Annotated in this window: 60 protein-coding genes (1 of these 60 running past the window's edge); 29 read left to right on the top strand and 31 right to left on the bottom strand. The window is 40.0% G+C overall.

Going from position 1 to position 55,907, the window contains the following annotated elements:
• From pheT to uvrB, 3 genes are all read right to left on the bottom strand, one after another.
• Window positions 1–1,065 carry the 5' end (the start) of a phenylalanine--tRNA ligase subunit beta gene (pheT, locus tag ACLI1A_RS17320; protein ID WP_411409946.1) on the bottom strand. 1,362 nt of this gene lie to the left of the window's left edge, so the window shows 1,065 of its 2,427 coding nt (coding positions 1–1,065); it begins with the start codon at window positions 1,063–1,065; its stop codon lies off the left edge, out of view.
• Between the two features lie 99 nt (window positions 1,066–1,164).
• Entirely contained in the window at window positions 1,165–1,527 is a 363-nt protein-coding gene (locus ACLI1A_RS17315) for a DUF2200 domain-containing protein (protein ID WP_411409945.1), read from the bottom strand.
• 49 nt (window positions 1,528–1,576) lie between these two features.
• On the bottom strand, window positions 1,577–3,565 hold the full coding sequence (uvrB, locus tag ACLI1A_RS17310) for an excinuclease ABC subunit UvrB (RefSeq protein ID WP_411409944.1): 1,989 nt from the start codon (window positions 3,563–3,565) through the stop codon (window positions 1,577–1,579).
• A 127-nt stretch (window positions 3,566–3,692) separates the two neighbouring features.
• Here uvrB and ACLI1A_RS17305 point away from each other — a divergent pair, with 127 nt between their 5' ends.
• Window positions 3,693–5,075, top strand: coding sequence for a hypothetical protein (locus ACLI1A_RS17305; RefSeq protein ID WP_411409943.1), 1,383 nt, complete (start codon window positions 3,693–3,695; stop codon window positions 5,073–5,075).
• Between the two features lie 13 nt (window positions 5,076–5,088).
• Here ACLI1A_RS17305 and ACLI1A_RS17300 read toward each other — a convergent pair whose 3' ends face one another.
• Window positions 5,089–5,757 carry an outer membrane beta-barrel protein gene (locus ACLI1A_RS17300; RefSeq protein ID WP_411409942.1) on the bottom strand — a complete coding sequence of 223 codons (669 nt, stop codon included), beginning with the start codon at window positions 5,755–5,757 and terminating at the stop codon, window positions 5,089–5,091.
• A 155-nt stretch (window positions 5,758–5,912) separates the two neighbouring features.
• Between ACLI1A_RS17300 and ACLI1A_RS17295 the strand changes: the two genes are divergently transcribed.
• Complete coding sequence (locus tag ACLI1A_RS17295) at window positions 5,913–6,410, top strand: DNA-deoxyinosine glycosylase (RefSeq protein WP_411409941.1); 498 nt, start codon at window positions 5,913–5,915, stop codon at window positions 6,408–6,410.
• Window positions 6,411–6,494: 84 nt separating this feature from the next.
• Window positions 6,495–6,971, top strand: coding sequence for a hypothetical protein (locus tag ACLI1A_RS17290; RefSeq protein ID WP_411409940.1), 477 nt, complete (start codon window positions 6,495–6,497; stop codon window positions 6,969–6,971).
• A 168-nt stretch (window positions 6,972–7,139) separates the two neighbouring features.
• Here the strand turns inward: ACLI1A_RS17290 and ACLI1A_RS17285 are convergent, their stop codons facing one another.
• The 3 genes from ACLI1A_RS17285 to ACLI1A_RS17275 form a co-directional block, all read right to left on the bottom strand.
• Window positions 7,140–7,295 carry a hypothetical protein gene (locus tag ACLI1A_RS17285; protein ID WP_411409939.1) on the bottom strand — a complete coding sequence of 52 codons (156 nt, stop codon included), beginning with the start codon at window positions 7,293–7,295 and terminating at the stop codon, window positions 7,140–7,142.
• Window positions 7,296–7,405: 110 nt separating this feature from the next.
• Window positions 7,406–7,786, bottom strand: coding sequence for a PUR family DNA/RNA-binding protein (locus ACLI1A_RS17280; protein WP_411409938.1), 381 nt, complete (start codon window positions 7,784–7,786; stop codon window positions 7,406–7,408).
• Between the two features lie 70 nt (window positions 7,787–7,856).
• Complete coding sequence (locus ACLI1A_RS17275) at window positions 7,857–9,614, bottom strand: ABC transporter ATP-binding protein (protein WP_411409937.1); 1,758 nt, start codon at window positions 9,612–9,614, stop codon at window positions 7,857–7,859.
• Window positions 9,615–9,811: 197 nt separating this feature from the next.
• Here ACLI1A_RS17275 and ACLI1A_RS17270 point away from each other — a divergent pair, with 197 nt between their 5' ends.
• The 4 genes from ACLI1A_RS17270 to yajC all read left to right on the top strand — a co-directional run bounded on the left by ACLI1A_RS17270 (window position 9,812) and on the right by yajC (window position 12,732).
• Window positions 9,812–10,915: a Glu/Leu/Phe/Val dehydrogenase dimerization domain-containing protein gene (locus tag ACLI1A_RS17270; protein ID WP_411409936.1), complete on the top strand. Its 1,104-nt coding sequence runs from the start codon at window positions 9,812–9,814 to the stop codon at window positions 10,913–10,915.
• A gap of 117 nt (window positions 10,916–11,032) precedes the next feature.
• On the top strand, window positions 11,033–11,944 hold the full coding sequence (gene nusB, locus ACLI1A_RS17265; RefSeq protein WP_411409975.1) for a transcription antitermination factor NusB: 912 nt from the start codon (window positions 11,033–11,035) through the stop codon (window positions 11,942–11,944).
• Window positions 11,945–11,969: 25 nt separating this feature from the next.
• Window positions 11,970–12,443 carry a DUF1573 domain-containing protein gene (locus ACLI1A_RS17260; protein ID WP_411409935.1) on the top strand — a complete coding sequence of 158 codons (474 nt, stop codon included), beginning with the start codon at window positions 11,970–11,972 and terminating at the stop codon, window positions 12,441–12,443.
• 13 nt (window positions 12,444–12,456) lie between these two features.
• Window positions 12,457–12,732, top strand: a complete 276-nt coding sequence (gene yajC, locus ACLI1A_RS17255) for a preprotein translocase subunit YajC (protein ID WP_411409934.1) — start codon at window positions 12,457–12,459, stop codon at window positions 12,730–12,732.
• An 84-nt stretch (window positions 12,733–12,816) separates the two neighbouring features.
• Here yajC and ACLI1A_RS17250 read toward each other — a convergent pair whose 3' ends face one another.
• The 3 genes from ACLI1A_RS17250 to ACLI1A_RS17240 are packed head-to-tail and all read right to left on the bottom strand — an operon-like array spanning window position 12,817 to window position 14,535.
• Window positions 12,817–13,200, bottom strand: coding sequence for a DUF3037 domain-containing protein (locus tag ACLI1A_RS17250; RefSeq protein WP_411409933.1), 384 nt, complete (start codon window positions 13,198–13,200; stop codon window positions 12,817–12,819).
• On the bottom strand, window positions 13,178–13,972 hold the full coding sequence (locus ACLI1A_RS17245; RefSeq protein WP_411409932.1) for a HipA family kinase: 795 nt from the start codon (window positions 13,970–13,972) through the stop codon (window positions 13,178–13,180). The genes ACLI1A_RS17250 and ACLI1A_RS17245 overlap by 23 nt, the downstream gene beginning before the upstream one ends.
• Before the next feature lie 17 nt (window positions 13,973–13,989).
• Window positions 13,990–14,535: a hypothetical protein gene (locus ACLI1A_RS17240; RefSeq protein ID WP_411409931.1), complete on the bottom strand. Its 546-nt coding sequence runs from the start codon at window positions 14,533–14,535 to the stop codon at window positions 13,990–13,992.
• A 118-nt stretch (window positions 14,536–14,653) separates the two neighbouring features.
• Here ACLI1A_RS17240 and ACLI1A_RS17235 point away from each other — a divergent pair, with 118 nt between their 5' ends.
• A complete protein-coding gene (locus ACLI1A_RS17235) occupies window positions 14,654–15,151 on the top strand; it encodes a metallophosphoesterase family protein (protein ID WP_411409930.1) in 498 nt (165 codons plus the stop codon).
• Between the two features lies 1 nt (window position 15,152).
• On the opposite strand, the gene ACLI1A_RS17230 is transcribed toward ACLI1A_RS17235, so the two are convergent.
• A complete protein-coding gene (locus ACLI1A_RS17230; RefSeq protein WP_411409929.1) occupies window positions 15,153–15,761 on the bottom strand; it encodes a hypothetical protein in 609 nt (202 codons plus the stop codon).
• Entirely contained in the window at window positions 15,761–16,429 is a 669-nt protein-coding gene (locus tag ACLI1A_RS17225; RefSeq protein ID WP_411409928.1) for a carboxypeptidase-like regulatory domain-containing protein, read from the bottom strand. The genes ACLI1A_RS17230 and ACLI1A_RS17225 overlap by 1 nt, the downstream gene beginning before the upstream one ends.
• A 97-nt stretch (window positions 16,430–16,526) precedes the next feature.
• Between ACLI1A_RS17225 and ACLI1A_RS17220 the strand changes: the two genes are divergently transcribed.
• A complete protein-coding gene (locus ACLI1A_RS17220; RefSeq protein ID WP_411409927.1) occupies window positions 16,527–17,522 on the top strand; it encodes a 2-hydroxyacid dehydrogenase in 996 nt (331 codons plus the stop codon).
• A 519-nt stretch (window positions 17,523–18,041) separates the two neighbouring features.
• Here the strand turns inward: ACLI1A_RS17220 and ACLI1A_RS17215 are convergent.
• On the bottom strand, window positions 18,042–18,455 hold the full coding sequence (locus ACLI1A_RS17215) for a DUF4293 domain-containing protein (RefSeq protein WP_411409926.1): 414 nt from the start codon (window positions 18,453–18,455) through the stop codon (window positions 18,042–18,044).
• A 187-nt stretch (window positions 18,456–18,642) separates the two neighbouring features.
• On the opposite strand from ACLI1A_RS17215, the gene rho reads away from it, so the two are divergent.
• Window positions 18,643–20,523 (top strand): transcription termination factor Rho, encoded by a 1,881-nt coding sequence (gene rho / locus ACLI1A_RS17210; protein WP_411409925.1) that lies wholly within the window; start codon window positions 18,643–18,645, stop codon window positions 20,521–20,523.
• Window positions 20,524–20,592: 69 nt separating this feature from the next.
• Here the strand turns inward: rho and ACLI1A_RS17205 are convergent, their stop codons facing one another.
• On the bottom strand, window positions 20,593–21,255 hold the full coding sequence (locus ACLI1A_RS17205) for a hypothetical protein (protein ID WP_411409924.1): 663 nt from the start codon (window positions 21,253–21,255) through the stop codon (window positions 20,593–20,595).
• Window positions 21,256–21,395: 140 nt separating this feature from the next.
• Between ACLI1A_RS17205 and ACLI1A_RS17200 the strand changes: the two genes are divergently transcribed.
• Window positions 21,396–22,514, top strand: coding sequence for a serine hydrolase domain-containing protein (locus ACLI1A_RS17200; protein ID WP_411409923.1), 1,119 nt, complete (start codon window positions 21,396–21,398; stop codon window positions 22,512–22,514).
• 3 nt (window positions 22,515–22,517) lie between these two features.
• Here the strand turns inward: ACLI1A_RS17200 and ACLI1A_RS17195 are convergent, their stop codons facing one another.
• Entirely contained in the window at window positions 22,518–22,676 is a 159-nt protein-coding gene (locus tag ACLI1A_RS17195; protein WP_411409922.1) for a hypothetical protein, read from the bottom strand.
• 270 nt (window positions 22,677–22,946) lie between these two features.
• On the opposite strand from ACLI1A_RS17195, the gene ACLI1A_RS17190 reads away from it, so the two are divergent.
• Window positions 22,947–24,152 carry an AIR synthase related protein gene (locus ACLI1A_RS17190; protein ID WP_411409921.1) on the top strand — a complete coding sequence of 402 codons (1,206 nt, stop codon included), beginning with the start codon at window positions 22,947–22,949 and terminating at the stop codon, window positions 24,150–24,152.
• Between the two features lie 48 nt (window positions 24,153–24,200).
• Here ACLI1A_RS17190 and ACLI1A_RS17185 read toward each other — a convergent pair whose 3' ends face one another.
• Together ACLI1A_RS17185 and fumC are read right to left on the bottom strand one after the other, a co-directional pair.
• A complete protein-coding gene (locus tag ACLI1A_RS17185; RefSeq protein WP_411409920.1) occupies window positions 24,201–25,250 on the bottom strand; it encodes a glycoside hydrolase family 130 protein in 1,050 nt (349 codons plus the stop codon).
• Window positions 25,251–25,367: 117 nt separating this feature from the next.
• Window positions 25,368–26,765, bottom strand: coding sequence for a class II fumarate hydratase (fumC, locus tag ACLI1A_RS17180; RefSeq protein WP_411409919.1), 1,398 nt, complete (start codon window positions 26,763–26,765; stop codon window positions 25,368–25,370).
• A 218-nt stretch (window positions 26,766–26,983) separates the two neighbouring features.
• On the opposite strand from fumC, the gene ACLI1A_RS17175 reads away from it, so the two are divergent.
• Window positions 26,984–27,148 (top strand): hypothetical protein, encoded by a 165-nt coding sequence (locus tag ACLI1A_RS17175; protein ID WP_411409918.1) that lies wholly within the window; start codon window positions 26,984–26,986, stop codon window positions 27,146–27,148.
• A 477-nt stretch (window positions 27,149–27,625) separates the two neighbouring features.
• On the opposite strand, the gene ACLI1A_RS17170 is transcribed toward ACLI1A_RS17175, so the two are convergent.
• The 4 genes from ACLI1A_RS17170 to ACLI1A_RS17155 form a co-directional block, all read right to left on the bottom strand.
• A complete protein-coding gene (locus ACLI1A_RS17170) occupies window positions 27,626–28,843 on the bottom strand; it encodes a cation:dicarboxylate symporter family transporter (protein WP_411409917.1) in 1,218 nt (405 codons plus the stop codon).
• Window positions 28,844–28,872: 29 nt separating this feature from the next.
• Window positions 28,873–29,421, bottom strand: coding sequence for a hypothetical protein (locus ACLI1A_RS17165; protein ID WP_411409916.1), 549 nt, complete (start codon window positions 29,419–29,421; stop codon window positions 28,873–28,875).
• 116 nt (window positions 29,422–29,537) lie between these two features.
• Window positions 29,538–30,953 (bottom strand): T9SS type A sorting domain-containing protein, encoded by a 1,416-nt coding sequence (locus ACLI1A_RS17160; protein WP_411409915.1) that lies wholly within the window; start codon window positions 30,951–30,953, stop codon window positions 29,538–29,540.
• Between the two features lie 106 nt (window positions 30,954–31,059).
• Window positions 31,060–33,108, bottom strand: coding sequence for a TonB-dependent receptor (locus ACLI1A_RS17155; protein WP_411409914.1), 2,049 nt, complete (start codon window positions 33,106–33,108; stop codon window positions 31,060–31,062).
• 273 nt (window positions 33,109–33,381) lie between these two features.
• Here ACLI1A_RS17155 and hpt point away from each other — a divergent pair, with 273 nt between their 5' ends.
• Genes hpt through ACLI1A_RS17140 form a run of 3 tightly spaced genes read left to right on the top strand, consistent with a single transcriptional unit; the run spans window position 33,382 to window position 35,803 of the window.
• Window positions 33,382–33,909, top strand: coding sequence for a hypoxanthine phosphoribosyltransferase (gene hpt / locus ACLI1A_RS17150; RefSeq protein WP_411409913.1), 528 nt, complete (start codon window positions 33,382–33,384; stop codon window positions 33,907–33,909).
• A 28-nt stretch (window positions 33,910–33,937) separates the two neighbouring features.
• Window positions 33,938–34,513, top strand: coding sequence for an adenylate kinase (locus ACLI1A_RS17145; RefSeq protein WP_411409912.1), 576 nt, complete (start codon window positions 33,938–33,940; stop codon window positions 34,511–34,513).
• Between the two features lie 12 nt (window positions 34,514–34,525).
• Complete coding sequence (locus ACLI1A_RS17140; protein ID WP_411409911.1) at window positions 34,526–35,803, top strand: hemolysin family protein; 1,278 nt, start codon at window positions 34,526–34,528, stop codon at window positions 35,801–35,803.
• A gap of 48 nt (window positions 35,804–35,851) precedes the next feature.
• Here ACLI1A_RS17140 and ACLI1A_RS17135 read toward each other — a convergent pair whose 3' ends face one another.
• Entirely contained in the window at window positions 35,852–36,583 is a 732-nt protein-coding gene (locus ACLI1A_RS17135; protein WP_411409910.1) for an MBL fold metallo-hydrolase, read from the bottom strand.
• Between the two features lie 165 nt (window positions 36,584–36,748).
• Here ACLI1A_RS17135 and ACLI1A_RS17130 point away from each other — a divergent pair, with 165 nt between their 5' ends.
• The 3 genes from ACLI1A_RS17130 (at window position 36,749) to ACLI1A_RS17120 (ending at window position 39,463) form a co-directional block, all read left to right on the top strand.
• Window positions 36,749–37,690, top strand: coding sequence for an alpha/beta hydrolase (locus tag ACLI1A_RS17130; RefSeq protein WP_411409909.1), 942 nt, complete (start codon window positions 36,749–36,751; stop codon window positions 37,688–37,690).
• A gap of 99 nt (window positions 37,691–37,789) precedes the next feature.
• The gene (obgE, locus tag ACLI1A_RS17125; protein WP_411409908.1) at window positions 37,790–38,800 is read left to right on the top strand and encodes a GTPase ObgE; all 1,011 of its coding nucleotides are present in this window, start codon (window positions 37,790–37,792) and stop codon (window positions 38,798–38,800) included.
• Window positions 38,801–38,887: 87 nt separating this feature from the next.
• Window positions 38,888–39,463 carry a hypothetical protein gene (locus ACLI1A_RS17120; protein ID WP_411409907.1) on the top strand — a complete coding sequence of 192 codons (576 nt, stop codon included), beginning with the start codon at window positions 38,888–38,890 and terminating at the stop codon, window positions 39,461–39,463.
• Window positions 39,464–39,562: 99 nt separating this feature from the next.
• On the opposite strand, the gene ACLI1A_RS17115 is transcribed toward ACLI1A_RS17120, so the two are convergent.
• Genes ACLI1A_RS17115 through ACLI1A_RS17105 form a run of 3 tightly spaced genes read right to left on the bottom strand, consistent with a single transcriptional unit; the run spans window position 39,563 to window position 42,822 of the window.
• Window positions 39,563–40,756: an alanine dehydrogenase gene (locus ACLI1A_RS17115; RefSeq protein ID WP_411409906.1), complete on the bottom strand. Its 1,194-nt coding sequence runs from the start codon at window positions 40,754–40,756 to the stop codon at window positions 39,563–39,565.
• A 51-nt stretch (window positions 40,757–40,807) separates the two neighbouring features.
• Window positions 40,808–41,215 carry a tRNA (adenosine(37)-N6)-threonylcarbamoyltransferase complex ATPase subunit type 1 TsaE gene (gene tsaE / locus ACLI1A_RS17110; RefSeq protein ID WP_411409905.1) on the bottom strand — a complete coding sequence of 136 codons (408 nt, stop codon included), beginning with the start codon at window positions 41,213–41,215 and terminating at the stop codon, window positions 40,808–40,810.
• Window positions 41,216–41,268: 53 nt separating this feature from the next.
• Window positions 41,269–42,822: a response regulator gene (locus tag ACLI1A_RS17105; protein ID WP_411409904.1), complete on the bottom strand. Its 1,554-nt coding sequence runs from the start codon at window positions 42,820–42,822 to the stop codon at window positions 41,269–41,271.
• 134 nt (window positions 42,823–42,956) lie between these two features.
• Here ACLI1A_RS17105 and ACLI1A_RS17100 point away from each other — a divergent pair, with 134 nt between their 5' ends.
• Window positions 42,957–43,367 carry a hypothetical protein gene (locus tag ACLI1A_RS17100; protein ID WP_411409903.1) on the top strand — a complete coding sequence of 137 codons (411 nt, stop codon included), beginning with the start codon at window positions 42,957–42,959 and terminating at the stop codon, window positions 43,365–43,367.
• On the opposite strand, the gene ACLI1A_RS17095 is transcribed toward ACLI1A_RS17100, so the two are convergent.
• Window positions 43,368–43,892 carry a M23 family metallopeptidase gene (locus ACLI1A_RS17095; RefSeq protein ID WP_411409902.1) on the bottom strand — a complete coding sequence of 175 codons (525 nt, stop codon included), beginning with the start codon at window positions 43,890–43,892 and terminating at the stop codon, window positions 43,368–43,370.
• Between the two features lie 251 nt (window positions 43,893–44,143).
• Window positions 44,144–44,428 (bottom strand): hypothetical protein, encoded by a 285-nt coding sequence (locus tag ACLI1A_RS17090; protein ID WP_411409901.1) that lies wholly within the window; start codon window positions 44,426–44,428, stop codon window positions 44,144–44,146.
• Between the two features lie 188 nt (window positions 44,429–44,616).
• On the opposite strand from ACLI1A_RS17090, the gene ACLI1A_RS17085 reads away from it, so the two are divergent.
• From ACLI1A_RS17085 to ACLI1A_RS17055, 7 genes are all read left to right on the top strand, one after another.
• Complete coding sequence (locus tag ACLI1A_RS17085; RefSeq protein ID WP_411409900.1) at window positions 44,617–45,861, top strand: HD domain-containing protein; 1,245 nt, start codon at window positions 44,617–44,619, stop codon at window positions 45,859–45,861.
• Window positions 45,862–45,884: 23 nt separating this feature from the next.
• Window positions 45,885–46,907 (top strand): UDP-3-O-(3-hydroxymyristoyl)glucosamine N-acyltransferase, encoded by a 1,023-nt coding sequence (lpxD, locus tag ACLI1A_RS17080; protein WP_411409899.1) that lies wholly within the window; start codon window positions 45,885–45,887, stop codon window positions 46,905–46,907.
• A gap of 21 nt (window positions 46,908–46,928) precedes the next feature.
• Window positions 46,929–48,320, top strand: a complete 1,392-nt coding sequence (locus ACLI1A_RS17075; RefSeq protein WP_411409898.1) for a bifunctional UDP-3-O-[3-hydroxymyristoyl] N-acetylglucosamine deacetylase/3-hydroxyacyl-ACP dehydratase — start codon at window positions 46,929–46,931, stop codon at window positions 48,318–48,320.
• Between the two features lie 14 nt (window positions 48,321–48,334).
• The gene (gene lpxA / locus ACLI1A_RS17070; protein WP_411409897.1) at window positions 48,335–49,120 is read left to right on the top strand and encodes an acyl-ACP--UDP-N-acetylglucosamine O-acyltransferase; all 786 of its coding nucleotides are present in this window, start codon (window positions 48,335–48,337) and stop codon (window positions 49,118–49,120) included.
• Between the two features lie 36 nt (window positions 49,121–49,156).
• Window positions 49,157–49,723, top strand: a complete 567-nt coding sequence (gene efp / locus ACLI1A_RS17065; protein WP_411409896.1) for an elongation factor P — start codon at window positions 49,157–49,159, stop codon at window positions 49,721–49,723.
• Between the two features lie 231 nt (window positions 49,724–49,954).
• The gene (locus ACLI1A_RS17060) at window positions 49,955–50,884 is read left to right on the top strand and encodes a UDP-3-O-(3-hydroxymyristoyl)glucosamine N-acyltransferase (protein WP_411409895.1); all 930 of its coding nucleotides are present in this window, start codon (window positions 49,955–49,957) and stop codon (window positions 50,882–50,884) included.
• A 22-nt stretch (window positions 50,885–50,906) separates the two neighbouring features.
• Window positions 50,907–51,269 (top strand): hypothetical protein, encoded by a 363-nt coding sequence (locus ACLI1A_RS17055; protein WP_411409894.1) that lies wholly within the window; start codon window positions 50,907–50,909, stop codon window positions 51,267–51,269.
• Window positions 51,270–51,361: 92 nt separating this feature from the next.
• Here the strand turns inward: ACLI1A_RS17055 and ACLI1A_RS17050 are convergent, their stop codons facing one another.
• Window positions 51,362–51,490: a hypothetical protein gene (locus ACLI1A_RS17050; protein ID WP_411409893.1), complete on the bottom strand. Its 129-nt coding sequence runs from the start codon at window positions 51,488–51,490 to the stop codon at window positions 51,362–51,364.
• Between the two features lie 310 nt (window positions 51,491–51,800).
• On the opposite strand from ACLI1A_RS17050, the gene ACLI1A_RS17045 reads away from it, so the two are divergent.
• Window positions 51,801–52,409, top strand: coding sequence for a hypothetical protein (locus ACLI1A_RS17045; RefSeq protein WP_411409892.1), 609 nt, complete (start codon window positions 51,801–51,803; stop codon window positions 52,407–52,409).
• A gap of 106 nt (window positions 52,410–52,515) precedes the next feature.
• A complete protein-coding gene (gene sucD / locus ACLI1A_RS17040; RefSeq protein WP_411409891.1) occupies window positions 52,516–53,388 on the top strand; it encodes a succinate--CoA ligase subunit alpha in 873 nt (290 codons plus the stop codon).
• A gap of 128 nt (window positions 53,389–53,516) precedes the next feature.
• Here the strand turns inward: sucD and ACLI1A_RS17035 are convergent, their stop codons facing one another.
• From ACLI1A_RS17035 to ACLI1A_RS17025, 3 genes are all read right to left on the bottom strand, one after another.
• Window positions 53,517–54,308 (bottom strand): glucose 1-dehydrogenase, encoded by a 792-nt coding sequence (locus ACLI1A_RS17035; RefSeq protein ID WP_411409890.1) that lies wholly within the window; start codon window positions 54,306–54,308, stop codon window positions 53,517–53,519.
• Window positions 54,309–54,405: 97 nt separating this feature from the next.
• Window positions 54,406–55,185, bottom strand: coding sequence for a polysaccharide deacetylase family protein (locus tag ACLI1A_RS17030; RefSeq protein ID WP_411409889.1), 780 nt, complete (start codon window positions 55,183–55,185; stop codon window positions 54,406–54,408).
• Between the two features lie 104 nt (window positions 55,186–55,289).
• Window positions 55,290–55,877 (bottom strand): hypothetical protein, encoded by a 588-nt coding sequence (locus tag ACLI1A_RS17025; protein ID WP_411409888.1) that lies wholly within the window; start codon window positions 55,875–55,877, stop codon window positions 55,290–55,292.
• Window positions 55,878–55,907 lie beyond the last annotated feature (30 nt).

Raw genomic sequence — 55,907 nt, 5'->3', positions numbered from 1 at the left:
CGGGTTAAAGTAGGCGCTTTCCAGGAATATTGTAGAGGTTGAGTCGGTAACACCTGAGCCTTTTCCGCCCATAACGCCTGCAATACACATAGGGCCTTTCTCATCACAGATTACAAGGTCTTCTTCATGCAGTGTGCGCTCTACATCGTCAAGCGTTACAAATTTAGTTCCTGCTTCTGCAGTTTTTACAATCACTTTGTTGCCTTTTATTTTAGCGGCGTCAAAGGCGTGTAGCGGTTGCCCAAGCTCATGTAGAACATAATTGGTAACGTCTACTATATTGTTTTTTGGGGTAAGGCCAATAGCTTTAAGCCTGTTTTGTAACCATGCAGGCGATTGTTTTACAGTAACGCCCGATATGGTAACACCACAGTAACGAGGCGCACGCTTAGTGTCCTCTACACGTATGTCCATTTTAAGGGTACGCTTGTCTACCCTGAAATTACTAACCGATGGTGTTATCAGTTCGGTATGTACATTTTTTTGCGAAAGCCCGGCCTTTAAATCGCGTGCTACACCAAGGTGACTCATGGCATCGGCGCGGTTAGGGGTAAGGCCTATTTCAAAAACCTCATCGGTTACAATGTCAAATATTTTTGCAGCAGGAGTACCCGGTACAAGATCTTCGGCAAGTATCATGATACCGTCATGGCTTTCGCCAAGGCCAAGCTCGTCTTCAGCACATATCATACCGTGACTTTCCTCGCCACGGATTTTTCCTTTTTTTATCTGGAAGGCATTACCTTCTTTGTCATATAGGGTAGTGCCTATGGTAGCTACGGCAACTTTTTGTCCGGCAGCCACGTTAGGAGCGCCACATACTATTTGTACAGGTGCATTACCATCGCCAAGGTCTACGGTAGTTACACGAAGCCTGTCGGCATTAGGGTGCTGCACGCAGGTAAGCACGTGGCCTATAACTACGCCTTCAAGGCCTCCTTTTAGTGATTCGTATTTGTCGACACCTTCTACTTCAAGCCCAAGGTCGGTAAGCAGGGCAGAGGTTTCTTCAGATGTCCAATCAAGTTTAATGAATTGTTTTAGCCAATTGTAAGATATACGCATTTGGTCTCTGTTTTAAAAGCATGCAAAGTTAACTTTTTTATTTGAGTTATGTAAGTTTATCAATAGTGATTGACTTTAATTAAGAGGATTTTTTAGAGACTATTTACGCAAAATCTTCTCCATAGTTTTACCCTTAGCCAGTTCATCTACTAATTTATCAAGGTAACGCACGTTGCGGGTAAGTTCATTGTCTATTTCTTCAATCCTATAACCGCATATCGCCCCTTTAATAAGTCCAGCATTAGGGTTTAATGTTGCCTTTGTAAAAAAGGTTTCAAAAGTGGATTTTTCATCAATCAGGCTTTTTAAAGCTTTATCGTCAAACCCTGTAAGCCATTCAATAACCTGTAGCAATTCTTCTTGGGTACGGCCTTTCTTTGCCACTTTAGTAATATAATGCGGATATACCGACGCAAAAGTCATTTTTGCAATACGTTCGTTATGTTCGGGGGTAACGTTCATTATCAGATTATTGGATTTTTAGACTATTAGATTGTTGGAAGCATAGGCTTTATATCCTCTCCTGAAGCACTTTTATTTCATCTCTAAGCTTGGCTGCCTGCATAAAGTCGAGGTCTTTGGCAGCCTTTTCCATAGCCTTACGCTTTTCGCGGATAAGCTTTTCTATATCGCCTTTGGTCATGTAAGCGGTATCAGGCTCTGCGGCCATTTTAGCCGAGTTATCATAATGGAATGATGTAACCGGGCTTTTTACCAGTGCGCTTTCAATCTTCTTGTTAAGTCCTTTTGGTACTATACCATTGGCGGTATTAAAGTTCATCTGCTTTTCACGGCGGTAGGCGGTTTCATCTATGGTACGCTGCATACTGTCAGTAATTTTATCAGCATACATTATGGCTTTACCATTTACGTTACGCGCTGCACGTCCCACAGTTTGTACCAGCGAACGCGTACTGCGCAGGAAGCCTTCTTTATCTGCATCGAGTATGGCAACAAGCGAAACTTCAGGTAAGTCAAGTCCTTCACGCAGTAGGTTTACACCAATAAGCACGTCAAACAAGCCCTTACGTAGGTCTTGCATTATCTCTACTCGTTCCAGTGTATCTACCTCGCTGTGTATATAACGGCAACGGATAGAAACCTTGGTCAGGTATTTAGCAAGCTCTTCCGCCATACGCTTAGTCAGCGTTGTAACAAGTACACGTTCGTCTACCTCTACACGCTGCTGTATTTCCTCAATAAGGTCGTCTATCTGGTTAAGGCTTGGGCGGATTTCTATAACCGGGTCAAGCAGGCCGGTAGGTCGAATAACCTGTTCGGTATACACACCACCGCTTTTTTGCATTTCGTAGTCGGCAGGCGTGGCACTTACATAAACCACCTGGTTTTGCAAAGCCTCGAATTCTTCAAATTTAAGTGGGCGGTTGTCCATAGCAGCAGGCAGGCGGAAGCCGTATTCCACAAGGTTTTCCTTACGGCTGCGGTCGCCTCCATACATGGCGTGTACCTGGCTCACGGTAACGTGACTTTCGTCTATAACCATTAGGTAATCATCAGGGAAATAATCCAGCAGGCAGAATGGCCTTGTTCCCGGTTGCCTGCGGTCGAGGTAGCGGGAGTAGTTCTCAATACCCGAACAGTAGCCCAGTTCGCGTATCATTTCCAGGTCAAAGTTGGTACGCTCCTCAAGACGCTTGGCTTCAAGATGCTTGCCGGTTTCTTTAAAAAAGTCAACTTGTTTTACAAGGTCTTGCTGTATTTCCCAAATGGCTCCTTGCAGCACATCGGGACTGGTAACAAACATATTGGCAGGATAAATATTCAGCCTGTCGTATTTTTCAATCACCAAGGATGTTACCCTGTCAAATGCTTCTATTTCTTCTATTTCATCACCAAAGAAGTGAATACGGAACGGTTCGTCGCCATAACTTGGAAAAACCTCTACGGTATCGCCTTTTATCCTGAAAGTACCCGGAGTGAATTCAGCTTCGGTACGGGCATATAAACTTTGTACCAAACGGTGAAGCAGCTTAGTTCGGCTAATGACCTGGCCGGTTTGTAAAGACACTACGTTCTTTTGAAACTCAACAGGGTTACCTATACCGTACAGGCAGGAAACAGACGCTACCACAAGCACATCCCTGCGGCCAGATAGCAGGGCAGAGGTGGTGCTGAGTCGCATTTTTTCCAGTTCCTCGTTTATGGAAAGGTCTTTTTCTATGTAGGTGCCGGTTACAGGTATATAAGCTTCCGGCTGGTAATAGTCGTAGTATGAAACAAAGTATTCTACTGCGTTATTCGGGAAAAACTGTTTAAACTCACTGTATAACTGTGCGGCAAGTGTTTTGTTATGGGCAAGTACCAGTGTAGGTTTTTGCACTTCCTGCACAACATTTGCAACAGTAAAGGTTTTACCCGACCCGGTAACACCAAGCAGGGTTTGGTAGCGCTCGCCGCTGTTAATACCTTCGGCAAGTTGTTTTATGGCAGTGGGTTGGTCGCCCATGGGTTTATAATCTGAAACTACCTGAAACTTCATTCTCTTAGCTTTTCTACAAAGATACGGAATAGTTTGGAGCAGGAATCTTCACCCGTTTTTAGTTTATAATTATATTAGTGCAATATTTTCAATTTGAAAAAGTTATTTATTTTAAAAAAACAACCTGATGAAAAAATATTCTTTTTTTATTTTGATGCTGTTTGTTGTCATTTTAGGATGTTCCGAAAATAAAAAGGTAGAACAATTGCCACAGAAAGAAGCTACTGTTCAGGATTCTGCAAACACACCTGACAATTATGCAGCGATTCTTTCGCAGGATAATATCATTTCAGAATTTATTGAAATTGATGCTGATAAGGGAGCGACTGTTAAAGGCAAAAAAGGTACAAAAATCTATATCCCCGAAAATGCGTTTGAAGATAAAGACGGTAAGGTGCCCGTTGGTAAAATTACATTTGAGCTTAAAGAAATTTACAGCATGGCAGATATGTTAAGAGGTAACTTTACCACTATGAGTGGTGATAAGGTTTTGCAAAGCGGAGGGATGCTATATATTGACGCTACAAATGGTTCTAATAAGTTGAGATTAAGAAAGGGAAAACATATAGATATACTAATGCCCACAACTAAAGGAATGACAGGGATGACCTTTTTTAAAGGTACCCGGGATACTATTAATGGCACTATTGATTGGAACGATACTACTCAAAAAATCCCTTTAATAGGTGAACTTGAAGAAGAAATTGACGACTTTGACCGTATTCCAAGTTTATCTGGTAGTTGGTCATATTCGATTAGGGCTAACTACAGTATGCCACATTATGCTGCTGTTGACATTGTGTTTGATGATTCTCAAGATTATTTAGGAGAACTTGCGCAATTTGGCAAGATAACTTTAGTGTCGAAAGAAGCAAAAAAAAACATCACAAATGCCTCAAGTTGGTATAACAGTGTAGAGCGAAGTTTGGTTCACGGCGAATATTATATGACTCTGCATAGTGAAGATTCTTTAGTCGAAGATAGAAAAGAAATATTTGTACCACTTTTAAAATCCAGTGAGGAAAAACAAAAATATGAAGCGGCTTATGATAATGCGGTAAAACGTGAGGCTGAACTAGCAGCGGAGCAGGAAAGAAGAGAAAAAGAGTATCTGAAAAAGATACAGAAAACGGACTACGTAAGATACTACAGCCTTACAACCAAAACACTTGGACTGATAAATTGTGACCGTTTTTTAAATGAAAAAGGTACTATAGAAGCAGGTTTTACTGCTATCGGTCAAATTACAGGTTTTAAAGAAATTAAAATCAATTTATTGCTTAAGAAATATAACGCTTGTTTGCCGTTATCAGGATATATAAATGTTAAATCTGCGTCAGTCCGTCTTCCGGATGAGGCAGAAGCAGTTGTTGTTGCCACCGCTTACAAAGATGGTAAGATATATTTGTGCATCAGTAATCTTACAATAAGCAACAATAACGTGGTGCCTTTGCATTTTAAGGAAACTTCGATGGATGAATTAAAGAACGAACTTGCTCAGTGCATATAGAAAACATACTAAGTTAATACCCCGTATTTGTAGTCTTACTCTTTTCTGCAAGTTTAAACACAAGGCCTCCGCCAAGCGAAAACTGGTATATAGAAGAATAGGTGCTGACAGATGAGCCTACGCCGCCGGAGCCAAAATATACACCACCACCCGCGGCCTGTGGTATTGATAAAAGTTGGGCTTGTAGGTTTATTGCAACCACATCAGTAACCCAAATGTTAGTGCCTAAGCGGGCGCCCCAAACAAATTTTGTGGTATTACCCGTATCTCCATTGGTTGTATTTTTCATGCTTATAATACTCATACCTGCCATTAACCCTCCGTAGGGTTCAATTTTTTCATTGGCTAATGGAATAGCACGCTCACCGGCAAGCATTATGTGGTTAATGCCCAGGTCTACTTTAGTGTGTTTTATAAAAACATCATAGTATTCTACAGGTGCATCGGTGTCCTGTCTTAAATACAGTAATTCTATGCCGTAATTAGGGTTTAAACGATATTGAATGCCACCTCCCCAAAGCAAACCACCTTTAATGGTGCCGTTATAATAGTCGGTGTTGCTGTAGTACGAATCTACACCATCATCAAAAGCATAGTTTCCGTAAAGCTTCAGGCGCACTTGCGAAAATACTGAGAGAGATACAAAACAAAATAGTAATGCTGCTGTGTATTTATTTTTCATAATTAAAGGGTGTTGGGTCGTTGTTTTAGTTATTGGTAATCAGTTGTTTAAATGTAAGAATTTCTGACTGTTTAATTGAGTTAATTTAAAGTTAAAAATTGTTTTCATCTAAGTATGTACCTTTACACTTGTGAATGTTTTGATACGTTTAAAGTATGTTTATAAAAAAAGCTTTTCTTCCTGTAGTAACTCCACTTAGTACAGTACTAATACTTGGAACTATGCCCGGAGAAAAATCATTACAATTGCAGGAATATTATGGGAATAGAGGTAACCAGTTTTGGCGGCTTATGTTTTCTGTGTTTGGTGAAGCCCTGATTGATAATTACGATGAAAAGATTTCTTTTTTAAACAGGCACCATATTGCTTTATGGGATGTGCTTGCGTATTGTGAACGCCAGGGCAGCCTGGATAGTAATATTAAGAATGAAGTGGCAAATGATTTTAAAGCGTTTTACACCGAATATCCGAGAATAAAATTTGTGCTGTTTTCCAGTAAAAATGCCGAGAAATATTACGACAAGTTTGTAGGTAAAAAGCCTGAGTTAACTTATTATACCTTACCATCTCCCAGTGGTGCAAATGCTACAATGCGTTTTGAAGAGAAATTAGAAATATGGAGGGTGATATTTGACGCTGTGAGGGTATTATAGCTATTTGTAAGTAAATTGCTGATGCATGCATAGTTTCATAATGTTTAATTCATATCTTTGATAACCCAGAATTAAATAAACGCTATGAAAAAAATCGTAGTCACTTTCTTACTGTTATTTATAACAGTGTATTCCTATAGCCAAACTACAGGCTTTTCACTATTGAAAGGCAAATTAGTTTGGGAAAATGTATATATCTCTAAGGAGCCAAATGTAGCCGCGCTTATAGCCCGGAATTCGAGACTTAAAATAACCTCTGTAAACGGGAGTTTATATAAAGGTACGGGTACAGGGTTAAATAAAGTATGTGCAGGAACTTCAAAAGTACTTTCCGGAGGATATAATTTCAATTTCGAGATTGAGCTTTCTCAGGCCAAGTACAGGGTCACACTTTCTTTTATCAGCTTTAATAAGGGAAAGAAAAAACTTTTGGCAGAAAGTCACTTTTTAGAAAAAGGTAAATTAAAGCAGACCAAAGAAGCTAAAGCCGACATGGAGTGTATGGAGGAGTATTTAGCAAAGATATTCGGACAGGTTAGCGTGTATAAAAACCGGTCGTAACAAAAAAATTATGATTTTTTAACAGGTAAATGATTATTTTTATTTACCTTTATGTGAGCTGGTTGCGGTATAATCAGCTGTTTTCTACCCTGATATGTTTTGCTTTTAGCAAAGCAAGCCTTTACGGACGCTGTTTCGGCAATCCTCTACCCGGATTAAATAGTTGCATTAAAAAATTACAGCCGTGAAAGTCTTCAGTCTTTTGATTTCAGTAGTAATGTTGCTGCTGGCATCTTTTTTTACCGTAACATCTTTTTCAGGTGCAGTTACCTTTAATGGTGCACTACGGTTATTGTTATTAGTGCTTTTGGTACTAATAAGCATTGTAGGTATAATGATAAATATACCAGAACACAACCGTTCTCACCATCATGGGCTACGGCAGGGAAAAGTGAAGTAAAAATAAATAGCCCTTTGAAAAAAGGGCTATTTATTTATATATCGTCAAAGCTAATGTCTGTAAAACTTTCAGAAACTAAAACTGTTTCTGCTTCTTCAGTTCTTTCAGAGAAAAATTTCCTGAAATCTTTCTGATGTCTTTCTGAAATAACTTCTTCACCTTTGTTGTTTAATACAAAGTTGGTCATTTCGTCAAGGATTTCTTTAAAAGCACCAAAATCTTCTTTGTATAGATAAATTTTGTGCTTTTTGAAGTGGAATGAACCGTCTTCTTCGGTAAACTTTTTGCTTTCTGTAATAGTGATGTAATAATCATCAGCCTTAGTAGCCCTTACATCGAAGAAATATGTTCTTCTGCCGGCTCTAAGCACTTTTGAAAAAATCTCCTCTTTTTCCAGCATGTCATGTTCTCTCATAATCCTCTGTGCGTTTTTTGTGGTTTATGCTGATACCAAAAATCTAAAAAAAATCTTAATAATACAACAATTATTGTAATTCTTTTTCTGATAATTGCAGCAGGTACAATTCTTTGTAGTATCCGTTGAGGTTTATTAATTGATTGTGAGTGCCTTGTTCGGCTACTTTTCCGTCTTCTAAAATAATGATTTTATCAGCGTTTTTCGCAGACGATACCCTGTGGCTTACAATTATAGTGGTCTTGTCTTTACAAAAATCCTTTAGGTTATTCAGTATGGTTTCTTCGGTTTCAGTGTCTACCGCCGAAAGGCAATCGTCCAGTAATAATATAGGTGCTTCCTTTATCATAGCACGTGCTATTGACACCCGTTGCTTTTGCCCGCCCGATAGTGTAAGTCCCCTTTCGCCTAGTATGGTATCATATTTATGGGTAAAGCCTATAATGTTATGGTGTACGGCAGCTTTTTTGGCTACTTCTTCTATTTCGGCATCAGTGGCATCTTCTTTCCCAAATTTGATATTATTCTTAATGCTGTCACTAAATAAAAACGCATCCTGAGGTACAAAGCCTATAGCATCTCTAAGATCATACAGATTAATTGATTTTATATCCTGTCCGTCTACGGCTATAAGGCCGCCGTCGGCATCGTATAGCCTGCTTATAAGAGAGAGAAGTGTACTTTTACCGCTGCCTGTGCGTCCCAGTATGGCCAGGGTTTCACCTTTGTTAAGAGTAAAACTAACATCTTTAAGCGCCTGTATGTTGGTGTCGTCATACGTAAAACTTACATTTTCAAAACGTATATCTCCTTTTATGTATGAGTGGTTATTGTTATTGTTTTCTATTTCGGGTTTCACTTTCAGGAACTCATTTATACGCCCCTGTGAAACCTCGGCTTCCTGTATCATGCTCGATATCCATCCTAATGACGCTACCGGCCAGGTAAGTTTGTTTATGTAAAGTATAAATTCTGCTATAGTACCTATATTGTCTATGCTGCCATGTACATACATCATGCCGCCTACCATTATAACTACAAGGTTACTTATACCTATAAGTAATATCATTAACGGCCCAAACATGGCATTAACCCAGGCAAGGTTCATGTTTAGTCTCTTACTTTCGCGAGAAATGCCTTTAAAGCTTTCTTCACGCTGGTCTTCCAGTGCATAAGCTTTTATTACTCTTATGCCCGAAAATATTTCCTGAGAGTTTGTAGCCAGTTGCGACAGGTTTTGCTGCGTTAGGGCGCTGCGCCTATTTATTTCGCGGCTTACCCAGAAAATGCTATATGCCAGCAGGGGTAGTGGTAAAATAGTGTATAGGGTAAGTTGTGGCGATATTCTTGTCATTTGGGTAATGATTACTATAAACCCTATAATGGTGTTTAACGAATACATTATTGCCGGGCCTACATACTGCCTTACCTTATTTACGTCTTCAGTAATACGGTTCATAAGGTCGCCGGTGCGGTTCTTTTTATAGAAACTTTGCGATAGGTTTTCGTACTGGCGGAACACTTCATTTTTAAGATCAAACTCTATATGACGTGACATTACTATGAGTGTTTGTCTCATAAAAAAGGTGAGTACCCCCGCTAAAAGGGTGGTGCCTACGATAACAAGTATAGCATGTAGCAGTTCACCCTGTACTTTTTCGGTACCATATTGGCCTTTTGAGTACTTTTCTACTGCCGAAACGGCATCGCCTACATATACCGGAGTGAACTGAGACAGTATTTGTGCTGCTATTGTTATAACAATTCCGAGAAGAAATTGAAATTTATATTTTATGAAATATTTGTTTAAATATTGTAATTCTTTCATGATGTATTTTGTTACGGTAAATTAACCGTAATGTGTATGTTAAATTATCTTCAAAAACAATTTTTTAAAACTGTTTAATTTTGTTGTTGTTTTTGTAAATATCCTAAAAAATGAACTTTAAAATGCTTTTCTAATGTAAAATGTTTAAATTTGTGTCAGCTTTTTGAAAATTATTTCAAGTTTAAAACGATTTTATTATGATAGCAGAAGTTGTTAAGGCCAATGAGCTTACCAAGGTTGACCCTGTTTTTGGTCAACAGTCTTTTAATGATCATGAGCAGGTAGTTTTCTGCCATGACAAAGATACTGGTTTAAAAGCAATAATTGGTATACATAACACGGTTTTGGGTCCGGCTTTAGGCGGTACCCGTATGTGGAAGTATGCCAACGAGTGGGAAGCCCTTAATGACGTTTTAAGGCTTTCGAGGGGAATGACTTATAAATCAGCAATTTCAGGTTTAAATCTTGGTGGTGGTAAAGCCGTTATTATAGGTAATGCCGCTACAGATAAAACTCCTGAACTAATTACCCGTTTTGGTGAATTTGTAAATTCACTTAGCGGTAAGTACATTACAGCAGAAGATGTGGGTACCACAACTCCTGATATGGACCTGATTCGTGATGTTACCCCTTATGTTACCGGTATTTCTGAAAGCAGGGGAGGCTCTGGTAATCCAAGCCCTGTTACTGCCTACGGAGTGTATATGGGTATGAAAGCTGCTGCTAAATACCAGTTTGGTACTGATAATCTTGCCGGAAAGAAAATTTTGGTGCAGGGTACAGGCCACGTGGGCGAAACCCTTATTAGCTACTTGGCTAAGGAAGGTGCAGTACTTCAAATCACTGATATTAACGAAGACCGTCTTAATGCAGTTGCAGCTAAATATGGCGCTACAATTTTTACAGGTGTAGATCTTTACAGTGCCGATGTAGATATTTATTCACCATGTGCACTTGGGGCTACCATTAACGACGAAACCGTAAATAAAATTCAGGCTAAGGTTATAGCAGGTGCTGCTAACAACCAGCTTGCTGTAGAAAATATACATGGTAATATTCTTAAGGAGCGTGGCATAGCTTATGCGCCCGATTTCCTTATAAATGCAGGTGGTATTATTAATGTGTATAGCGAAATAGCCGGTTATGGTAAAGAAGAATCGCTACGCAGAACTGAAAACATCTATAACACTACATTAGAGATATTTGCTGAGGCGGAGACTAATAATATTACTACGCATCAGGCTGCTATGAATATTGCCCAAAGGCGCATTGACGAGCGTAAAAAAGAAAAAGCCAAATAATTAGCTTAAAAAAATATTATTCTTAATTTTGCGGGGCGAAAAGGAGACTTTCGCCCCGTATTAATTTAAAGTTCTTATATCCGGATGTTAAACAGGAGACATATTCGTGTGAAAGTAATGCAGAGCATTTATGCTATGCTTCAAAATGGTTCAGATAGCCTGGACAAAGAGGAGAAATTTTTGTTCCAAAGCATTGAAAACATTCGCGACCTGTACCTCATTATGGTTTCGGCACTTGTGGAACTGAGGAACGCTGAGGAAGAATACCTTGAGAAAATAAGCAAAAAGCACCTTGCTACTCCCGAAGAGCGTAATGCAAACCGTAAGTTTGTAAACAATGCCGTGCTTAAATTACTTGAGGAAAGTAATGCACTAAGTGTGGCGCTTGAAGACCGAAAAATAAATAACTGGAAGCTTAACGACGATTATATACTGATACTGCTTGATGCGGTAAAAGAGAATGCGCTGTACCAAAAATACATGGAAACCCGCGAAAGTAATTTTGAGGAAGACCGTGACTTTATAGCTGCGCTTTTTGAGGAAGTTATTGCGCCAAACGAAAAGCTTTATGAGTATCTTGAAGATTATAAACTTACCTGGGTAGATGATATTCCGGTGGTAAACACTATAATCAGTAAGCAGCTTAGAGCAATTACTCAGCAAGGGCGTGATGCTTATTATGTGCCTAAGTTGTACAAAGACCTTGATGATAAAGATTTTGTGCGCGACCTTTTCCGTAAGGTGGTACTAAATAATAATGAGCTTGCTAAGGAGTTTATGGACAAAACTCCTAACTGGGATGCAGAGCGTATTGCCGAAATTGACTCTATTATACTAAAAATGGCTATATGCGAGTTCCTGAAATTTCCTTCAATTCCGGTAAAGGTTACCATTAACGAATACCTGGAGATTGCTAAGGAGTACAGTACGCCAAAAAGCAGTATATTTATCAACGGAATTTTAGATAACCTTGTTAAGGATTACCAGGCAGCTAATAAAATGCTGAAAACCGGTAGGGGATTGATGTAAACCATCTTAATACTATACATAAGTTATGATAAAGAAATCGCTGGCCATGCTTGCCGTGGCATCTGTAGCGCTGGTATCGTGCAAAAAAGACCAGGCACTTACCATAGACGACGCAACTGCAAAAAGAGCAGAACTTGCACACGCTGATGCAGGTAAGCTTGCTCTTATAAAATTTGAAAATCCTGAACATGATTTTGGTACCATTCAGCAAGGACAAAAAGTAGAGCATACTTTTAAGTACACTAACGCGGGTACTGCTGATTTGATTATTACTAATGCTAAGGCCAGCTGTGGCTGTACGGTACCTGATTATACTAAAGAGCCTGTGGCTCCGGGTAAAACAGGTGAGGTGCATGTAGTATTTGACTCTACAGGAAAAAGCGGCGAAGTTACTAAAACAGTTACTCTTACCCTAAATACCGAGGCAGGTACTGAACAGGTGTCATTTAAAGCTAACATAGAAAACAAAGGTATAGGCGTAGTGCCTGCCGCACATTAATATTATATAACCAATGGGACAATTACAGTCGTTTTTACCGTTGCTGCTTGTAATAGTAGTTTTTTACTTCTTTATGTTAAGGCCGCAACAGAAAAAAATAAAACAGGAAAAAGAATTTGATAGTGCTCTTAAAGTAGGCGACAAAATCGTTACTAAAAGCGGTATCCACGGCAGGCTTGCCGAGCTTAGCGAAACTACTATGGTAATAGAAACCATGGCAGGTAAGATTAAATTCGAACGCTCAGCCATATCGCAAGAGCTTAGTGCTAAGGCAAATGCCAAATCATAAATAAAAAATACCGCTGAATAAGCGGTATTTTTTTTTTGCATATAACTTGGGTTGATATTTTTTCTAAAACCAATTGATTTAAGGTTATAACACCAATTCTTTAAAGAGCTGCTGAACTTTAGCTTCCGGCTCGGGACACAGGCCGGGATGCGGGCGAGATGTTTGTATTACCGAGCTACGTATAGCGGTAAGCCACCTAAAACGTTCGGCTATTTCCATTTGTGCTATAGGGCCGCCATTACGGCTGCCGTGTGCTATGCGCTCAAACGAATCCAGGTTTTTTTGTATCTGTTCTATATCGGCGGTTTCACACATGGCCAGTATTTTATCGGCATGCAGCTGGTGTAGTACCTTAATAAACTTTTTGCGTTTGCTAAACAATATTACGCCTACGTTTATAAATTCTTCGCGTTCTACCCTCGGTACCACACGAATTACTGCGTATTCATATAAGTGCCTGTCTTGCATGGGTAGCTTGTTTTATAAATATGTCAGAATTTAGTAAACGGGTAAGTAGAAACTGTGCATATACCTCGCGTATTTCTTCGGGTGATAGCTCGTTGCCTTCCCATTGCAGCCATTCGTCTGGTAGTAGGTTTACTATATTGCGCAGTGTATCTTCGGTAAGTATGGCCTTAAATTCGGCATCAACCTCTTCCAGTTTTGATGCCTGAGGCAGCAGTACATGGTCTTTTATCAGTGAAAAAGGTACTATGGCATGCCCTTTAGGGTCGCTGAATGAATGGTGGAAGTAGAATGAAGCCCCGTGGTCTATAAGCCACAGCTCCTTATGCCACATAAGCATATTAGTGTTACGGAAGGTACGGTCTACATTGGTAATATAAGCATCCAGCCACACAATTTGCGAAGCCAGCTTCTCATCTACCGTAGTTACAACCGGGTCATAGTTAATTGCGCCGCTAAGGAAGTGTAGTGCAAGGTTAAGTCCCTGGCTAAACTGTAGCAGATCCTGTATTTCTTCGTCGGCTTCGGTACGGCCAAAGGCTTCGTCAAGATTAGCATAAACCAGTTCCGGTACGGGTAGCCCAAGTGTACGGGCTATTTCGCCGCCCAGCAGTTCGGCAATCAGCGCCTTGGTGCCATGGCCTGCACCTTTAAACTTTAGTACGTATTTAAATTCGTCATCTGCTTCGGCAAGGGCGGGTAGTGAGCCACCTTCCCGCAGCGGGGTTATATAGCGCGTTACGGTGACGGTGCGTAGTTTTTTGTTTTGTTCCATTTATTTTGAACTAACTTTTACTCATTATTGAGCTCGGTTTTAATTATTTTTTTTTCATTTTTTCGTTCAGCTTTTCTTCGCATTGATTTTTCTTTGGCTCCGTAGCTATTACAATCGCTTTTAAAATCCATAGTGCCTTCAGAGAATAGTCCGCCCTGGCGAACCATAAAACCATTCAGAGGGCAATTTTCATAACCACAACTATGCTTTGAGTAATCGCCGAAATTACGATGCTTAATTCTTTTGTCGTTCAAAATTTTTTGCTGGTTCTGTTTCAAATTTTCCCACAGCTGCCATTCATCTGCTTTTGTAAGCTCCTGTCCTAAAGTTGAAATTTTTATAAAGGTGTAGGGGTCTTTCAGTTGCAAGAAGTCGAAAGACTTATTAAAGAATGTATGCGTATAATCCCTGACTTCAATTTTATTTTCTAAGGATAGCTTCTCATTTTCAATTATTGAGCGGTACAGGCCGAGCGTGTTAAAGTCGGTATATTTTTTATGGTTGTCTATATAAAAGAAATATTCTTTAAAAGTAAGTGTATTAAATTTCTGTCCGATTTTCATAATCTGTCATTTGTAGTGGTTGATATGTTATCTACAAATTTACGACTTTTTAGCTTTGGCTGCTTATTTGGGAGTTAAACAGGCAATACGTACTTTTGAACAATAAAAACAAACTGCTTTGACCAAGATACTACTGCTTTCCGATACCCATAGCCATATCGATGCTACCATAATGAAATACGTGCGCCAGGCCGACGAGGTGTGGCATGCGGGAGATATAGGCGACCTTACTGTGACAGATGCCATAAAAAAAGAAAAGCCCCTAAGGGCTGTTTATGGTAATATAGACGATGCACAGGCACGACTCGAGTTTCCGCTGCACAACCGTTTTATGTGTGAGGGTGTAGATGTATGGATTACCCATATAGGCGGTTACCCCGGTAAGTACAACCCGGCCATTCGCAATGAAATACAGTTAAACCCACCTAAAATCTTTATTTGTGGGCATTCGCACATACTAAAAGTAATGCCCGACCCGAAATTAGGGCTTATTCATATGAATCCCGGTGCGGCAGGAGTACACGGTTTTCACCAGGTGCGCACCATGCTTCGCTTTGAAATAGACGGAGATAAAATACAAAACCTTGAGGTTATAGAAATAGGGAAGAGGGTATAAGCTAAAACTTATACCCCGCTATTATATTTAGTTGTCCTAACCTGTTGTAGAATTTTTCCAGCTCAGGTGCAGTGTTTGTATTAAGGTAAGACATACTGTATATGGCTCCTATAAATATTTTGGCGTGTTTTTCTATTACAAAATCCACGTCAAATCCTCCTCCTACAGTACAGCCATACTGTTTGCCTTTGCTTGCTTCAAACTCAAAAGGGGCTCCTCCTGTATTTAGCTGCAGGCTTGATACAAAAAACTGCGGGTTAATTATAAAATTATTGTTTATAGGTTGTTTGTATACCACTTCGCCATATATATCAGTCAGTGTAAGATTACTTGCAGTGGTACCAAATGCGTGATCTTCAACTTTGTATTGTGTATATCTTAATCCGGCGTTAAGCTGAAAATTATGATACTGCAAGGCGGTTGCTGCCAAACCAATGCTGAATTGGCCGTGGTGTGATTTTGCTAATGCATTATCTCCCAATCCTGTGGGAACGCCTGCATATATTTTAAAATATTCGCGAGGCAAAAATGTTTTTACTGAATCTTTTTGCTGTTGGGCAATCATACCTGTAGATGCCCATAATAATAGTAAGGTTAGTAGTTTTTTCATTATTGGATGGTTATGGTTAAGTTGCTTTCTCCTACAGTTATTTGTTGCTCATGAATGTTTTCACTGGTGTCCATATAGCGCAGTGTAAGCGTTTGGTTTGTGTTTACATAAAATATTTGATTTACATCATTGTAATAGCTGTTGTATGGGTATATCTCACTATCATCGCTTACATATATCGGAAAATCAAGGTCAATGCTGTTATTTGTAACCTTACCCAGCAGGTTGAGCTTTTTTATGCTGTTACTGGGGGAGGATATTGTTAGCTGAACATTATTAGCTGAAGAAGCCAGTGCTACATTACCCAGATTAAGTGTATAATCATTAAGTGTTTCCTGGTTAATGTTGTGGTAGGTTACAGATGATACATTGGGTACTGTGCCTATCCCTGCTCCGTTGGCCTGGTTAATAACAACTTTTGGGATGCCATTTCTTCCACGTGCGGCGGTTAGCCTAAAGTTACCATTAGCGTCGGTAGTGGTGTAGGCTGCTTTTTCTGAATAGGAACTGTTGTACATAACAACAGATACCGGTATACCTTCTAATGGATTTCCGGAGGCATCGGTTACGGAGCCTTTGTATAAGTTTCGGGTGTTACCATCATAGTCTAATCCGCAAGAAGCCACTGCAAGCGCAGCGCAGCAAAGTAAGAGTGTTTTTTTAAGCATGGGATGTTGGTTTTAATTTCTTTTTAGATGATAAACATCAATAAAGGTTGCGTAAATAAACACTAAATTTGGTTAACAAACAATTAATCTATACTTTATGAAAATGGTTTTCTTTTCGGCAAAGCCTTATGACAGGCTATTTTTTGACAAGCATAACAACATTCCGGGGCTTGAAATAGAATATTACGAAACCCACCTTGGGCCTCATATTGCTAATGTGGTGGAAGATGCGGTGGCTGTGTGTGCTTTTGTAAACGATAAGCTTACAGCGCCTGTAATAGAAACACTTGCAGCCCGTGGGATAAAGATAATTGCCCTGCGCTGTGCGGGTTTTAATAACGTGGATCTTGATGCTGCAAAAGCTCATGGCATAAGGGTGTGCCGCGTGCCGGCATATTCGCCGGAGGCGGTGGCCGAACATGCTGTGGCGATGCTGCTTACACTTAACCGAAAAACGCATAAAGCGTATAACCGTGTACGCGAACAAAATTTTTCATTAAATGGTTTGCTTGGATTTAACCTTAATGGTAAAACGGTAGGGGTTATAGGAACCGGGAAAATAGGTAAAGCATTTTGCAAAATAATGCTTGGTTTCGGTTGCAATGTTATTGCTTATGATATTTATGAGGATGAGGCTCTTAAAGCTGATGGAGTAAAATACCTCCCGCAAAACGATGTATTGGCTACAGCCGATATAGTATCGCTTCACTGTCCGTTAACTCCCGAAAATCATTACCTCATTAATAATAAAACATTAGGATTAATGAAAGAGGGCGTAGTGATAATAAATACAAGCAGGGGAGGACTGATTTGTACTACTGATATTATAGAAGCCCTTAAGAGCAGGCAGGTAGCCGCGCTGGGTATTGATGTGTATGAGCAGGAGGAAAAATTGTTTTTCCGTGATCTGTCTGAAAATATTATTGATGATGATAATATACAGCGGCTTATGAGTTTCCCAAATGTACTGGTTACAGCCCACCAGGCGTTTTTTACTGATGAGGCGTTATCCCAAATTGCGCAGGTAACACTTAACAGTGTGGGTAAATTAACTGAAGGTTTAGAGCCGGACGAAGCTGTAATTCTTGTATAATTAACTAAATATAACTTCCATTCACCGAAACAAAAGCAGGTGTTCGCCGAAAAATGTCCCAAAGGCTGTTTCACGGTTGTACATTTGTATCACAATCGGGTTGCAGCCCGACACAATTTAAGAAGTAAAAGTTTTTTCATAATTGGTTTTTGATTGGTTTTAAAAATGCCCTGTAACTCCAAAGCAGGGCATTTTTTTTTTGGGGTATAAAGTCACTCTTTATTTTCTTTTTACGTAAGGATAAATGTTGTTTATCGACAGTTAACTGTTGCTTGTCTAAAAAAAATCCTGCTCCTGTTTTCTGTAAGTACATTTGTATAACAATCGGGTTGATACCCGGTGTTTGGTTTAAAAAGTAAAAGTTTTTATCATAATTGGTTTTGATTGGTTTTTGTAGAAACGCTCCGGGGAAACAGGTGGTTGGAGAAAATTAAATCCCCGGGCGTTTCTTTTTTTAAGGCATAAAAAAATCCGGGATTACCCGGATTCTTTACGCACTAATAAACTAAGTTAAAAGGTTTACCTCAAACGGTCTGCAGATTTTACAAGATCCTCGTCCTTCTTTATAGCCCTGTTAGCAAGGCTTAAAAAAACGATAGAAACAAGAGGAAGATAGATCCCAATACCCTTCTCAGACACCTCGGCGTCTCCGGATAGATTTAGCAACCTGTATATAAATAAACCAAGTAAAATAAAATTTAATATTATGTTCAGCCTGCCAATAACAAACTGGTTTTTTCGTTTCTTATAACTAAAGAGGCTTACTACCGAAAGTGTTGCGCTGGCAACAAACAAAAATACATATGCTATATTCTTGTTAAAGTAAGTAGGATCCTCATCTGTACTTAATGTGTACAGGGGCAAAAATAGAGGCAATATACCGCTGGCAAGTATTGCTATAATCAGGTAAATGCTCTGTATGCGCTGTATCATTCCTTGTTTTAATTGCAGCACAAAAATATGTTTTCTTTTTATAAAATACTATTGTATGATAAAAATTAATTTGTATTATTGCAGTACGAAACTGCAAGTTGCTCATACTGCGAAAGTATGGGTACCGAAAAAATCCACTTATTCATCCGCATTTTTTGTAATAGCCTAAATTAACTATAAAGTATACATGTTTGATATTTCTGAATTAAAAGAAATGAAGCTTCCTGAATTGCAGGATATTGCTAAAAAAGCCAATATCAGTAAATTCAGAGGGCTAAAAAAGGACGAGCTTATTTATAAAATACTCGACCATCAGGCAGCAAACCCGGCACAGGTACAGCCCTTGTTTGAAGAGGCTGCCCCGGTTGCAGAAGAGGCTGCGGCCCCTAAGCAAAAAAGGGTGCGCATAAGCAAAACCGAAGAAGTAGCAGAAGCACCTGAACAGGTAGCTGAAGTTTCTTCGGCTGAAGAAATTGCTCCTGAAGAAATAAAAACTAAAAAGCCCCGCATTACTAAAAAGGTGGAGGCTGAACAAGAAACCTTATTTGCCCCAAAAGAAGAAAAAACTACGCCTACAGATGAAACTCCTGTGTTAACAGAAGAGTCTTCAGCAGCGGTTATTAAGCCTGTCGACAAAAATTTCCAGAAAGAAAGTCGCGGAGCTAAGCAGCCTAAAATAGTTGCACAAAACGGTCAGAATAATGGGCAAAAAGCAGTTCGACCGCCAATGACAGATGAAGAGCGTCGTGCACAAATAGAACGCGCCAATTCTAATAACCCTAATCATCCAAGTTATAAAAAACGTATGGCCGAACTTGCTGCTGAGCAAGGTGGCGAAGCGCCAAAAAGTGCAGTAGCTATACAACCTGCAGCACCTAAGGAGCCTGTACAAAAGGAAATTAGGGAGCCTAAACCACAGAAAGAACCAAACTACCGTGAACCTGATTATGAGTTTGACGGTATTATAGAAAGTGAAGGTGTACTGGAAATGATGCCGGACGGATACGGTTTCCTACGTTCATCGGATTATAATTATCTTGCTTCGCCGGATGATATTTACCTTTCTAACTCACAAATACGTTTGTTTGGACTTAAAACCGGAGACACTGTAAAAGGTGTGGTACGTCCTCCGAAAGAAGGTGAAAAATATTTTCCACTGGTACGTGTACTTAAAATAAACGGGCACGATCCTCAGGTAGTGCGCGACCGTGTTTCTTTTGAACACCTTACACCACTTTTCCCTAACGAAAAGTTTAACCTGGCCGACAGGCAAAGCACAATTTCTACCCGTATTATCGACTTGTTTTCACCAATAGGAAAAGGACAAAGGGGTATGATTGTAGCCCAGCCTAAAACAGGTAAAACCATGTTGCTTAAAGATATTGCAAACTCTATTGCGGCTAATCACCCGGAAGTGTACCTTATAGTGCTACTGATTGATGAAAGGCCTGAAGAGGTTACCGATATGCAACGTAGTGTAAAAGCAGAGGTTATAGCCTCTACTTTTGATGAGCCTGCAGAGCGCCACGTAAAAGTAGCCAACATTGTACTTGAAAAAGCGAAGCGTCTTGTAGAGTGTGGGCACGATGTAGTGATTTTGCTTGACTCTATTACACGTCTTGCCAGGGCTTACAATACGGTACAGCCGGCATCTGGTAAGGTACTTAGTGGTGGTGTAGATGCTAATGCGCTACAAAAACCAAAACGTTTCTTTGGTGCAGCACGTAATATAGAAGGTGGTGGTTCGCTTAGTATCATTGCTACGGCACTTACTGATACAGGTTCTAAAATGGACGAGGTTATCTTTGAAGAATTTAAAGGTACCGGTAACATGGAACTTCAGCTTGACCGTAAGATTGCTAACAGGCGTATATTCCCCGCTATCGACCTTACTTCTTCGAGCACGCGACGCGATGATCTTCTTCTTGATGAAAAAACCATACAACGCATGTGGATTATGCGCAAGTACCTTGCTGATATGAACCCGGTAGAAGCTATGGACTTTATTAACGACCGCTTTAAGAAAACACGCAATAATGCTGAGTTCCTTATGAGTATGAATGACTAAGCATTTAGCTGTGTACATAAAAAATTAGGCTCCTCATTGAGGAGCCTAATTTTTTATGTATGTTTTACTTTATTCTTTAATAACCATTACCCGGCCTTTAAATCCGGTGCATAATCCCCATTCGCCTTTCATCAGCAGGGCACCATCTTTATCGTAAACCATAAATAAAGCGGTGTTTGGTCCTTGGGTTCCCTGGTTCATGGCTTCAAATTCTATGTTGTTAAAACCGTCCTGTAGCGGTATGCGCAATGGTTTATAGGTGTTAGAAAGTGTAAATTCCGGTACAGCTACCTGTCCATTTATCAGTACGCGTACACGGTCACCATCTTCAGCCCCAAAGTCGGCAGCCATAATATCTACATAACCAGACTTTGTACGAACTTCACCAAAATCCTGGTTACCTTTAAATTCAGGGGTTGCATCACCTTTTGGTTTTACAGTAGTGCGGTCTGAAAACTCTTTTGTACGGTTTACAAACTCGTTATCCTGGTACATACTAAAATCCGGTTTCTTTTCACCAATGGTAAATTTGGTATAGTGCTCGGCCTTTTCATCTGGTCTCGCGTTTAACAGGCTGTTAGTAGGGCTTATAGTAGTGGTAGAAGGCTTAACCGTAGTATTATTATCTGTAGCGCGGGGTATGTGCAGCGATCCTTTTGCCCCGGTATCCGTCTGGGCAGAAGCAATCGCCGAAATGGCTACTAATAAGGTACTTAGAATAAATTTTTTCATATACGGTTAAATCTGTCTAAAAACAAAGAAACAAAAATTTTGCCAAAACTTCGGTAGCGGTACAATATATAACGTTATTTTAGCCTTTTAATTATTAATGCTGGCCGTATTAGCCTTATATTCTCTGTATTTACGTAGGTATGAAGTTTTCAAAAGTATTTTCTGTTGTACTATTATTTGCTGTGTGCGGTTTTGTATCGTCGTGCAAACTCGGTAGGTTTGTATACTACAATTTTGCCAACATTACGGATTATAAGATATTTCCTAATCGCACAGCAAAGAACGATTCGGTTAAATTTACGTTTACGACTCCTAATAAACCAAGGGCGCCACGGCAGATTACCTTTGGCGACAAGCAGTATGATTTTGACGAATACCTTAAAAAGAATAAAACGGTAGCTTTCCTAATTATAAAGAATGATACCTTACTTTGTGAGAAGTATTATAACGGTTATACCGAAGAATCGGTGGTGGCTTCTTTTTCTATGGCTAAGTCCATTACTTCAATACTTATAGGTTGTGCTATAGATGACGGGCTGATACTTTCGGTTGAAGAACCGGTAATTAAGTATATACCCGAGCTTTCTGGTAAAGGTATGGATAACCTGAGTATTAAAAACGTGCTGCAAATGGCCAGTGGTATTGAGTTTAACGAAAGCTATGTAAATCCTTTTGGTGATGCAGCTACCTATTATTACGGACGTGATTTGCGTAAGGCAATTTACAAGCGAAAACTGCAAAATAAACCGGGTACCACGTTTAGTTACAGTAGTGGCGACACCCAGATACTTGGCCTTGTTTTAGAACGCGCCCTTAAAGGTAAAAAGATAACGGAGTACCTTGAAGAAAAGCTGTGGAAACCACTGGGAATGGAATATGATGCTACCTGGAGCCTGGATCGTGAAAAGGACGGCCTTGAAAAAACATTTTGCTGTGTAAATGCCCGTGCCCGTGATTTTGCCAAAATAGGAAGGTTGTTCTTGAATAAAGGCGACTGGAACGGTAAGCAAGTTGTAAGCAAAGAGTGGGTGGAAGCCTGTACTACTCCTGATACGCTGGAGGGTGGCGCACCTTACTATAAATACCAATGGTGGCTGGAGAAGGGCGGAAACTATACTGCAACAGGTATATTAGGGCAGTTTGTATACGTTTCGCCTAAGAATGATGTGATTATTGTAAGACTGGGAAAAGATACAGGTAATGCCAATTGGGAGTCTTTATTTTATTCTTTGGCAAACCTGTACGGAGGAAATAATTAAAACCTATTTATTACGGCCTGTACGGTTACCTTCAGCATTCCAGTCGATGTCCGGGCTTCTGCGATCGCGGTCGTCGGTTCGGGTTATTTTTCCATTAACGTCGTAGTGGGCATTGTTGTTCATGTTATCGTTTGCAACGGTAACTTTCTTTTGTGTATTCATAATTCTAAACATTTTGGGTAAGTTACTAAAAATAATTTTCAGAAAGTGTTAAGTCACTTAAAAACAATCTTTAATATATTATTTCCCCAATGTTTTAGTCAAGGTTTTTGCAGTACGAATGTGCAAACAACTGTTCTAATCATAGTCTAATTGATTACTCCGTTTATGCTATAACAAATGGTTTTTACTCAAGTGTCAATTGCTATATTAAAAAATTGGCACATTAATACATTACAGTTATCTTTGCGGCAACAACACAAACTGCGCATAATGAGCTCTGATACCAGCAAACGCTACAGTCAGCGTGGTGTTTCGGCCTCTAAGGAGGATGTACACAACGCTATTAAGAACATTGATAAAGGTCTGTTCCCTAAGGCTTTCTGTAAAATTGTACCCGATTACCTTACCGGAGATGAAGATTACTGCCTTATAATGCATGCCGACGGTGCCGGTACTAAATCGTCTTTGGCGTATATGTACTGGAAGGAAACCGGCGACATAAGCGTATGGAAGGGCATTGCCCAGGATGCTCTTATTATGAATATAGATGACCTGCTGTGTGTAGGTGCGGTAGATAACATAATGCTTTCTTCAACCATAGGGCGTAATAAAAACCTTGTTCCGGGTGAAGTAATTTCAGCTATTATAAACGGTACCGAAGAGCTTATCGAAGAACTGAAGAGCTTTGGTGTAACCATACATTCTACCGGTGGAGAAACTGCCGATGTAGGCGACCTGGTGCGTACCATTATTGTAGACAGTACCGTTACTGCACGTATGAAACGCAGTAATGTTATAGATAATGCTAATATACAAGCCGGCGATGTTATTGTAGGTCTTGCGTCTTACGGGCAGGCTACTTACGAAAAAGAATACAACGGTGGTATGGGCAGTAACGGATTGACGTCTGCGCGCCATGATGTGTTTAGTAAATACCTTGCCGAGAAATATCCTGAAAGTTTTGACGCTGCTGTACCAAACGAACTGGTATATTCGGGTGGTGTAAAGCTAACCGATACTGTGGCAGACAGCCCTATTGATGCTGGTAAGCTGGTGCTTTCACCTACACGTACCTACGCGCCTGTAGTTAAGAAAATCCTTGAGAAATATACTCCTGAAGATATTCATGGTATGGTGCATTGTAGTGGTGGTGCCCAAACCAAGGTACTGCATTTTGTAGATAATGTACACGTTATTAAAGATAACCTTTTCCCTGTGCCGCCATTGTTTAAGCTGATACAGGAGCAAAGTGGTACCGACTGGAAAGAAATGTACCAGGTGTTTAACAGCGGTCACCGTATGGAGTTTTATGTGCCATTGGCTGTAGCAAATGATATAATAGAAATAAGCAAGTCGTTTAATATTGATGCGCAGATTGTAGGGAGAGTAGCCTCTATGGATGCTCCGGAAGCGCCACAAGGAGGAATAAGCAAAAAACTGACAATTACTAGCGAATATGGTACTTTCGAGTATTAGTATTTTAAAGAATATAAATAAACAAGCCATCTTTCGGGATGGCTTTTGTTATTCTAATAATCCGAGTATTTCTGAAATAGAGAACTTAGCACCGCATACAAACTCGTCTGCTGCACCGTAATAAATGGTGAGTTCATCTCCGTTTACTACGTGTCCATTAGTAAATACCACCTGTCCGAAAAAGCCTGTAAGTTCATATTCTTCTGTTGGAACCATAATTGGCTGTACTGTTCTTGAAAGTACTTTGTATGGATTATCTATATCCATAAGGAAAGCCCCTAGGCAATACCGGTTGTTTTCATTGGCTCCGTGGTAAATTTCTAGCCAGCCTTTATCGGTTTTTATAGGTGCTGCTCCGGCACCCACGCGTGCACTGTCCCATTGTCCTTTTCTTGTTTTTACAATACATTGATGGTTACCCCAGTGTATGCCATCGGGCGATTCTGCAATCCAGATGTAATTACCGCCAAGTTGCACACTGCTGGGCCTATGTAGGGCATAAAATTTCCCGTTTATTTTTTCTTCGAAAATAGCGCAGTCTTTATTATGAGGGGGAAATATCATCCCGAAGCTTTTAAAATTTATCCAGTCTTTGGAAGTACGCAGCCCTACGCCCACGCCACTTGCCGATACCGCTGTGTAGGTAAGATAATATGCATCTTCAATTTTAGACACCCTACAGTCTTCTATACCGAAGCTTTCTGCTTTGCCAGTTCCTGTAAGCATGGTTTTAATATTATCGGGCTCATGGAAATGTATACCATCTTCGCTGCATACTAATCGCAAGTGCGATAGGGTAGTAAGGTAATCCTGTCCTTTGTAGCTCATTACCCGAGGGTCTGATGTGTCCAGGTCTTTATCATCTTTGGCTATATCAAGCACATCAATATTCCCATATTCATCCAGTACAGGAAAAGAGATAACGCCGTCTTTAGGGGTTACGTTTTCCGCCACGCGTATCAGCAGCCATATTTTTCCATTAAATGTAAACACTCCCGGATTTAGCAGGCAGATAACTTTAAGTCCGTAATTGCTCGGTTTTATATCGTTAGGTATCAGTATAGGATTTTCCGGGAAGCGGCGGGCAATGTCTTTCATGGCTGTGATTTTCCATAAAGTTATTCATAAACATTTTTATAGTGAGTTATTTACAATGCTATTAACAAAAAAGCAGCCCTAAAAGAGCTGCTTTGTAATATTTATAGTTAGGGTTTACTATTTAAGCGACCCCACCATATCTTCAGGCTTAACCCATGCATCAAAATCTTCAGGAGTTACATAACCAAGACGAACGGCTTCGTCTTTAAGTGTAGTGCCGTTTTTGTGTGCAGTTTGTGCAATTTCAGCCGCTTTGTAGTAGCCTATTTTGGTGTTAAGTGCAGTTACAAGCATTAATGAGTTGTCTACAAGCTCTTTAATACGGGTGTAGTTTGGCTCAATACCCTGTGCACAGTGCTCGTCAAACGATACACATGCATCACCCAGCAGGCGGGCTGATTGCAGGAAGTTAGCAGCCATAAGCGGCTTAAATACGTTAAGTTCGTAGTGGCCTTGTGTACCGCCAATTGTAATAGCTACGTCGTTACCCATAACCTGGGCACATACCATAGTAAGGGCTTCACATTGTGTAGGGTTTACCTTGCCCGGCATGATAGACGAACCCGGTTCGTTTTCAGGGATAAGTATTTCACCGATACCAGAGCGTGGGCCCGAAGCCAGCATACGGATATCGTTAGCTATTTTATTAAGCGCTACTGCAAGTTGTTTTAGTGCACCATGAGTTTCTACAAGAGCATCGTGGCTTGCAAGTGCTTCAAATTTGTTTGGAGCCGTTACAAACGGAAGACCTGTAAATTTAGCAATGTATTCGGCTACTTTTACATCATAACCGGCAGGCGTGTTAAGACCTGTACCTACAGCAGTACCGCCAAGGGCAAGTTCGCCAAGGTGCTCAAGGGTGTTTTTAACCGCTTTAATGCCGTATGTAAGCTGGGCTACGTATCCGCTAAGTTCTTGTCCAAGGGTTAGGGGAGTAGCATCCATAAGGTGCGTACGACCTATTTTAACCACGTTCATATACTCTTCGCTTTTCGCTTTAAGAGTGTCACGTAGTTTTTCCACACCCGGAAGCGTTACTTCTACTACAGCTTTGTATGCAGCTATGTGCATACCGGTAGGGTAGGTATCGTTACTTGATTGTGATTTGTTTACGTCGTCATTGGCTTTTAGTACAGGCTCGCCTTCACCTATTTTACCTCCGGCAAGTACTTGTGCCCTGTTAGCCACCACTTCGTTAACGTTCATATTACTTTGTGTGCCTGAACCGGTTTGCCATATTACAAGCGGAAACTCGCTGTCCAGTTTTCCTTCAAGGATTTCGTCGCATACTTGTGCTATTGCATCACGTTTTTCAACGCTAAGAACACCCAGGTCGTGGTTAGCATATGCAGCAGCTTTTTTAAGGTAAGCAAAGCCTTCAATGATCTCTTTCGGCATTGAACCGGGCGTACCTATCTTAAAGTTGTTGCGCGAACGCTCAGTTTGTGCACCCCAGTACTTGTCTGCAGGTACTTTAACTTCGCCCATAGTGTCTTTTTCAATCCTGTATTCCATTTTAAAAATGTTTATGGTTGTTTATAAAATTTAGGTTAATGGCAATCTAATTACCTGACGTTGTGCAGGGGTAGAAAAGCCAGCCAAAATTACGCAATATTGATTCTTTAAGAAAATGATTTCGGAATTAATTTTTGATGAACTTTTCTCAGTGTTTTAGTTGTTTTAACAAACGCTTTGGTGTATATTTGGGGCATAATTCAAAATTTCCGGAAAACATGTTTGAATTTCAAGAGTACTTAGGTTTTCTTCTTTTCCTTACCATTGCTACCATAGGTTTTTGGCTTATGATGTTCCTGGTAAGTTTTGTTTTCTACTGGGTAGGCGGTGCCACCGTAGAACTTGTAAAAGAGAAGAGGGCTCAAAAACAGCTTGAACAATAATTGTATTGTTTGAAGATAATTAGGCTGCCAAAAGGCGGCCTTTTTTTATGGATAAAATTACCGGTATAGTTGCTGTATACAAATTAAAAGGCCTGTCTAAGAGACAGGCCTTTAAAAAAGAAGAAAGTTGCTTGTTTGCATTTTATCATTCCTTCAGCTTATCGTCCGGTGTTTTCCTTAACTTCAGTTTTTTATAGTGCCGTTCCCCTCCGTCACTATCTGGGTTAAGGTAAGTACAACCATATTGTCAGCGAACTTTAAAATGGTATTTAAATCTTTTACTAAAGTAATAAAAATATTATTCCTTGATGGTTGTGATAGTATTTTTATTAAAATTTCAACTGAATGTTTTGTTTGGTGTTTTTTTTTAGGCTGATGCTTAAAAACCCTGTTATCTTTCTGTTAAAAAATAACTTCTCGTGTCTATTCTAAAACGTTTTAGTGGGTGTTTTTAGGCAAATTATGTTCAAAAAATAATTATACATTGCTAATATCGGCAGATTCGCCTTCGCTACGGCTAATAATCAGTGTAGCGATACCGTTTCCTATAAAGTTTGTTATGGCCCGGGCCTCACTCATAAACTTGTCTACACCCAGCAGGAAGGCTAAACCTTCAACGGGTATTTTGTGTATTGCGGTAAGGGTAGAGGCCAATACCACAAAGCCGCTTCCTGTAACTCCGGCAGCGCCTTTACTGGTTACCATAAGCAGCCCTATAATGCTTAATACTTCTGTAAAGGTTAGATGTACATCATAAAGCTGTGCAAGGAAAATTACTGACATGCTTAAGTATATGGATGTGCCGTCAAGATTAAATGAATATCCTGTTGGTACTACTAAACCTACCACTTCTTTACTACATCCTGCCTTTTGCAGTTTTTCCATAAGATTTGGCAGGGCAGTTTCAGATGACGATGTACCAAGTATAATGATGAGTTCTTCTTTAATAAAACTAAGGAACCGGAAAATACTCATCTTATAGTACCTTAATATACTGCCCAATATTCCGAAAATAAATATTGCCATTGTAACGTATACAGACAGCATTAGCTTACCCAGAGGTACTAATGTGTGCAGCCCGAATTTACCTATAGTAAACGCCATAGCGCCAAAAGCACCTACGGGTGCTAGGTACATAACCCATTTTAGTACTTTAAAGACGAATGAGGAGGCTTTATACAAGTATCCGGTTACTACTTCCCGTTTAGAATAAAAGTTTAATGCTATACCTGTTATAATGGCTGCAACTAATACCTGCAGGGTAAAATTATCCAGGAAAAACTTTAGCCAACTGAATTCTGATGCTTTTTGTGTAAAGGTATCGGTGTTACCCATAGACAGCCCTGCGCGGTCTATATTGCCTGGTTTTAGGATGTAAGCTACCGCTACGCCTATGGCCAGGGCAAAGGTGGTTACTACCTCAAAATAAAGTAACGATTTTATACCAATACGTCCTACTTTACGCAAATCGCCCATACCACTTATACCTAATACAATTGTGATAAATATGATGGGGCCTATGAACAGCTTTATCAGTTCGATAAAATATTTGCCCACCTTTTCCATCATAAGTGCCTGCTGTGGGTGGTAGTGTCCTAACCATATACCGGCAGTAATGGCTATAAATACCCAAAAGGTAAGGTTTGTAATAATCTTTAGCAGGGTTGTTTGCGCTTTAGTGAAATTTCCGTCCATGTAATAGTTACTGTTATAGCGGTGGAAAGTTAACTATTTTTCAGTTTTTGTAGCAGTTCTTTTGCTGCTGCCTTGTATGCTGCGGTGTGTTTTGTAAAATCATCTTGTAATATACGCTGTAGCTCGGTGTATACCCAGTCTGTATCTTTTCCTAAAAGGTATAAAGCACGCATAGCATAGGCTTTGCTTGCTACCTTACCGTCGGGAGCTATCAGCCAATCAAAACAGGTTTCTGTTATTAATTCTTTTTGTTGCTGATTAAGTGTAACAGGGGTCGTGTGGTTTTGCTGAGCCAGGAACAAACATATTTTTGAAATTGAACGTATGGCACCTTCATGATTATATGACTTCGCTGTATTACAGAATTCATCCAGATATGGACTAATAAGCGCTATGTTGTTTTCAAGTACCAATTCCAATATCCAGCAAGCTTTGTGGTGGCTTTTGTTTTTAGTATCAAAGGCAATACTTAGCAGTTCGGGTAATAGCTGTGCATCTGCCAGTACACGATTAGCCAATCCTTCCCGCGAAGGACGGTGTGCAGTACTGTTTGCAACATCGGTTTTAAAATTTTGCATGGATATGGTTTACTACAAAATTGCGCAAATAAATTTAGTATCCCATTTACCCGAAATAAAAAAAAGCGGGACAAAATATTTTTGCCCCGCTTTTACATAATTGGTTTTGAAAGGATTTATTGTTTTATAAACATCTGTGAAGCCTGTGCACCATTTTCACCTATTTTTATTAGGTAAGTACCGTTTGCAAGGTTTTCTATGTTTATTGCTGATGTGCTTCCCTTAAGTGTACCTTCAGCAAGTTTCTTTCCTGTAACGTCAAATATGACATATTCAGAGGCAGTATTATTACTACCCAGTTGTACATTTAGCACGCTGTTAGCAGGGTTAGGGTACAGTACAAAGCTTTTACCGGCAGGGTTTTGTGTGCCCGCTGTACAGTCTGTGTTTTCCACAACAACTATAGGGTCGCTTTCTGTTGTACTGTCCGGGCAATATTCAGGGGAGGCTACAACAGTATAGTTTCCGGGTTCTGTAATTACATAAGTAGTACTTGTGGCACCTTCTATGGCCTCACCATTCTTGTACCATTGTACAATGCTGTATGGGCTGTTTATGGTATTAGTAATAGTGCCGGTAGGGCACATTAAAAAGCCCTGGTCAGGATCATAGGTTACAAGGTTTTCATTCATAGACTGCTCTATGATTAAGCCGACCCATGCATAGCTGTCTATTTGTATTACGTTAGATTCGTAAGTAGTGCCTCCTGAAGTTACTACCAATTTAAATAAAGACTGGTCGTATGTAAACCAATCATAAGTAAACGTAGCCGATGTGGCGCCCTCTATAGGCTGGTATTCGTCTGAAGTAAACCAGAATTTAGAATACCATTGATAAGTATCGTAGGTATAGCCATTAGTAACTATAGCAGTTCCGTTTGTCCATGGGCAAAGCATAAGATCGCCATCTATAACCGGAGCTTCAACTTCTTGAGTAGTACAAGGCATTACCACGCAGGGCAGGGTAGTTTGCGCACTTTGTGGGCAATCTGCGGGTGCTGCTATTGCATAATATGTACCCGGAGCTGTAATAGTGTAGCTGGTACCTGTAGCACCTTCTATAGCTACTTCGTCTTTATACCATTGAACATTTGTATACGGTTCACCTACAGTATTGATAATAGCGCCGCCTTCGCAAAGAATATATCCCTGCTGATTAGGATCAAATGTTACATCGCCTGTAGTTTCGGTACTGTAAAAAATAGGAAGGAATACCATGCTGTCTATAAACAGCTCATTTGAGTAGAATGTTTCCCCGTTTTGAGATACCTGAGCCCTAATGGTGGTAACACTGTACGTGTAAGCATCATACTGGAATGTAGAATAAATGGCTCCTTCAATGTTGGTAAAATTACTTTCTCCATAAGCTTTTACCTGCCACTGATAGCTGTCATAAGGTACTATACCTAATACCATGGCGTTACCCGTACCACCGGGACATAACATTTCATCGCCCTGAATCACAGCCTGCTGCTGTGCAAAGGCACCTGTTATCGTAGCGATAAACAGGCAAAAAAGTAAACGTAGTTTCATAACGATTCGTTTTTGATTATCTTAAAATACTTTGATTAAGATGTGTAAAAACCGGATTGGTTGCGTAAAAAATCGTTATAGCCCTACTTTTTTTAGGGGGAATTTTTTAAAAAAGATAGCTAATATTCACATTACCATAATAGTTAACCGGTAGCCCGGGGTAGTAATATCTTGGGTTATTTCCGGTGGCATTTACTAATATCATGGATGCGTAATGTGTGTTGGTTGTATTATTGATGCCAAATGATGCACCTATATTCAGTCCGTTGTTGTCGTTATAATTCCAGCCCAGTTTTGTATTAAGAAGGTTGTCGCTTTTAGAAAAGGCTGTATTGGCATCGTTCATGGGAATGCCGTCAGTATAGTAATAATCGGCAGTAATGTAAAACGCTAAAGGCATATTTAATGTAAGCCCCGCATTAAATTTTGTAGAAGGTACCCCGGTAAGCTTGTTGCCACTATAATCAATGTCATTACTTATAAATTCTTCAAAACGATAGCGTCCTGCCGATAAAGCTACATAGGGCGAAAGCTGCCAGTTCTTTGCCAAGGGTTGATTATACTTTATAAACCATTCTATACCCTCGTGCAATGTTTTTCCTGCGTTTGTGCCTACGTATTGGTCGTCGCCCACACGCTGTGCCACGAGCAGGTCTTTTATTTCCATACGGTACAGGGCAACATCAGTATACAGGCGGTTATTAAAAGCATAAGTTTTACTGCCTATTTCAAAGTTATAGCCATTCTCCGGTTTTATGTTGGGGTTTACCGTACCATCTGCATTTAGTGTTTCCGAAATGGCAGGCAAAGAAAATCCGCGGCTTACCGATGCGTACACGGTGCTGTTTTTTTCTGGTTTGTATAACAATGCAAACTGTGGTGCTACTATGCCTTTGTAACTATGGTTTTCACTATTGCGGCTTTCTTCGGGGAATGTAGTGTCAAGGCTGAATGTGGTTTTGTTGTAGTTGATGCCTGCCTGTGCTTCCAGCTTTGTAGTAAACTGCAACCTTACCTGTGCAAAAGCATTTATAAAATGCCTGCTTTGTTCATCTCCGGTTAGTTTTGCTCCCTGAACCGAACCGCTACCGTTATTATCCTGGTACAAACTTTCATGCGTGCTGCCTGTATATCCGTCCTTAAAAAATTCAAGTCCTGCTATGTATTCGGTTTTCAGTTTACCAATGAGGGAGTTGCCGTTAAACTGTGTCCGCCCACCATAACCCATGCTGTTTTGTGCTAATATATTGAATGGACGGGGTTCGTAACTGTTCTTATTGTTTATGAATACAGATGTCGCGTTTTTTAGATTGGGAGTCAACTCAAATTCATATGACACACCACCCATAAAGGTATGATACTGCTCGTAGCCCTTGCTTGCTGCCCAGGTAGGTGCAGCGGCGCGAGGGTCTTGATTAAAGCTTTCTTTTGTTACCGAACTGGCTATATAGGCTTTCATATAGGTGTAATTGCCAAAGTAGGTAAGCCTGCTTTTCTCCTTACGGAAAAGGTCGCCAGCCAGGGTAGCCCCCTCGCGGTAGTAACCGCTGTTGGTCCGCCAGCCGTCGTTTTGCAGTTTGTGGTAGTTGATGTTTACACTTCCATTATTGCTGTTGTAGCCATAATTAAAGGTGTTTTTCAGCAACCCGAATGAGCCAGCTGTTATGCTTGCTTTACCTGTATGGCCGGTATTAGATGTGTATTTAGGGTCTATAAGAATGGCGCCGCCAAGCCCGGCACCGTAAATACTGCTAAAAGGTCCTTTAATAATTTCTATGCGGTTTATTGCTTCAAGGTCTATGTCTTCAATAGTAGTTTCACTGTCGCCTGTGGTCAGGGGAATGTTGCCATAAAAAGCCCGTATCTTGTTAGTGCCGTAGGTTGTCCTTGCGCCAATACCGCGTATAGAAATCCGGTTGGTGTTTAGTGCGCCGCTTTGCATCTGTACACCGGGCAGGGTGTTAAGTAATGGAGCAATTTCGGTGTTGTTATTGCGCTGCATATTTGTAATAATGCTTATTGCGGACGGAACATTTAGCAGGCTGTCGTTTACATGGAAATTGCTTATTACAACTTCTTCCATTTCCCTAATGTGGCTAGTATTGTTCTTTATACTTTCGTTGTCTGTTTTCTGACGGATAGTCTCCTGTGCCAATAATATTTGGTTGCAGCCAACGCATATAAGAAATAATAAGGCCAGTTTTTTCAGCATCGGGATATGAGAGGATTATCTGAAATAAAAGTAAAGAAAATACGGTTGCAAACACTTATTATAAGATAAAAGGAAAATAGTTAGGTTTTGTTTGTTGTTAAGTTGCTGTAAGTCAGTGTTTTTGTTTCGTTCATAAAATTATTACAAAATAGGTATACCATTATAATCGACAGTATTACAATTAGTATATTTGTAGCTTTAAAACCAGCAAAAATAGTGATACAACTTCACGATAAACATTTTGTGCCGTTTATATCGGCTGCCGAAATAAATTCACGGCTAAATACCCTTGCCTTAGCGGTAGAGAACGAACTAAAAGGCGAAGTACCGGTATTTGTAGGTGTGCTGAATGGTGCATTTATGGTAGTTTCAGATTTTGTAAAGCACTATAAGGCTGATTGCGAAGTTAGCTTTGTAAAAGTGGCCAGCTATGAGGGCATGGGTAGCACCGGTGCCGTAAAACAGCTTATAGGGCTAAATCAGAATCTTGAGGGGCGTACCGTGGTAATCATAGAAGATATAGTAGATACCGGTAATACCGTAGAAGAACTTGTAAAAATGTTTGCCGAGAAAGGTGTAAAACAGCTGAAAATAGCTACGTTATTTTTTAAGCCTGAAGCTTACACTAAAGACATAAAGCTGGACTACATCGGTTTTGAAATTCCAAATAAATTTATAGTAGGCTACGGGCTGGACTATGACGGGCTGGGGCGCAACCTGCCTGAAGTATATCAATTACAATAAAAATACTCTAAACTTTATATAACACACAATGATTAATATTGTTCTATTCGGGAAGCCTGGTGCAGGTAAAGGTACTCAGGCAGAGTTCTTAAAAACAAAGTACAGCCTTAAGCATATTTCTACAGGCGATCTATTCAGGTATCATAAAAGTAATAATACCGAATTAGGTCAGCTCGCGCAGTCATATGCGGATAAAGGTATGCTTGTACCCGATGATGTTACTACAAAAATGCTTCAGGATGAAGTAAACAGGAATCCTGATGTTGCAGGCTTTCTTTTAGACGGTTATCCGCGCACTATTGCCCAGGCAGAAGCGCTTGATGCATTTTTAGAGTCGAAAGGACAGAGTGTAACTGCTACAGTAGCTCTTGAAGCAAATGATGAGATACTTGTTGCACGTCTTCTTGAGCGTGGAAAAACCAGTGGTCGTGCTGATGACCAGGATGAAGCCCTGATACGTAAGCGCTACCAGGAATACAATGAAAAAACGGCTCCTCTTGCTGATTACTATAAAAAGCAGCATAAATTTTATGAGGTAGACGGTATAGGGTCTATAGAAGAAGTAACCGAAAGGTTGAGTCTTGTATTAGACAAGTTTAATTAAAAACCAACCCGATTGGAAATAGCCATAATATTATTCCTTATTATCCTTAACGGTGTGTTCTCCATGAGTGAGATTGCGCTTATTTCTGCGCGCAAGAACCGACTGGAAACCGCTGCTAAAAAAGGTAACTCAAGTGCCCAAACGGCGCTTGATCTTGCCAATTCTCCAAATAAGTTCCTAAGTACGGTACAAATAGGTATTACGCTTATAGGTATTCTTACCGGTATTTATTCCGGTGACAAAATAACCGACGATGTACGCCTGTTTATAGAAGGTATACCTGCACTGAAACCTTATGCCGATAACATTTCGGTAGGTATTGTGGTGGTTATACTTACGTTCTTTTCGCTGGTATTAGGAGAGCTTTTACCAAAAAGGGTAGGGCTCACGTATCCTGAAAGTATAGCTAAAATGGTTGCTGTACCTATGAAGTACATAAGTATAGTTACTGCTCCGTTTATTTGGTTGCTTACAGTAAGTACTGACGGGCTGATGAAGTTATTCAACATACGCCCCACAGCCGACGGTAAAGTGACTGAAGAGGAAATCAAGGCTATAATAAAAGAAGGTACCGAAGGCGGAGAAGTTCAGGAAATAGAGCATGATATTATGGAGCGTGTGTTTCATATTGGCGACCGTAAAGTAAATTCGTTAATGACGCACCGCAAGTCGGTTAGCTATCTTAATACTGATTTTGACAGGGAAAAAATACGTGAAGTAATGCTTGAAGAACTTCATAGTATGTATCCTGTAAGTGAAGGTAATAACCTTGATGAAGTTAAAGGTGTTGTGTTACTTAAGGATATTTTTGCCAACTTTGATCGCGCTGATTTTAAACTTTCAGATATCATTAAAGAGCCGGTATATCTTATAGAACACACTTCGGCTTATAAAGCACTTGAGATATTCAAAAAGACCAAAGTGCACTATGCGCTTGTTACAGATGAATATGGTGTTTTCCAAGGGGTGATTACCTTAAACGATATTCTTGAAGCTTTAGTAGGCGATGCAGCCGATTTCTACGAAGACGAGTTTAAACTTGTAGCGGAAGGAGAAGGTACGTGGCTTGTAGACGGGCACTATCCGCTGCATGATTTCCTTACCTATTTTGATCTTGATGACCTTATTAATGAATATGAGGTAACTACGGTTAGCGGACTTATTATGACTGAATTAAGCTACATACCGAAAGAAGGTGAAAAGCTGCACTGGCAACTTTTTGAACTTGAAGTTGTAGATATGGATGGCGTAAAAATAGATAAGGTTCGTGTACGTTCGCTTAAAGAATAAACATTTGAAAAAATAGAAATTCCCCTGGAAACAGGGGAATTTCTATTTTTAGTCCATACGTATTACCGGATGTTTGTCGTGGTATAGTAGTACCTGCCAATTGTTTTCTTTAGCTTCCTGTTCCCATTGTATACGGCATGCCATTGCTTTTTTACCGTCGTAGTCGGTTTTATATGCAATATGGAATTTCAAATACGCTCGTTGAGGTAGATTATCGGCTCCGTAAAAGGCAATTTCATTATCCTGCTCTATAAAAAACACCTGATGAAATGGCGAATGCCCACCGGTAACTTGGTATGTAATATATTCTCCCAGTTTGCCTTCATCGTCATGCATGGGAGAAAGGTTTTCAAACGACAATATTTCTTTTAAAATATCTGTATCAAAAGAGTGGCTTTGTGTTTGGGTTAAAGCATAGTCCATTTCCCTCTGCTGAAAAAATATCGTCGCATTAGGGAAATTTTGTACAAAAATATCATCCTCATAATAACCTAAGCCTTCCACGTGGTCTTTATGCAGGTGGCTTAGTAGTATTGTTGTTACATCGGTAGCATTATAGCCGGCTTCGTTTATCAGTTTTATAATAACGGGTTTGCCGTCTGATTCAATGCCCAGGCCGGCATCCAGTAAAATCAACTGACCGGGTAATTCTATAAGAAACGGGCAAATTGCCATGGTCAGGTAACCGCTTTCGTCGGGTTGCAATGGGGTATCGGCAGGAGTAAAAACCTTGTCTTTACTTACCCTGAATACGCCATATTGTAGCGGGATAATTTTCATACGCTTATTGGGTCTTGTTACACTGTCGTAAAGATACGCCCTATATATCAACTATTCGATATTAAATAAGGCTTAAACATAGCTGAACAGGACGGTTGATTAACATGATTTTGTTATCTTCATGCGCAATTTTAATTGTGCATAACCAAAACTACATTCATAAAAATGAAGCAATCTTTTTTGTTACTTAATAACAAGCCAAAAAGCTTGTTGTTTAATTGTATACTAATGATCACTTTTTCTTTTTCTCAAAACAGTTTCGCCCAGCAGGAAAATGCAATTCCCTTATACAAAGAGGTGCCAAACAGCAAACCTACTCCCGATACTTACAAAGAAGTTAACGAAAACTCGCGTATAAGGTTTGTAAGCCAACCTACATTACAGCCTTTTTTTCCTGAAAAAGGTAAGGCAAACGGCACCGCAGTAATTATATGCCCCGGTGGTGGCTACGGTATGCTGGCCTATGACCATGAAGGTATAGCTGTGGCTAAAAAGTTTAATGAACAGGGGGTAACGGCTTTTGTGCTTAAATACCGCCTACCGAGTGACGAAATTATGAAAGACCGTTCTATAGGACCACTACAGGATGCACAGCGCGCGCTGCAAATGGTGCGTGAAAATGCGAAAAAATGGAACATAGATCCGGATAAAGTGGGTATTCTTGGTTTCTCAGCAGGGGGGCACCTTGCATCAACAGCCGCCACACATTATGATAAGCCGGTTATAGAAACCAATGGTATAAGTGTTAAACCTGATTTTTCTATATTGGTATATCCGGTAATAAGTATGGGTGCCTATACACATGGTGGCTCTAAGGCTAATCTTATTGGTAAAGATGCTTCAGATGAAAGTATTCGCCTGTATTCAAATGAAACCCAGGTAAAACCCGATATGTCTCCCGTTTTTCTTATTCATGCGCAGGATGATAAGGCAGTACCGGTACAAAACAGTATTTTGTTTTATGAAAGTATGCTCGCGCAAAACGTAAAAGGAGTACTAAACGTTTACCAGGCGGGGGGGCATGGTTTTGGTCTTAATAATAAAACCACTACAGATGAGTGGTTTGAACGCTGCCTTAAGTGGATGAAAGAGAATAAATTCCTGTAACGGCAGGCTTGTTTTATTCAATAACTATTCAGCGTTTCATAATACGCAAAATAAATGTACCTTTGCGCCCTTAAACCTTGAACAGTAAACTTTAATCAAATGACAGAAGGGAATTTTGTAGATTATGTAAAGATATATGTGTCTTCCGGAAAAGGAGGGAAGGGATCTACGCACCTGCACCGTGAAAAGTTTATTGAAAAAGGCGGACCCGATGGTGGTGATGGTGGCCGTGGCGGACACGTATTCCTGGTAGGGAATAAGAGCCTGTGGACATTGTTTCACCTTAAGTTTGCACGCCACATTAAAGCCGGCCATGGCGGAGACGGAGGTAGCTCGCGCAGTACCGGAGCCGATGGTGAGGATAAGTTTATTGAAGTGCCGCTGGGTACTGTGGTAAAGGATACCGAAACCGGTGAGGTGTTGTTTGAAATTACAGAACACGACGAAAAGAAGATACTTGCAAAAGGAGGTAAGGGCGGACTGGGTAACTGGCATTTTCGTACCAGTACAAACCAAACGCCGCGTTATTCGCAGCCGGGTATGCCTGCTGAAGAAATTGACGTACTGCTGGAGCTGAAAGTGCTTGCCGATGTAGGCCTTGTTGGTTTTCCGAATGCAGGCAAAAGTACACTGCTTAGTGTGCTTACTTCGGCTAAGCCTAAGATTGCGGATTATCCGTTTACAACGCTGAAACCTAACCTGGGTATTGTAGCATATCGTGATTTCCAGAGTTTTGTAATTGCCGATATACCGGGAATTATTGAAGGTGCTGCCGAAGGTAAGGGGCTTGGGCATTATTTCCTGCGCCATATAGAGCGAAACAGTACATTGCTGTTCCTGATACCTGCCGATACTGAGGATATTAAAAAAGAATACGATATATTGCTGGATGAGCTAAGGCGCTACAATCCTGAGTTACTGGATAAAGACCGCCTGATAGCCATAAGCAAAACCGATATGCTGGATGAAGAGCTTAAAGCAGAAATGAAAGCACAACTGGATAAAGAGCTTGCCGGTACACAATACATGTTTATATCGTCTGTGGCACAGCAGGGACTTACAGAGCTTAAAGACAAGCTTTGGAAAATGCTGAATACCACAGTAGAATAAACCATATTATAAAGACGATAAACAAGCAGCTGTTGGGCAACCTTCAGCTGTTTTTTGTTATATTTGGTTAAACGTAACCAAGCAATTATGAAACAATTATTAATCCTCATTATTTTTATCTGTAGCCTGTTTAAAGCCTATTCGCAACAGCAAAATTGCGGTTGGTTTGGTACTATGAAACCTGCCGAGCGTATGAAGCAGTTTCCTTTTAATAAGGCGAAACGTATAGTGCTAATATCCTTCCCTGCGAGTATTGAACTCAATGTAATTAAAGAGGATAGCACTAAGAAGCAAAAATACATTCGTACCGAAAAGGTTGTGCTGGGAGAATATCCCCATGAGTATAATATCATCCACGAAAAGGAACTTACCAATACGGCGGATATTGATAAACTTAGTAATATAATGATCAACTATAAAATTCGCAGAGGTTATCCGCGCGATGTAGTTAAGGTTACAGGATGTTATGAACCACGAAATGGGATATTATTTTACGATGAAAATAATGTACTAATCTGTTTTTACGAGATATGCTTTGAGTGTGAAGGTGCTTATATTGCGCCGGATGATGAGGATATTAATTTTCTAAATTACGTGGATGATGATTGTAGTGAACGTATCGATCTGTTACACGAAATTTTTATAGACAACGGAATAAACTAATTTGACTAAATAGACTTATTAGCTATTAGCGTATAAAAATAGATTTTGATTCAATACAAGGAGTCTTCTTTTATTTCGTTTTGCTCAAAATTGAAAAACCTAAAACACAATCAGGTTAATGTCAGTATAATCTTTCCCAAACCATTCACCTATACTGCGGCTTGTAAGCCTGCCGTGGTACATATAGATTCCGTTTTTTAGTCCGGCATCGCATCGCAGGGCACTTTCAAGGCCACCATCTTCAGCCATTTGCAGTAAAAACGGGCTAATGATATTACTTATAGAAAGCGAAGCCGTTTTACTGTATCGCGATGGTATGTTCGGTACGCAGTAGTGGGTAACGTTGTGCTTTACAAACGTAGGTTTTTCATGAGTGGTAACTTCGCTGGTTTCAAAACAGCCGCCTGTATCTATGGCTATATCTATTACTACAGCACCACGTTTCATGCGCTCTACCATGGTCTCGGTAACAACAATAGGAGTACGGTTTTTACCACGCATGGCACCTATGGCTACATCGCAGCGCATAAGGGCTTTTTGTAGTGCTTTTTCCTGTATGGTACTGGTAAATATACGTTGGTTCAGGTTGTTTTGCAGCCTGCGTAGCCTGTTTATAGAATTGTCAAACACCTTAACACTTGCACCAAGGCCAAGAGCCGTTTTAGCAGCAAATTCGGCAGCAGTACCCGCACCAATTATAACAACCTCTGTAGGAGGCACGCCGGTAATGTTTCCGAACAATAGGCCTTTGCCCAGTCGCTGGCTTATCATAAGTTCGGCAGCTATAAGCACCGAGGCTGTGCCGGCAATTTCGCTTAGTGATTTTACAGCAGGGTAAGAGCCGTCGCTGTCTTTAATAAATTCAAAAGCCAGTGCGGTTATTCTTTTTGTTTCAAGGGCATGGAAAAAATCTTCCTTCTGGGTTTTGAGCTGTATTGCCGAAATCAGTAACGTTTCGGGGTTCATCATCTCTATTTCCTTTACCGTAGGTGGCTCCACCTTAAGGATTATTGGGCAACCAAATACCTTTTTAGGGTCGTGCGTTATTTCGGCACCGGCTTCGCTGTATTCCTTGTCGCTATATGATGCCGTTTGGCCTGCGCCACTCTCTATCATTACCCTGTGTCCGTGGGCTACAAGCGAACTCACGGCATCGGGGGTAAGGCATATACGGCGCTCCTGGTACGAAGTTTCTTTTGGTAAACCAATAAATAGCTCCCCGCGCTGCTTCATTACTTCAAGCTTCTCTTCCTGTGGTAGCAGCTGTTGTCTGGTAAAAGGTGTTATAGGCATGTTGTTTTATAAAAAACTGATACAATGTACAAAAAAATGATAAACTACCCGTTAATTTACTGATAGTTTTCGCCTTCCGTCTGTTAGGGTGGTTATGCTTATTGCGGTATGGTCTAAAGGTATGAGGTTTGGTGTTTTTTCGGGCCATTCTATCAGGCACAGGTTGCCGCTGTAAAAGTACTCGTCTATACCCATATCATATGCTTCCTCTTCACTGTTAAGACGGTAAAGATCAAAATGATACAGGGTTTTTCCATCAGTGGTAGCATACTCATTTACAAGCGAAAACGTTGGGCTACCGGTCATATCGGTTACGCCCAACTGTTTTGCAAGTGCTTTTATAAATGTGGTTTTTCCGGCGCCCATTTCACCATGAAAAAGTATAATGTCTTTAATATTTTGTGCCAAAACTTCTTTTGCCACGCTGTCGATTTCCTCAAGGGAAAAAGTTATCTCCATCTTCGCTATCTTTTTTGTCCTAAAACTGTAAACTGTTAACCGTCAACTAAATTTTATTTCGGGTTAAACACAAGGAACGGGATTATCATTTCTTCCAATGAAATACCACCGTGCTGGTAGGTATTGCGGTAATAGCTTACGTAGTGGTTATAATTATTTACGTAAGCCAGGAAGTAATCGTTCTTTGCAAAGATAAACGAACTGCTCATGTTTATGGTAGGCAGCTGAATAGATTTTGGGTCTTTTACATGGTACACGTCGCGATCCTCAAAAGTAAGGCTGCGGCCTGTTTTATAGCGCAGGTTCAGGCTGGTATTTCGGTCGCCTATAACCTTACTTGGGTTTTTACAGTTTATGGTACCGTGGTCTGTGGTAATAATAAGGCGCATGCCCAGCAGTTGTGCCTGTTGTATCATTTCCAGCAGTGGCGAGTTACGGAACCAACTCAGCGTAAGCGAACGGTATGCCTTATCGTTACTGGCCAGTTCTTTAACAACATCCATTTCGGTTTTGGCATGGCTCAGCATGTCTACAAAGTTGTATACTATGGTAGTAATGTCGTTGTCTTTTAGCGCCTTAAAGTTGTCGGCAAGTTTTTTACCATCCCTGTAGTTGGTAATTTTGTAGTACTCCTGCTTCAGGCTGCTAAGGCCCAGGCGGCGCAACTGTTCAGTAAGAAACTCTGCTTCGTACAGGTTTTTACCGCCGTCGTCTACGTCGTTTTTCCAGTATTGCGGATATTTTTTCTCCATTTCAAGAGGGGTAAGCCCGCTAAAAATAGCATTACGCGCATACTGGGTAGCCGTAGGCAAAATAGAGTAGTAGGCAGCCTCTTTCTCCAGTTTGTAATGGTTGTTAACCACGCTTTCAAAGGCTTTCCACTGGTCGTAGCGCAGGTTGTCTATAACCACAAAAAGTATGGGTTGTTTTTTCTTTATTTCAGGAATAACCAACTCACGAAACAGGTTGTGGCTCAGCACCGGCTTGTCGCCTTTAGGGTCGAACCAATCCTCGTAGTTGCGCTCTATAAACTTACCAAACTGTGAGTTGGCTTCCGCTTTTTGAGATTCCAATATCTCCACCATGCTTTGGTCTTCAATGTTCTCCAGCTCCATCTCCCAGAATATAAGCCTTTTGTACATATCTACCCAGTCTTCATAGCTGCGTACCATACCCATATCCATAGATATTTTGCGGAACTCTTTCTGGTAGTCCAGCGTGGTCTTGCTCGAAACAAGGCGAGAGTTGTCCAAGTTCTTTTTCAGCGAAAGCAGTATCTGGTTCGGGTTTACGGGTTTTATAAGGTAATCGGCAATCTTGGAACCGATAGCCTCCTCCATGATCATTTCCTCCTCGCTTTTGGTAATCATGATTACCGGCACCGAAGATTTTTTCTCTTTTATTTCGGCCAGTACCTCAAGGCCGCTAAGCCCGGGCATGTTTTCGTCCAGAAAAACTATGTCGAAGTTTTGTTTATCAAACAGTTCCAGTGCATCCTGGCCGTTGTTTGCGGTAGTTACCGTATAGTTCTTTTTTTCAAGGAAAAGAATATGGGGCTTCAGCATCTCAATCTCGTCATCAACCCATAGTATGTTTATCTCGTTCATATGTATGAAAGAATTTTCGTTCGTATTATAACGTATGCAAGTTAGTTTTATTTAACGATTTTAGTATTAAATTTTTTATAAAATACACCGATGTTAATGTGGTGTTTGTCTTATACTTGAGCAAAACAACCAGCATGCGTATTGTAATTTTATCAATTGTTTTCTTGCTAATATCGTGCCGAAAAGAGGCCGATGGTATTCATAAACTCTCTGCCGACGATTTTATTTTTAAGTCCGGCAAGTATTCTTTTTATGATAAAGAAGGAAGTAAAACTATTCAGGTAAGAGAGTTTAAGGATGGGAGCCTTACTTTTTCTTTTTATGATGCTAATCGTAATTCATTGTATGATTATGGTAGTGTAAAAACGTTTAGCAGTTACCAGAAATGGGGAATCTTTTTAGATAAGAAAAGTAATTTATGGTTTTATAATTCAGATTTACAAGAACATCTAATACTTATAAAAGATACTACAGGGTACACTGCAAGGGAATTTCCTGTTGATACTGTGTTGCCGGTAAAGTTTAAGGAGTGGCTTAAAGAATAGTTATTTGTCCAAATCCTCCTCAATATACCCTGTAGGGTCTAAATAAAACATCTTCATCAAGCCCTGCCGGTCGCGGTCTATGCGCCACGGGTAGGGAATAAGCGTTACCATGCTGTAGTGCAGGTGCGGTGGTTTCCCGGCGGCATTACCGGTGCTGCCTACGGTGGCTATGGCTTCACCACGGCTTGCCCAACCCAGGGTATGGGTATGTACGTCTTTTAAATGAGCATAGTAATGCAGCCGCCATTTCGGGCCGAGTAACACTACTACATTGCCACCCATGCCTAATGTTCCGGTATACAATACCAAACCTGATGTCGCTGCATTTACGTCTGTTCCTTCCTTTGCAAAAATGTCAATACCCTTATGCGTGACGGACTTGCCCCACGGATAGTACCAGAACGATTTTGGGTTATAGCTGTTTTTGGTGGCGCCAGCTACGGGTATGCTGTATTTTTGCGGTATAAGTAGTCCAATAAGTATAATGGCTGCAAGTATATACCTCTTTTTTATTTTGGTTTTCATCGATTGGTTTTAGGTTAAAGGTACATATTTATACAAACGAAATGATGTTGCCAAAAAAGTAATTTGCTGTAGAGTGTTTCATGTCGACGATAGGAGACATCTCTTAATGAATGCTTTGAGATTTCTCCACTCCGCCGCGCTACGGTCGGAATGGAACGCCGGAAACAAGCCGCATATAAACAACAAAAGGCCTGCAAAATTTCTTTTGCAGACCTCTCCTTCAATAACCTAAGTAACAAAAAATAACGTTATTATTGTTTTCCAGGCTTTTTTGAAGATTTTCTGGTAGAAGTATATAAAGACTTTGACGAAGCTGTTTCTTTTTTCGGTTCTTTAGTATTATCTGCTAATATCTTATCCTTTTCGGCAAGCTTGTCGGCTTCGTAGGTCTTTCGTTGATCGGAAGCTTCTTTGGCATCTTGCTCCACATCAGCAACCGTTATGGCGGGCTGCTCTGTGTCGGGGCGTTCGGTGGGCTGTGCATAGGCGTAAATACCGCACAACATAAAGGCTGAAAGATAGTAGTTTGCTCTCATGACTTTCAAATTTAGTCATATAAAGTTACAACATTTTTTTAAAGTTAACGGCATAATTCCGTGCTGATTAACCTGTGTTTAACACGTATTACCAATTGGCGTTAAATGTCTTACAAGGGTAGTTAAAATGCTGTGGTATATATAAAATAGCATTGATTTTAATATCTTTGTTAAAATTTTATAGCTGCGTGAGCACCATCAACAAATTAAAGATACTTAACGATCCTATATACGGGTTCATTTCCATAACGGACCCACTTTTATACGACCTTATACAACACCCGTATTTTCAAAGGCTTAGGCGCATTACACAAATGGGGCTTTCGTACCTGGTATATCCCGGGGCGCATCATACGCGTTTTCACCATGCGCTGGGCTGCATGCACATAATGCAGCGTACAGTTTCGGTTTTACGCTTTAAAGGTGTAGATATTAGCGCTGAGGAGGAAAATGCGCTGTGTATAGCCATATTGCTGCACGATATAGGGCACGGGCCTTTTAGTCATGCTATGGAACACAGCATAGTGGAAGGAGTAAGCCACGAAGATATTTCGCTGATATTTATGGACAGCCTTAATGAGACTTTTAATGGTAAGCTTAGTCTTGCCATAAAGATTTTCAGGGGCGAGTACCATCGTAAATTTATGCTGCAGCTTATATCGAGCCAGCTGGATATGGACAGGATGGACTACCTGAAGCGTGACAGCTTTTACAGCGGTGTGGCTGAAGGAAACATTAACAGCGAGCGCCTTATACAAATGTTTAATGTAGAGGGTGATAAGTTGGTTATAGAAGAAAAGGGCATTTACAGTGTAGAGAAATTTATTGTAGCCCGCCGTCTTATGTACTGGCAGGCGTACCTGCACAAAACAAGTGTTGCTGCCGAACTGATATTGACTAAGATACTAAAGCGTGCCCGTCAGCTACTTCACGACGGTATTGAGATAAATGCCAGCGAACCGCTGATGTTTTTTATGAAGCACACCATTAATAAGGAGGATTTTACTCCTGATGTGCTTAAGAAGTTCTCGTACCTTGACGATTTTGATATTATAGGTGCTATAAAAGGCTGGCAGTTTCATAGTGATTTTGTGCTTAGTGAGCTGAGTAAAATGATTATAAACCGCGACCTTCCGAAGATACGCTTACAATCTGATAAAGCGAGTAGGGAGGAAGTGGCTGAGCTGCGCCGCAGGGCATCAGAAAAGCTGGGAATTCCTGAAAAAGATGCTAAATATTTCGTTTTTGAAGGAAAAGTGAAAAACCAGGCGTACAATAAAGAGGGCGAACCTATACATATAATGCATAAAGACCGCACTGTAGAAGATGTTATACAGGCCAGCGACCAGCTGAACCTTAAAGCGTTATCAAGGCCGGTAACCAAGTACTATGTGTGTTATCCAAAACATCTTTTGGAAGAAGCTGCGATTTAATTAAATTTTTTATTTTTGTCGGGATGAAATTTACAGCAGAACAAATAGCAGGCGTACTGGAAGGCGATGTGGTAGGTAATCCACAGGCTGAAGTGCATACCCTTGCCAAAATAGAAGAAGGTACAGAAGGAGCCATTACATTTTTGGCTAATCCTAAGTATACTCCTTATATATATACTACCCAGGCTTCGATAACTATTGTTAACCGCACATTTGAGCCCGATGCTCCTATTACTACCACACTAATTAAGGTAGAAGATGCATACAAGGCTTTCTCTAAGCTGCTGGAATATTACAACCAGGTTAAGCTGATGAAGAGCGGTATAGAGCAGCCTTCATTTATATCTGAGAACGTTACTTATGGCGATCATTTGTATCTGGGAGCGTTTTGCTACATCGGCAAAAATGTAAAAATAGGAACTAACGTAAAAATATATCCTAACACTTTTGTAGGTGATAATGTAACCATAGGCGACAACAGTATATTGTTTGCCGGCGTACGTGTATACAGCGAAACTATTATAGGTAGCGGATGTACTATTCATTCGGGGTCTATCATAGGTTCAGATGGTTTTGGCTATACGCCAAATGAAGCAGGCGAATACAGCAAGGTGCCTCAAATAGGTAATGTTATCCTTGAAGATAATGTTGATGTGGGAGCATGCACTACTATAGACCGTGCCACATTGGGCAGTACAGTTATTAAAAAAGGTGTGAAGCTGGACAACCAGATTCAAATAGCCCACAACGTAGTTATTGGCGAAAATACGGTTATAGCATCGCAAACCGGTATTGCTGGTTCCAGCAAAATTGGTAAGAATTGCATCATTGGCGGACAAGTAGGTATTGCCGGTCACCTTACCATAGGAAACGGTGTACGTATACAGGCGCAGAGCGGTGTGGGACGTAACATTCCGGACGGTGAAGCCATACAGGGTAGCCCGGCCATGGGGTATACTGATTTTAATAAATCGTATGTGCATTTCCGTAACTTACCGAAAATTGTTGCTGAAATAGACAATCTGAAAAAAGTGAACAAAGATTAAACGAATAAAACACAAATACTAATGGTGAAACAAACCACAATCAAAAGTGAGATCTCATTAAAGGGTGTGGGCCTTCACACAGGCAAGGAAGTAACAATGACTTTTAAGCCTGCACCTGTAAACAACGGTTACACTTTTGTTCGGGTAGACCTGGAAGGCCAACCGGTTATTGAAGCAGATGCCAATTATGTAGTAAATACCCAGCGCGGTACTAACCTTGAAAAAAAGGGTGTTAAGATACAAACATCTGAACACGTACTTGCCGCATTTGTGGGTTGTGATGTAGATAACGTAATTATTGAGCTTGATGCCAGCGAACCACCTATTATGGATGGGTCTTCTAAGTTTTTTGTGGAAGCCATAGAAAAAGTAGGAGTGGAAGAGCAGGATGCTGAGCGTAAAGTATATGTAGTAAAAGAAGTTATTTCTTATACTGATGAAAATACAGGCAGCGAAATTATAGTTATGCCTGCTGATGAGTATCAGGTAACTACCATGGTAGATTTTGGCACCAAAGTTTTAGGTACCCAAAATGCTACGCTTAAAACCATGACCGATTTTAAAGCTGAAATATCTGATGCGCGTACTTTTAGTTTCCTTCATGAGCTTGAAACCCTATTAGAACATGGGCTGATAAAAGGAGGGGATCTTAATAATGCTATAGTGTATGTAGATAAGGAAATCTCTCCTGATACTATGGAAAGGCTTAAAACAGCTTTTGGTAAAGAAAGCATTACTGTTAAGCCAAATGGTATACTGGATAACCTTACCCTGCATTACCCTAACGAAGCTGCACGTCATAAACTACTTGATGTTATAGGCGACCTTGCCCTAATAGGTACAAGGATTAAGGGTAAGGTAATAGCTAACAAGCCGGGCCATTTTGTGAATACTCAGTTTGCAAAAAAACTTTCTAAAATTATCAAAATAGAGCAGCGTAACTTTGTTCCCACTTACGATTTGAACAAGGAGCCGCTTATGGATATTCATAAAATAATGAGTATGCTGCCACACAGGCCACCATTCCTGTTGGTTGACAAAATCATTGAAATGAGCGACACCCACGTAGTAGGCCAGAAGAACGTAACCATGAACGAAAATTTCTTCGTGGGGCATTTCCCTGGAGCACCGGTTATGCCTGGTGTGCTTATTGTAGAGGCTATGGCACAAACGGGAGGTATACTTATATTAAGCACCGTTCCGGATCCTGAGAACTACCTTACTTATTTCATGAAGATAGATAATGTAAAGTTCAAGCACAAGGTACTTCCGGGCGATACACTAGTATTTAAGTGTGACCTGCTTTCGCCAATTCGCCGTGGTATATGCCACATGCAGGCTAATGCTTACGCAAACGGCAAGTTAGTAGCAGAAGCTGAGCTTATGGCACAAATAGCTAAATCATCAAATTAAACGAACAATAAGGTATGAATCAACCCTTAGCATACGTACACCCCGGGGCTAAAATAGCCAAAAACGTGGTGATAGAACCTTTTACCACCATCCATAACAATGTGGTTATAGGCGAAGGAACCTGGATAGGTTCTAACGTTACCATTATGGAAGGTGCCCGTATAGGTAAAAACTGTAATATATTTCCGGGTGCAGTAATTTCTGCTCCACCTCAGGATCTTAAATATCAAGGTGAGGAAACTACTGCAGAAATAGGCGATAACACTACCATTCGCGAATGTGTTACTATAAACCGTGGTACATCAGACAGGATGAAAACCGTCATAGGAAACAATTGTCTTGTAATGGCGTATTCTCACATAGCGCACGACTGTATGGTGGGTAACTACTGTATCTTCAGTAACAACACTAACCTTGCCGGTCACATTACCGTAGGCGACTATGTGGTACTTGCAGGTATGGTGGCTGTGCACCAGTTCTCAACAATAGGTAACCACGCATTTGTAACCGGCGGTTCATTAGTGCGTAAAGACGTTCCTCCGTATGTTAAAGCTGCTCGTGAGCCGCTTTCATATGTGGGTATTAATTCAGTAGGTTTAAGAAGAAGGGGGTTCACTTCTGAAAAAATCACTGAAATACAAAACATATACCGTATACTGTACCAAAAAAATTATAATACCACTCAGGCTATTGAAATAATAGAAGCCGAAATGGAAGCTACGCCGGAGCGTGATGAAATTATCATGACGGTGCGTAACTCGTCAAGAGGTATTATGAAAGGCTATACAGGCGGACTATAATTTTAAAAACAAAAAATAAACAATAATTCTTACGAAATGGCAACTACATCAGATATACGTAACGGTCTGTGCATAAAATTTAACCACGATATTTATAAAATCATCGAATTCCTTCACGTAAAACCGGGTAAAGGCCCCGCTTTTGTACGTACAAAGCTAAAAAGCCTTACTACTGGTAAAGTACTTGATAATACTTTTTCGGCAGGACATAAAATTGAAGACGTAAGGGTAGAAACACACAAGTTTCAGTTCCTTTATGCTGAAGGAGACGATTTTCACTTTATGAATGCTGAAACGTATGAGCAAATAACTTTGAACAAAGATATTCTTGATGCTCCTGGGCTTTTAAAAGAAGGTGAAAATGTAATGGTTATCATCAATGCTGAGACTGAAGCGCCTCTTTCTGTAGATATGCCAGCTTCTGTTGTTCTTGAAGTTACTTATGCCGAGCCGGGTGTTAAAGGCAACACTGCTACTAACGCTACTAAGCCTGCTAAAGTAGAAACCGGTGCTAACGTAAACGTACCTCTTTTTATTAACGAAGGAGATAAAATTAAAATCGATACCGCTACAGGCCAATACCTTGAGCGTGTAAAAGAATAGTTTTTTTATTGTGGATTCGTGGATTTGTTAATTCGTCAATTTGGGGATGCTGAATTGAGGATTAGTAAATCCACGAATTCTTTTTTTAAGGAACTATTTTTCGTAGATTTGGATAAAATTATACACTGGAAGCAGTAATAAAATAAATATTTATTGATAGTTAATTCATAAAGTTACCTTAGCTGCTATTTAGAAAAAACCGAATAACCTAACTCAGGAATATACTTATAAATGAAATTTCCAAACATACAGGCATTAAAGGATATCGCTGCAATAATAGGCAGTGAATATGTGGGCGATGATAATTTCCCGGTTCACGGAATGAATGAAATCCACGTAGTGGAACCCGGCGATATAGTGTTTGTAGACCACCCTAAATATTATGACAAAGCGCTTCAATCTGCAGCTACAATTGTTTTAATCAACAAAAAAGTAGATTGCCCTGAGGGGAAAGCGTTACTTATATCTGACGATCCATTTAGGGATTTTAATAAAATAAGTACCCATTTCAGGCCATTTCAGCCCGCTACAGCTATTGTAGCACCTACAGCACTGATAGGCGAGGGTACAGTGATACAACCCAATACCTTTGTAGGGAACAATGTTACCATTGGTAAAAATTGCCTTATACACAGTAATGTGGCTATTTATGACAATACTGTTATAGGCGATAACGTAATTATTCATTCGGGTACAGTACTTGGTGGAGACGCTTTTTATTACAAAAAACGCCCTGAAGGTTTTGATCAACTTTTATCATGCGGTCGTGTTGTTATAGAAGACAATGTGGGCATAGGGGCTCTATGCACTATAGATAAAGGTGTTACCGGTGATACTACCATTGGTGCCGGAACTAAAATAGATAATCAGGTACATATAGGCCATGATACTGTTATTGGCAAAAAGTGTTTGATTGCATCACAAACCGGTATTGCGGGTTGCGTTGTGGTTGAAGATGAAGTAACCATGTGGGGCCAGGTAGGTATTTCAAGCGCTATTACTATTGGTCAGAAAGCTGTAGTGCTGGCACAAAGTGGCGTAGGTAAATCTTTAGAAGGCGGAAAAGTGTATTTTGGCTCACCAGCCGAGGAGTCGCGTGAGAAATTTAAACAGATAGCTCACGTAAAACGTATTCCTGAAATACTTGAAAAACTGAAATAATTTCTAATTCCACTTCTTTTATATGGATATAAAGCAGTTTATAGTAGATTATTACCACGCACTTCTTACTCCAGAAAAGATTAAGGATTATTTGCATCCGCAGGCTTTGGTGCAGTGGCATAGCCCACGTGGGTATCTGGAACTGGATTATAAGGAATTAATACGTTTTTCGGAGTTTACCAGTAAACAATACAGTACTTTAAGGCTGAAAGTAACGCATGTTATTGCTGAAGGTGAAAACAAAGTTTCTGCACGTTATATAAACTATATTACTACCCCAGACAATCCTTTAGAGGAAAAAGAACTTTCTTTAAGCATGTCCATTTGGGAACTGCTTGATGGTAAGTTGTACCGGGGTTATGTAATGACGCATCAATTAAGTTAGATGATCATACACCAAATAAAAGAGAAAATTTTTACGCAGGTAAACCTAATAAGGTTCACCTGTTTTTTTTGGATATTAGGTAAGGTATTTACTTATGAATCCTGGTTGGGCGGGCGTGCCTTGCCTACGGTAAGCTTTATAGAAGCATTAGACGGTTTGCCTCCACAATTGCATTTACTGTTATATGTACTGTCATTAGCATTATTAACAACAATACTCATAAGGCCTGTAAGATGGCTTATTGTAGCATTTATGTTTGTTGAAGTGTTTTCTGTACTACTAGACGCCCTAAGGCTACAAGCATGGGAGTATATGTATTTGTTTCTCTTTGGGTATTTTGCTCTCTATTTCTATAGGTCTTTTAATTTTAGGCAAGTAGCTGTATGTATACTGTCGTCTACCTATTTTTTTAGCGGGCTTCATAAATTTAACGGTGCTTTCCTACACAAAGTTTGGGACTTATTTTTTTTAAAACACATTTTTTCATATAATTCCCCAATTACCCCTTTCATACACTATACAGGTATTTCCATGAGTATTATTGAAGCTGCGGCGGGTTTTTTATTGTTTTTCTCTAAAAATAAAAAGAACGCTATGTATATATTAATACCCATGCACTTGTTCATTTTGTTTTTTAAAATGGTATTAGAGCACCAGCCTTTTAATTCTATTGTCCCATGGAATGTTATGACAATTATTTACCTGCTTTATATTTTGTCTACATCTGCGGATGTGCAAATTCAGAAAGAGAAAGCGGTACTGCCAGTTTCAACAAAAATAGTTTTGGCCATTTTTTGGTTTGTATTACCACTTTGCAGTTTTGTGCGTTTGTGGCCTCTTGAACTCTCTTCAGGTATGTATACCGGAAAAAATGACGGTGTAAATATTTGTGTGAAAGATGATGAAAAGATGAGGCCGTTTAGAAAAGCTTATATTCTTAACAGTAAGAGCACTATTTGTGAAGGGGGTAAAGTTTTTAGTTTGGCATGGTACACGCACCTACAGTATTCACAAGGGCCGATTAATTTGGTTTGGTATTATAAACAACTTTATTACAGGCTAAGGAAACAATATCCTGACAATGACATAAGAATGTTTTATAAAACTTATACTGACAAGAAGATTATACAAGTTGAGTGATTTTAAGAGTAAAATTCACATATAAATCATAAAAAAACGTGCGTATATATTAGTTAAATACGCTATTTTTGTATCGCAAATAAAGAAAAACAATAAACAATATATCATGAGTGTTCTAGTTAATAAAGATTCTAAAATAATTGTACAGGGTTTTACCGGAAGCGAGGGTACATTCCACGCTACACAGATGATTGAGTATGGTACTAACGTAGTAGGTGGTGTTACGCCGGGCAAAGGTGGTTCTACTCACCTTGATAAGCCAGTTTTCAACACTGTAAAAGACGCAGTAGATATTGCCGGTGCCGATACTTCTATCATATTTGTTCCGCCAGCATTTGCTGCTGATGCAATTATGGAAGCTGCTGAGGCAGGTATTAAGGTAATCATCGCTATTACTGAAGGTATTCCTGTAGCAGACATGATTAAAGCTTATGATTATATTAAAGGTAAAGATTGCCGCCTTATAGGCCCTAACTGCCCAGGTGTTATCACTCCGGGTGAGGCTAAGGTAGGTATCATGCCAGGTTTCGTATTCAAAAAAGGTAAAGTAGGTATCGTATCTAAATCAGGTACTCTTACTTATGAAGCTGCAGACCAGGTTGTAAAACAAGGTCTTGGTATTACTACAGCTATTGGTATCGGTGGTGACCCTATCATTGGTACTACTACTAAAGAGGCTGTAGAACTTCTTATGAACGACCCTGAAACGGAAGCTATCATCATGATAGGTGAAATTGGTGGACAACTTGAAGCTGATGCTGCTAAATGGGTTAAAGCAGACGGTAACCGTAAGCCTGTAATTGGTTTCATTGCTGGTGAAACTGCTCCTAAAGGACGTACAATGGGTCACGCAGGTGCTATTGTAGGTGGTGCAGATGATACTGCTGAAGCTAAAAAACGCATCATGAGGGAAAACGGTATCCACGTTGTAGACTCTCCTGCCGAAATAGGTAAAAAAGTTAAAGAAGTATTAGGTTAATCATAACCTTATAAGATATTAGAAACCGGGGCATTAGTTCCGGTTTTTTTATTTTAATAAAAAAAGGCAACACCTTGTTGTAAGATATTGCCTTAACACATGTTTATATGTGTAACCAGAAAAAAATATTATGAATTGCCGTATAGGTTACTCTCGCCACCATCTATAGCTATGGTTTGTCCTTTTACGTAAGCACAATCATCACTCAATAAAAATGCTACAAGTTTACCTACTTCTTCCGGCTGGCCCAGCCTGCGGGTAGGGTTGCGTTGTGCATATTCGGTTTCGGCGGCTTTCGGGTCGGCAGGGTTTACCTGCTTAAAAGCTTCAGCAACCATAGGTGTAAGTATGGCTCCCGGAGCTATGGCATTCGTATAGATGCCGTCTTTACCGTACTCTATGGCGGCATTCTTGGTCATGCCCGATACGGCGTGCTTGGTAGCTACGTAAGCCGTTTGGTTTACAACACCACGTATACCACCTACCGATGCTACGTTTACTATGCGGCCGCCTCCTTTTTTCTGCATTACCGGAATTACATAGCGCATGCCATAGTAAACGCCAAGCAGGTTGATGTCTATTACTTTTTTAAATACTTCAATGTCGTATTCTATAAGCGGGGCCTGTTTTCCTTCTATACCGGCATTGTTGTAAAATCCGTCTATTCTGCCAAACTCGGTAACGGTTTTATCTACATAGTTTTTTACAGCTTGTTCGTCTGCTACGTTAGCTACTACTGTAAGTACTTTGACGTTGGGTTGCGCTGTGGTTATTTCAGCTTTTGCCTTATTCAGGGCTTCTTCGTTATAATCTACAAGGGTAAGGTTAGCGCCTTTTCCGGCAAGTACTTTGGCTGTAGCCAGTCCAAGTCCCATGCCCGCACCGGTAATGATTATTGTTTTTCCGTTAAATGAACTCATGATTTATTGTAATTTGTTTGTCTTATAAAATTACGAATCAATGAGCCATTTGAGGGTTAAGGGAGTGTTAATTGTTTCTTTTTTAAGCAATGAATAATTAAAGCTTTTTTAATTCGTCAACAGTGTAAAATTTCAATCCGTTATCTACCGCGTACTCACATATTTGTTGCAAAGCTTCAAAAGGTGTTTCCAGTTTTTCATCGGCATTATCTACTGTTTTGTGTCCGTATAAAATCAATATTTTGTTATGCTGTTTCGCATATAGCATAAGGCTTTTAAAGTAAGGCAGGTTAAACTGTTTGTAATCATCGTCTATACCTAAGCCATAAATAACCCTTTTCCCTTCATAGTAACAAAACTGGTTTTCCGGTGCAAGCTCGCCATAAGTGGTGCCGCGTATAAAATCAAACTGTCCTAAAAGTTTATCATCCAGTGCCGGATTATGCGCACCATCTGGATACGCAAAGGATTTAATATTAAAGCCGTCTTTTTTCATGGCTGCTTTTAGTGGTATAATTTCACTGTTTACATAACCATCCAGGCCATGTGATGCAGAAAACTTCACGGCATTTTCATGATTAAAACCATGTCCTGCAATATCATGCCCCATTTTTTCAAGGTAATGCAGTTTCCTTTTTTGCTCAGGGGTAAGCTGAGTGTATTTGCAAATAAAAAATGTAGCCTTCCAGCCGTAAGGATGTAACAGTTTTTCAGCATTATACCAGTCATCTACATAGTCATCATCAAAGGTGAGTACAATACCCGGCGCATATTTTTCTTTATTTACAGAAGTTTTAGTTTCAGTGGTCTTAAACCCTGAAAATGCCATTATAGCGGCTCCAAGCGCTGAAAAAAGGAATGTTTTTGAGCGAAACATAATACGTTGATTTTTATTTATCAAAAACAAAAGCTGTTCCTAAAATTAATAAATAGCTATTATTAAACTTAAGGTTGGATTAATTTTGGCGTAAAGTAAAAGTGTTATTCTGTTATTGTAATAATTCTTTGTAACCCTTTAGGGTTATTTTTTTCAATTTCTATTTTCCCAATATTCTCTTTTACAAAATTTTGTAGTAACGGGCTTGGGGCTGTAACCTCACTTTCTCTGCGTATTTTACTGTTATAAATTAAGGTGCCTATAGTTTTGATAGGTCCCCAAGGTAGGCCCCACCACCCAAGCAACGCTGTTTTTGTATTGGCTGAATTATAAAACTTATTATTGCAATTCCGGCAAGCTATAAATGTTTTTGTATTTTGAAAGGTGAAAAGTAATACACTGATGGTATTTTTTGCTACACCTCCATTTAGCTTATCACTGGTGCTTCCGCAGTATGGGCATGGGCAGTTTTGTACTATAGTGCAATAATTAATCAATTCCTCATGTGTTAATTTTTTCATTTGCCTATCAAATCCTTCAATAATATTTTTATCAAGATTTCTTGAGCGTATTTCTTCCATTAAAATAGGTACAACCTCTTTGCGTAGCCCATGTGCTTCGGTAGTAGCCAGGGAAATAAGTTTTTCGTTGCTTATCGTTTTATAGTGCTTTTTGATAAGTTCTATATTCATATTGTGTTGGTTTTAATCCAAAAATACAAA

Source organism: Flavobacterium sp. RHBU_3, assembly GCF_046613565.1.
Lineage (GTDB): Bacteria > Bacteroidota > Bacteroidia > Flavobacteriales > Flavobacteriaceae > Flavobacterium.
This window is presented reverse-complemented; position numbering and strand designations above follow the sequence as displayed.

Coding starts and splice junctions, on each gene's coding strand:
- ACLI1A_RS17315 (WP_411409945.1), bottom strand. CDS start 1,527: ATGAACGTTACCCCCGAACATAACGAACGTATTGCAAAAATGACTTTT.
- uvrB (WP_411409944.1), bottom strand. CDS start 3,565: ATGAAGTTTCAGGTAGTTTCAGATTATAAACCCATGGGCGACCAACCC.
- ACLI1A_RS17305 (WP_411409943.1), top strand. CDS start 3,693: ATGAAAAAATATTCTTTTTTTATTTTGATGCTGTTTGTTGTCATTTTA.
- ACLI1A_RS17300 (WP_411409942.1), bottom strand. CDS start 5,757: ATGAAAAATAAATACACAGCAGCATTACTATTTTGTTTTGTATCTCTC.
- ACLI1A_RS17295 (WP_411409941.1), top strand. CDS start 5,913: ATGTTTATAAAAAAAGCTTTTCTTCCTGTAGTAACTCCACTTAGTACA.
- ACLI1A_RS17290 (WP_411409940.1), top strand. CDS start 6,495: ATGAAAAAAATCGTAGTCACTTTCTTACTGTTATTTATAACAGTGTAT.
- ACLI1A_RS17285 (WP_411409939.1), bottom strand. CDS start 7,295: ATGCTTATTAGTACCAAAAGCACTAATAACAATAACCGTAGTGCACCA.
- ACLI1A_RS17280 (WP_411409938.1), bottom strand. CDS start 7,786: ATGAGAGAACATGACATGCTGGAAAAAGAGGAGATTTTTTCAAAAGTG.
- ACLI1A_RS17275 (WP_411409937.1), bottom strand. CDS start 9,614: ATGAAAGAATTACAATATTTAAACAAATATTTCATAAAATATAAATTT.
- ACLI1A_RS17270 (WP_411409936.1), top strand. CDS start 9,812: ATGATAGCAGAAGTTGTTAAGGCCAATGAGCTTACCAAGGTTGACCCT.
- nusB (WP_411409975.1), top strand. CDS start 11,033: ATGCAGAGCATTTATGCTATGCTTCAAAATGGTTCAGATAGCCTGGAC.
- ACLI1A_RS17260 (WP_411409935.1), top strand. CDS start 11,970: ATGATAAAGAAATCGCTGGCCATGCTTGCCGTGGCATCTGTAGCGCTG.
- yajC (WP_411409934.1), top strand. CDS start 12,457: ATGGGACAATTACAGTCGTTTTTACCGTTGCTGCTTGTAATAGTAGTT.
- ACLI1A_RS17250 (WP_411409933.1), bottom strand. CDS start 13,200: ATGCAAGACAGGCACTTATATGAATACGCAGTAATTCGTGTGGTACCG.
- ACLI1A_RS17245 (WP_411409932.1), bottom strand. CDS start 13,972: ATGGAACAAAACAAAAAACTACGCACCGTCACCGTAACGCGCTATATA.
- ACLI1A_RS17240 (WP_411409931.1), bottom strand. CDS start 14,535: ATGAAAATCGGACAGAAATTTAATACACTTACTTTTAAAGAATATTTC.
- ACLI1A_RS17230 (WP_411409929.1), bottom strand. CDS start 15,761: ATGAAAAAACTACTAACCTTACTATTATTATGGGCATCTACAGGTATG.
- ACLI1A_RS17225 (WP_411409928.1), bottom strand. CDS start 16,429: ATGCTTAAAAAAACACTCTTACTTTGCTGCGCTGCGCTTGCAGTGGCT.
- ACLI1A_RS17220 (WP_411409927.1), top strand. CDS start 16,527: ATGAAAATGGTTTTCTTTTCGGCAAAGCCTTATGACAGGCTATTTTTT.
- ACLI1A_RS17215 (WP_411409926.1), bottom strand. CDS start 18,455: ATGATACAGCGCATACAGAGCATTTACCTGATTATAGCAATACTTGCC.
- rho (WP_411409925.1), top strand. CDS start 18,643: ATGTTTGATATTTCTGAATTAAAAGAAATGAAGCTTCCTGAATTGCAG.
- ACLI1A_RS17205 (WP_411409924.1), bottom strand. CDS start 21,255: ATGAAAAAATTTATTCTAAGTACCTTATTAGTAGCCATTTCGGCGATT.
- ACLI1A_RS17200 (WP_411409923.1), top strand. CDS start 21,396: ATGAAGTTTTCAAAAGTATTTTCTGTTGTACTATTATTTGCTGTGTGC.
- ACLI1A_RS17195 (WP_411409922.1), bottom strand. CDS start 22,676: ATGAATACACAAAAGAAAGTTACCGTTGCAAACGATAACATGAACAAC.
- ACLI1A_RS17190 (WP_411409921.1), top strand. CDS start 22,947: ATGAGCTCTGATACCAGCAAACGCTACAGTCAGCGTGGTGTTTCGGCC.
- ACLI1A_RS17185 (WP_411409920.1), bottom strand. CDS start 25,250: ATGAAAGACATTGCCCGCCGCTTCCCGGAAAATCCTATACTGATACCT.
- fumC (WP_411409919.1), bottom strand. CDS start 26,765: ATGGAATACAGGATTGAAAAAGACACTATGGGCGAAGTTAAAGTACCT.
- ACLI1A_RS17175 (WP_411409918.1), top strand. CDS start 26,984: ATGTTTGAATTTCAAGAGTACTTAGGTTTTCTTCTTTTCCTTACCATT.
- ACLI1A_RS17170 (WP_411409917.1), bottom strand. CDS start 28,843: ATGGACGGAAATTTCACTAAAGCGCAAACAACCCTGCTAAAGATTATT.
- ACLI1A_RS17165 (WP_411409916.1), bottom strand. CDS start 29,421: ATGCAAAATTTTAAAACCGATGTTGCAAACAGTACTGCACACCGTCCT.
- ACLI1A_RS17160 (WP_411409915.1), bottom strand. CDS start 30,953: ATGAAACTACGTTTACTTTTTTGCCTGTTTATCGCTACGATAACAGGT.
- ACLI1A_RS17145 (WP_411409912.1), top strand. CDS start 33,938: ATGATTAATATTGTTCTATTCGGGAAGCCTGGTGCAGGTAAAGGTACT.
- ACLI1A_RS17135 (WP_411409910.1), bottom strand. CDS start 36,583: ATGAAAATTATCCCGCTACAATATGGCGTATTCAGGGTAAGTAAAGAC.
- ACLI1A_RS17130 (WP_411409909.1), top strand. CDS start 36,749: ATGAAGCAATCTTTTTTGTTACTTAATAACAAGCCAAAAAGCTTGTTG.
- obgE (WP_411409908.1), top strand. CDS start 37,790: ATGACAGAAGGGAATTTTGTAGATTATGTAAAGATATATGTGTCTTCC.
- ACLI1A_RS17120 (WP_411409907.1), top strand. CDS start 38,888: ATGAAACAATTATTAATCCTCATTATTTTTATCTGTAGCCTGTTTAAA.
- ACLI1A_RS17115 (WP_411409906.1), bottom strand. CDS start 40,756: ATGCCTATAACACCTTTTACCAGACAACAGCTGCTACCACAGGAAGAG.
- tsaE (WP_411409905.1), bottom strand. CDS start 41,215: ATGGAGATAACTTTTTCCCTTGAGGAAATCGACAGCGTGGCAAAAGAA.
- ACLI1A_RS17105 (WP_411409904.1), bottom strand. CDS start 42,822: ATGAACGAGATAAACATACTATGGGTTGATGACGAGATTGAGATGCTG.
- ACLI1A_RS17100 (WP_411409903.1), top strand. CDS start 42,957: ATGCGTATTGTAATTTTATCAATTGTTTTCTTGCTAATATCGTGCCGA.
- ACLI1A_RS17095 (WP_411409902.1), bottom strand. CDS start 43,892: ATGAAAACCAAAATAAAAAAGAGGTATATACTTGCAGCCATTATACTT.
- ACLI1A_RS17090 (WP_411409901.1), bottom strand. CDS start 44,428: ATGAGAGCAAACTACTATCTTTCAGCCTTTATGTTGTGCGGTATTTAC.
- lpxD (WP_411409899.1), top strand. CDS start 45,885: ATGAAATTTACAGCAGAACAAATAGCAGGCGTACTGGAAGGCGATGTG.
- ACLI1A_RS17075 (WP_411409898.1), top strand. CDS start 46,929: ATGGTGAAACAAACCACAATCAAAAGTGAGATCTCATTAAAGGGTGTG.
- lpxA (WP_411409897.1), top strand. CDS start 48,335: ATGAATCAACCCTTAGCATACGTACACCCCGGGGCTAAAATAGCCAAA.
- efp (WP_411409896.1), top strand. CDS start 49,157: ATGGCAACTACATCAGATATACGTAACGGTCTGTGCATAAAATTTAAC.
- ACLI1A_RS17060 (WP_411409895.1), top strand. CDS start 49,955: ATGAAATTTCCAAACATACAGGCATTAAAGGATATCGCTGCAATAATA.
- ACLI1A_RS17055 (WP_411409894.1), top strand. CDS start 50,907: ATGGATATAAAGCAGTTTATAGTAGATTATTACCACGCACTTCTTACT.
- ACLI1A_RS17050 (WP_411409893.1), bottom strand. CDS start 51,490: ATGAGTATTGTTGTTAATAATGCTAATGACAGTACATATAACAGTAAA.
- ACLI1A_RS17045 (WP_411409892.1), top strand. CDS start 51,801: ATGAGTATTATTGAAGCTGCGGCGGGTTTTTTATTGTTTTTCTCTAAA.
- sucD (WP_411409891.1), top strand. CDS start 52,516: ATGAGTGTTCTAGTTAATAAAGATTCTAAAATAATTGTACAGGGTTTT.
- ACLI1A_RS17035 (WP_411409890.1), bottom strand. CDS start 54,308: ATGAGTTCATTTAACGGAAAAACAATAATCATTACCGGTGCGGGCATG.
- ACLI1A_RS17030 (WP_411409889.1), bottom strand. CDS start 55,185: ATGTTTCGCTCAAAAACATTCCTTTTTTCAGCGCTTGGAGCCGCTATA.
- ACLI1A_RS17025 (WP_411409888.1), bottom strand. CDS start 55,877: ATGAATATAGAACTTATCAAAAAGCACTATAAAACGATAAGCAACGAA.